Source organism: Micromonospora thermarum (assembly GCF_012034245.1).
Classification (GTDB): domain Bacteria; phylum Actinomycetota; class Actinomycetes; order Mycobacteriales; family Micromonosporaceae; genus Micromonospora; species Micromonospora thermarum.
Genome location: NZ_JAATEO010000002.1, coordinates 170,582 through 226,212, shown reverse-complemented (window position 1 = coordinate 226,212; position 55,631 = coordinate 170,582). Strand labels below are relative to the sequence as shown.

The 55,631-nt window shown below is 74.7% G+C and carries 52 protein-coding genes, 2 tRNA genes and 3 pseudogenes (2 of these 57 running past the window's edge); 17 read left to right on the top strand and 40 right to left on the bottom strand.

What is annotated here, in order from left to right; all coding sequences use genetic code 11:
* Positions 1–113, bottom strand: partial view of a snapalysin family zinc-dependent metalloprotease gene (locus HCJ94_RS02830; RefSeq protein WP_167999361.1) — the 5' end (the start) only. Its footprint begins 1,066 nt before the window's first position; only the first 113 of its 1,179 coding nucleotides appear in the window; its start codon is at positions 111–113; its stop codon lies off the left edge, out of view.
* Between the two features lie 318 nt (positions 114–431).
* Between HCJ94_RS02830 and HCJ94_RS02825 the strand changes: the two genes are divergently transcribed.
* The 4 genes from HCJ94_RS02825 to HCJ94_RS02810 all read left to right on the top strand — a co-directional run bounded on the left by HCJ94_RS02825 (position 432) and on the right by HCJ94_RS02810 (position 4,209).
* Positions 432–1,022: an AMIN-like domain-containing (lipo)protein gene (locus HCJ94_RS02825; protein WP_205800526.1), complete on the top strand. Its 591-nt coding sequence runs from the start codon at positions 432–434 to the stop codon at positions 1,020–1,022.
* Positions 1,023–1,111: 89 nt separating this feature from the next.
* Positions 1,112–1,792: a response regulator gene (locus HCJ94_RS02820; protein ID WP_167999360.1), complete on the top strand. Its 681-nt coding sequence runs from the start codon at positions 1,112–1,114 to the stop codon at positions 1,790–1,792.
* A gap of 12 nt (positions 1,793–1,804) precedes the next feature.
* Positions 1,805–3,313 carry an ATP-binding protein gene (locus HCJ94_RS02815; RefSeq protein WP_167999359.1) on the top strand — a complete coding sequence of 503 codons (1,509 nt, stop codon included), beginning with the start codon at positions 1,805–1,807 and terminating at the stop codon, positions 3,311–3,313.
* A complete protein-coding gene (locus HCJ94_RS02810; protein ID WP_167999358.1) occupies positions 3,310–4,209 on the top strand; it encodes a Gmad2 immunoglobulin-like domain-containing protein in 900 nt (299 codons plus the stop codon). The genes HCJ94_RS02815 and HCJ94_RS02810 overlap by 4 nt, the downstream gene beginning before the upstream one ends.
* A 50-nt stretch (positions 4,210–4,259) precedes the next feature.
* Here HCJ94_RS02810 and HCJ94_RS02805 read toward each other — a convergent pair whose 3' ends face one another.
* The 3 genes from HCJ94_RS02805 to HCJ94_RS02795 form a co-directional block, all read right to left on the bottom strand.
* A complete protein-coding gene (locus HCJ94_RS02805; RefSeq protein WP_167999357.1) occupies positions 4,260–5,459 on the bottom strand; it encodes an RtcB family protein in 1,200 nt (399 codons plus the stop codon).
* A gap of 57 nt (positions 5,460–5,516) precedes the next feature.
* Positions 5,517–5,589, bottom strand: a tRNA-OTHER gene (locus HCJ94_RS02800).
* A 31-nt stretch (positions 5,590–5,620) separates the two neighbouring features.
* Positions 5,621–5,693 (bottom strand) — tRNA-Gly (locus HCJ94_RS02795).
* A gap of 293 nt (positions 5,694–5,986) precedes the next feature.
* On the opposite strand from HCJ94_RS02795, the gene HCJ94_RS02790 reads away from it, so the two are divergent.
* The 4 genes from HCJ94_RS02790 to HCJ94_RS29860 all read left to right on the top strand — a co-directional run bounded on the left by HCJ94_RS02790 (position 5,987) and on the right by HCJ94_RS29860 (position 10,354).
* The gene (locus HCJ94_RS02790) at positions 5,987–6,916 is read left to right on the top strand and encodes a diacylglycerol/lipid kinase family protein (protein ID WP_167999356.1); all 930 of its coding nucleotides are present in this window, start codon (positions 5,987–5,989) and stop codon (positions 6,914–6,916) included.
* Positions 6,917–6,957: 41 nt separating this feature from the next.
* Complete coding sequence (locus HCJ94_RS02785; protein WP_167999355.1) at positions 6,958–7,743, top strand: alpha/beta hydrolase; 786 nt, start codon at positions 6,958–6,960, stop codon at positions 7,741–7,743.
* A gap of 131 nt (positions 7,744–7,874) precedes the next feature.
* Positions 7,875–8,762: an ABC transporter ATP-binding protein gene (locus tag HCJ94_RS02780; protein WP_167999354.1), complete on the top strand. Its 888-nt coding sequence runs from the start codon at positions 7,875–7,877 to the stop codon at positions 8,760–8,762.
* Entirely contained in the window at positions 8,759–10,354 is a 1,596-nt protein-coding gene (locus HCJ94_RS29860; protein ID WP_240943815.1) for an ABC transporter permease, read from the top strand. The genes HCJ94_RS02780 and HCJ94_RS29860 overlap by 4 nt, the downstream gene beginning before the upstream one ends.
* Positions 10,355–10,426: 72 nt before the next feature.
* Here the strand turns inward: HCJ94_RS29860 and HCJ94_RS02775 are convergent.
* From HCJ94_RS02775 to HCJ94_RS02755, 5 genes and pseudogenes are all read right to left on the bottom strand, one after another.
* A pseudogene (locus tag HCJ94_RS02775) lies at positions 10,427–11,371 on the bottom strand (acetylxylan esterase); the annotation flags it as partial.
* A 7-nt stretch (positions 11,372–11,378) separates the two neighbouring features.
* A complete protein-coding gene (locus tag HCJ94_RS02770; protein WP_309227118.1) occupies positions 11,379–13,745 on the bottom strand; it encodes a beta-xylosidase/alpha-l-arabinosidase in 2,367 nt (788 codons plus the stop codon).
* A 7-nt stretch (positions 13,746–13,752) separates the two neighbouring features.
* Positions 13,753–14,574 carry a carbohydrate ABC transporter permease gene (locus HCJ94_RS02765; RefSeq protein ID WP_309227117.1) on the bottom strand — a complete coding sequence of 274 codons (822 nt, stop codon included), beginning with the start codon at positions 14,572–14,574 and terminating at the stop codon, positions 13,753–13,755.
* A complete protein-coding gene (locus HCJ94_RS02760; RefSeq protein ID WP_167999352.1) occupies positions 14,571–15,515 on the bottom strand; it encodes a carbohydrate ABC transporter permease in 945 nt (314 codons plus the stop codon). Before HCJ94_RS02760 ends, HCJ94_RS02765 begins: the two co-directional genes overlap by 4 nt.
* A 3-nt stretch (positions 15,516–15,518) precedes the next feature.
* Entirely contained in the window at positions 15,519–16,817 is a 1,299-nt protein-coding gene (locus HCJ94_RS02755; RefSeq protein WP_167999351.1) for an ABC transporter substrate-binding protein, read from the bottom strand.
* A gap of 213 nt (positions 16,818–17,030) precedes the next feature.
* Between HCJ94_RS02755 and HCJ94_RS02750 the strand changes: the two genes are divergently transcribed.
* A complete protein-coding gene (locus tag HCJ94_RS02750) occupies positions 17,031–18,053 on the top strand; it encodes a LacI family DNA-binding transcriptional regulator (RefSeq protein WP_167999350.1) in 1,023 nt (340 codons plus the stop codon).
* A 52-nt stretch (positions 18,054–18,105) separates the two neighbouring features.
* On the opposite strand, the gene HCJ94_RS02745 is transcribed toward HCJ94_RS02750, so the two are convergent.
* The 8 genes and pseudogenes from HCJ94_RS02745 to HCJ94_RS02710 form a co-directional block, all read right to left on the bottom strand.
* Positions 18,106–19,356 carry a D-alanyl-D-alanine carboxypeptidase family protein gene (locus HCJ94_RS02745; protein WP_167999349.1) on the bottom strand — a complete coding sequence of 417 codons (1,251 nt, stop codon included), beginning with the start codon at positions 19,354–19,356 and terminating at the stop codon, positions 18,106–18,108.
* Between the two features lie 78 nt (positions 19,357–19,434).
* Positions 19,435–19,596: pseudogene (locus HCJ94_RS02740) on the bottom strand (tellurium resistance protein TerC); the annotation flags it as partial.
* A 21-nt stretch (positions 19,597–19,617) separates the two neighbouring features.
* Complete coding sequence (locus HCJ94_RS02735) at positions 19,618–19,896, bottom strand: hypothetical protein (RefSeq protein ID WP_167999348.1); 279 nt, start codon at positions 19,894–19,896, stop codon at positions 19,618–19,620.
* Positions 19,897–19,963: 67 nt separating this feature from the next.
* Positions 19,964–21,277, bottom strand: a complete 1,314-nt coding sequence (locus HCJ94_RS02730) for an aminotransferase-like domain-containing protein (RefSeq protein ID WP_309227116.1) — start codon at positions 21,275–21,277, stop codon at positions 19,964–19,966.
* Positions 21,278–21,280: 3 nt separating this feature from the next.
* Entirely contained in the window at positions 21,281–22,405 is a 1,125-nt protein-coding gene (locus HCJ94_RS02725) for an alpha-hydroxy acid oxidase (RefSeq protein ID WP_167999347.1), read from the bottom strand.
* Complete coding sequence (lipP1, locus tag HCJ94_RS02720) at positions 22,398–23,369, bottom strand: LipP1 family hormone-sensitive lipase (protein ID WP_167999346.1); 972 nt, start codon at positions 23,367–23,369, stop codon at positions 22,398–22,400. Before lipP1 ends, HCJ94_RS02725 begins: the two co-directional genes overlap by 8 nt.
* The gene (locus HCJ94_RS02715; protein WP_167999345.1) at positions 23,366–24,592 is read right to left on the bottom strand and encodes a cytochrome P450; all 1,227 of its coding nucleotides are present in this window, start codon (positions 24,590–24,592) and stop codon (positions 23,366–23,368) included. The genes lipP1 and HCJ94_RS02715 overlap by 4 nt, the downstream gene beginning before the upstream one ends.
* 61 nt (positions 24,593–24,653) lie before the next feature.
* Complete coding sequence (locus tag HCJ94_RS02710) at positions 24,654–25,955, bottom strand: SGNH/GDSL hydrolase family protein (protein ID WP_167999344.1); 1,302 nt, start codon at positions 25,953–25,955, stop codon at positions 24,654–24,656.
* A 262-nt stretch (positions 25,956–26,217) separates the two neighbouring features.
* On the opposite strand from HCJ94_RS02710, the gene HCJ94_RS02705 reads away from it, so the two are divergent.
* Genes HCJ94_RS02705 through HCJ94_RS02695 form a run of 3 tightly spaced genes read left to right on the top strand, consistent with a single transcriptional unit; the run spans position 26,218 to position 29,486 of the window.
* Positions 26,218–27,789 (top strand): class I adenylate-forming enzyme family protein, encoded by a 1,572-nt coding sequence (locus HCJ94_RS02705; RefSeq protein WP_167999343.1) that lies wholly within the window; start codon positions 26,218–26,220, stop codon positions 27,787–27,789.
* Complete coding sequence (locus HCJ94_RS02700; protein ID WP_167999342.1) at positions 27,786–29,033, top strand: MFS transporter; 1,248 nt, start codon at positions 27,786–27,788, stop codon at positions 29,031–29,033. Before HCJ94_RS02705 ends, HCJ94_RS02700 begins: the two co-directional genes overlap by 4 nt.
* A 51-nt stretch (positions 29,034–29,084) precedes the next feature.
* On the top strand, positions 29,085–29,486 hold the full coding sequence (locus tag HCJ94_RS02695) for an MmcQ/YjbR family DNA-binding protein (protein WP_167999341.1): 402 nt from the start codon (positions 29,085–29,087) through the stop codon (positions 29,484–29,486).
* 211 nt (positions 29,487–29,697) lie between these two features.
* Here the strand turns inward: HCJ94_RS02695 and HCJ94_RS02690 are convergent, their stop codons facing one another.
* Positions 29,698–30,174, bottom strand: coding sequence for an SLOG cluster 4 domain-containing protein (locus HCJ94_RS02690; RefSeq protein ID WP_167999340.1), 477 nt, complete (start codon positions 30,172–30,174; stop codon positions 29,698–29,700).
* A gap of 60 nt (positions 30,175–30,234) precedes the next feature.
* On the opposite strand from HCJ94_RS02690, the gene HCJ94_RS02685 reads away from it, so the two are divergent.
* A complete protein-coding gene (locus HCJ94_RS02685) occupies positions 30,235–30,936 on the top strand; it encodes an SGNH/GDSL hydrolase family protein (RefSeq protein WP_167999339.1) in 702 nt (233 codons plus the stop codon).
* A gap of 91 nt (positions 30,937–31,027) precedes the next feature.
* Here the strand turns inward: HCJ94_RS02685 and HCJ94_RS02680 are convergent, their stop codons facing one another.
* The 12 genes from HCJ94_RS02680 to HCJ94_RS02625 form a co-directional block, all read right to left on the bottom strand.
* Positions 31,028–32,386: an ATP-grasp domain-containing protein gene (locus tag HCJ94_RS02680; RefSeq protein WP_167999338.1), complete on the bottom strand. Its 1,359-nt coding sequence runs from the start codon at positions 32,384–32,386 to the stop codon at positions 31,028–31,030.
* A 3-nt stretch (positions 32,387–32,389) separates the two neighbouring features.
* Entirely contained in the window at positions 32,390–33,361 is a 972-nt protein-coding gene (locus HCJ94_RS02675; RefSeq protein WP_167999337.1) for an alpha-ketoacid dehydrogenase subunit beta, read from the bottom strand.
* Positions 33,362–34,333: a thiamine pyrophosphate-dependent dehydrogenase E1 component subunit alpha gene (locus HCJ94_RS02670; RefSeq protein ID WP_167999336.1), complete on the bottom strand. Its 972-nt coding sequence runs from the start codon at positions 34,331–34,333 to the stop codon at positions 33,362–33,364.
* Positions 34,330–35,121 carry a DUF3050 domain-containing protein gene (locus HCJ94_RS02665; RefSeq protein ID WP_167999335.1) on the bottom strand — a complete coding sequence of 264 codons (792 nt, stop codon included), beginning with the start codon at positions 35,119–35,121 and terminating at the stop codon, positions 34,330–34,332. The genes HCJ94_RS02670 and HCJ94_RS02665 overlap by 4 nt, the downstream gene beginning before the upstream one ends.
* A gap of 3 nt (positions 35,122–35,124) precedes the next feature.
* Positions 35,125–36,054 carry a phytanoyl-CoA dioxygenase family protein gene (locus HCJ94_RS02660; protein ID WP_167999334.1) on the bottom strand — a complete coding sequence of 310 codons (930 nt, stop codon included), beginning with the start codon at positions 36,052–36,054 and terminating at the stop codon, positions 35,125–35,127.
* Positions 36,051–37,163 carry a 4-hydroxyphenylpyruvate dioxygenase gene (gene hppD / locus HCJ94_RS02655; protein WP_167999333.1) on the bottom strand — a complete coding sequence of 371 codons (1,113 nt, stop codon included), beginning with the start codon at positions 37,161–37,163 and terminating at the stop codon, positions 36,051–36,053. The genes HCJ94_RS02660 and hppD overlap by 4 nt, the downstream gene beginning before the upstream one ends.
* A gap of 71 nt (positions 37,164–37,234) precedes the next feature.
* A complete protein-coding gene (locus HCJ94_RS02650; RefSeq protein WP_167999332.1) occupies positions 37,235–38,473 on the bottom strand; it encodes a beta-ketoacyl-[acyl-carrier-protein] synthase family protein in 1,239 nt (412 codons plus the stop codon).
* Complete coding sequence (locus HCJ94_RS02645) at positions 38,470–40,086, bottom strand: class I adenylate-forming enzyme family protein (protein ID WP_167999331.1); 1,617 nt, start codon at positions 40,084–40,086, stop codon at positions 38,470–38,472. The genes HCJ94_RS02650 and HCJ94_RS02645 overlap by 4 nt, the downstream gene beginning before the upstream one ends.
* A complete protein-coding gene (locus tag HCJ94_RS02640; RefSeq protein ID WP_167999330.1) occupies positions 40,079–40,594 on the bottom strand; it encodes a beta-ketoacyl-[acyl-carrier-protein] synthase family protein in 516 nt (171 codons plus the stop codon). The genes HCJ94_RS02645 and HCJ94_RS02640 overlap by 8 nt, the downstream gene beginning before the upstream one ends.
* On the bottom strand, positions 40,591–41,670 hold the full coding sequence (locus tag HCJ94_RS02635) for a beta-ketoacyl synthase N-terminal-like domain-containing protein (protein WP_167999329.1): 1,080 nt from the start codon (positions 41,668–41,670) through the stop codon (positions 40,591–40,593). Before HCJ94_RS02635 ends, HCJ94_RS02640 begins: the two co-directional genes overlap by 4 nt.
* Positions 41,663–41,908: an acyl carrier protein gene (locus HCJ94_RS02630; RefSeq protein WP_167999328.1), complete on the bottom strand. Its 246-nt coding sequence runs from the start codon at positions 41,906–41,908 to the stop codon at positions 41,663–41,665. Before HCJ94_RS02630 ends, HCJ94_RS02635 begins: the two co-directional genes overlap by 8 nt.
* Positions 41,908–42,174, bottom strand: coding sequence for an acyl carrier protein (locus HCJ94_RS02625; protein WP_167999327.1), 267 nt, complete (start codon positions 42,172–42,174; stop codon positions 41,908–41,910). Before HCJ94_RS02625 ends, HCJ94_RS02630 begins: the two co-directional genes overlap by 1 nt.
* A 15-nt stretch (positions 42,175–42,189) precedes the next feature.
* Between HCJ94_RS02625 and HCJ94_RS02620 the strand changes: the two genes are divergently transcribed.
* The gene (locus tag HCJ94_RS02620; protein ID WP_167999326.1) at positions 42,190–42,939 is read left to right on the top strand and encodes a 4'-phosphopantetheinyl transferase family protein; all 750 of its coding nucleotides are present in this window, start codon (positions 42,190–42,192) and stop codon (positions 42,937–42,939) included.
* On the opposite strand, the pseudogene HCJ94_RS02615 reads toward HCJ94_RS02620, so the two are convergent.
* From HCJ94_RS02615 to HCJ94_RS02570, 10 genes and pseudogenes are all read right to left on the bottom strand, one after another.
* Positions 42,867–44,266 (bottom strand): annotated as a pseudogene (locus HCJ94_RS02615) (class I adenylate-forming enzyme family protein). The gene HCJ94_RS02620 and the pseudogene HCJ94_RS02615 overlap by 73 nt on opposite strands.
* A gap of 422 nt (positions 44,267–44,688) precedes the next feature.
* Positions 44,689–45,021 (bottom strand): antibiotic biosynthesis monooxygenase family protein, encoded by a 333-nt coding sequence (locus HCJ94_RS02610; RefSeq protein WP_167999325.1) that lies wholly within the window; start codon positions 45,019–45,021, stop codon positions 44,689–44,691.
* 64 nt (positions 45,022–45,085) lie between these two features.
* Positions 45,086–46,366 carry a beta-ketoacyl synthase N-terminal-like domain-containing protein gene (locus HCJ94_RS02605; RefSeq protein ID WP_167999324.1) on the bottom strand — a complete coding sequence of 427 codons (1,281 nt, stop codon included), beginning with the start codon at positions 46,364–46,366 and terminating at the stop codon, positions 45,086–45,088.
* Between the two features lie 46 nt (positions 46,367–46,412).
* Positions 46,413–47,684, bottom strand: a complete 1,272-nt coding sequence (locus HCJ94_RS02600) for a beta-ketoacyl-[acyl-carrier-protein] synthase family protein (protein ID WP_167999323.1) — start codon at positions 47,682–47,684, stop codon at positions 46,413–46,415.
* 106 nt (positions 47,685–47,790) lie between these two features.
* Positions 47,791–48,195: a cupin domain-containing protein gene (locus HCJ94_RS02595; protein ID WP_167999322.1), complete on the bottom strand. Its 405-nt coding sequence runs from the start codon at positions 48,193–48,195 to the stop codon at positions 47,791–47,793.
* Positions 48,188–48,895, bottom strand: a complete 708-nt coding sequence (locus tag HCJ94_RS02590) for an SRPBCC family protein (RefSeq protein WP_167999321.1) — start codon at positions 48,893–48,895, stop codon at positions 48,188–48,190. The genes HCJ94_RS02595 and HCJ94_RS02590 overlap by 8 nt, the downstream gene beginning before the upstream one ends.
* Entirely contained in the window at positions 48,892–50,268 is a 1,377-nt protein-coding gene (locus HCJ94_RS02585) for an acetyl-CoA carboxylase biotin carboxylase subunit (RefSeq protein ID WP_167999320.1), read from the bottom strand. The genes HCJ94_RS02590 and HCJ94_RS02585 overlap by 4 nt, the downstream gene beginning before the upstream one ends.
* Before the next feature lie 12 nt (positions 50,269–50,280).
* Complete coding sequence (accB, locus tag HCJ94_RS29500) at positions 50,281–50,943, bottom strand: acetyl-CoA carboxylase biotin carboxyl carrier protein (protein WP_373684181.1); 663 nt, start codon at positions 50,941–50,943, stop codon at positions 50,281–50,283.
* A gap of 32 nt (positions 50,944–50,975) precedes the next feature.
* Complete coding sequence (locus HCJ94_RS02575; RefSeq protein ID WP_167999318.1) at positions 50,976–52,685, bottom strand: acetyl-CoA carboxylase carboxyltransferase subunit alpha; 1,710 nt, start codon at positions 52,683–52,685, stop codon at positions 50,976–50,978.
* Positions 52,682–53,014, bottom strand: a complete 333-nt coding sequence (locus tag HCJ94_RS02570) for a TcmI family type II polyketide cyclase (RefSeq protein ID WP_167999317.1) — start codon at positions 53,012–53,014, stop codon at positions 52,682–52,684. Before HCJ94_RS02570 ends, HCJ94_RS02575 begins: the two co-directional genes overlap by 4 nt.
* Positions 53,015–53,418: 404 nt before the next feature.
* Between HCJ94_RS02570 and HCJ94_RS02565 the strand changes: the two genes are divergently transcribed.
* The 3 genes from HCJ94_RS02565 to HCJ94_RS02555 form a co-directional block, all read left to right on the top strand.
* Positions 53,419–54,222 carry an AfsR/SARP family transcriptional regulator gene (locus tag HCJ94_RS02565; RefSeq protein WP_167999316.1) on the top strand — a complete coding sequence of 268 codons (804 nt, stop codon included), beginning with the start codon at positions 53,419–53,421 and terminating at the stop codon, positions 54,220–54,222.
* Between the two features lie 111 nt (positions 54,223–54,333).
* Positions 54,334–54,681, top strand: a complete 348-nt coding sequence (locus tag HCJ94_RS02560) for a TcmI family type II polyketide cyclase (RefSeq protein WP_167999315.1) — start codon at positions 54,334–54,336, stop codon at positions 54,679–54,681.
* 15 nt (positions 54,682–54,696) lie between these two features.
* A protein-coding gene (locus tag HCJ94_RS02555) for an FAD-dependent oxidoreductase (RefSeq protein WP_167999314.1) crosses the window boundary here: on the top strand, positions 54,697–55,631 show its 5' portion. 415 nt of this gene lie beyond the right edge of the window; the window shows 935 of its 1,350 coding nt (coding positions 1–935); its start codon is at positions 54,697–54,699; its stop codon lies off the right edge, out of view.

Genomic DNA, 55,631 nt, shown 5'->3' with positions numbered 1-55,631 from the left:
TAGACGGTGCGGGCGGCGGAGGCCGGCGCACCGGTGGCGACCTGCACCCCGGCCGCCGCGAGCACCGCCGCCAGCACGGCTCCGGCCGCGCGCAGCAGTTGTCGTCTGAGCATCTCACTCCCCTGTCGTCGGCGGCACAAACCGCCATCCATCGATGTACGTGGATGTTAAATCGAACGTCGCCGATGTCCGACATAGCGGAAGAGTCATAGCGCCCGGCCTGCCACGTTTCCGCGTACGCCCACCCGCACCGGCCCGACCTGCTGTTACGTGGCCGTTACGCCACGGCGAAGGTGGCGTGGCGCACGACCGCCACGGTGAAACCGGTCCCGCGACGAGCGTGACCGACGACACCGGGTCCGCCGACGGCGCCGGACCGTCGAGATCCCGGCGGTGGGCCGGGAGACAGCACGAACGGCAGGAGGAGAGAGATGCGGATCAAGAGTGGACTCATGGTGCTGGTGGTCGTACTCGCCGGGCTGGTCGCCGGCGCGGGCACCGGCGCGGCCGCGACGACGACCGGCACGACGAAGGCGGCGGCGACGGGGTCGCCGTACTGCGGGATCACCTGGGGCAGCCTGACCAAGTCGGCGGGCTCGCTGAGCAGCGCCCCGCTGGTCGACGTGCGGACCGGGCGGCACGAGTGCTTCGACCGGGTGGTGTTCGAGTTCAACGGCCCGGTGACCGGTTACACGGTCGCCTACGGCGAGACGTGGACCGAGGGCGAGGGGCTGCCGCTGTCGCCGTACACCGCCGGGGACGAGCTGCTGCGGGTCTCGTTGCAGGCCCCCGCGTACGACGACGAGCACCTCGCCACCGTCCCGTACCGGGTCGGCGAGCACACGGCCAACGTGCTGCGCTACCGGACGTTGCGGGACGTGATGTTCGGCGGCAGCTTCGAGGGCTACACCACCTTCGCGGTCGGCGTGCGGGCGCGGCTGCCGTTCCGGGTGTTCGTCCTGGCCGGCCCCGGTACGCACAGCCGGATCGTCCTCGACGTGGCCCACCAGTGGCAGGAGTGACGACGGCGGAGGGTCCGGCACCGCCCGGACCCTCCACACCGGCCGTTTCGCCAGGTCAACCGGAACCACGGCGGGGCTACGCTCAGCGCATGGAAGGCCGGGTGCTGGTCGTCGAGGACGATGCCTCCATCCGCGAGGTCACCGCCCTCGGCCTGCGGCGCGCCGGCTTCCGGGTGGACACCGCCGTCGACGGCCGGTCGGGGCTGGCCGCGTGGCGCGCCCGGCCGGTCGACCTGATCGTCCTGGACGTCATGCTGCCCGGCCTGGACGGCTTCGAGGTCTGCCGGGAGATCCGGCGGACCAGCCAGGTGCCGATCCTCATGCTGACCGCCCGGACGGACACCATCGACGTGGTCGTCGGGCTCGAGTGCGGGGCCGACGACTACCTGCGCAAACCCTTCGACCTGCCGGAGCTGGTCGCCCGGGTCCGCTCGGTGCTCCGGCGGGCCAGCGCCACGCCGGCCCCGAGCACCATCGAGATCGGTGGGCTGGAGATCGACCCGGCCAGCTTCGTCGCCCGCAAGGACGGGCGCGACCTGGCGCTCACGGCCACCGAGTTCCGGCTGCTGCTGGAGCTGGCCCGCCGGCCCGGTCAGGTCTTCACCCGGGAACTGCTGCTGGAGCGGGTGTGGAACCACGACTTCCTCGGCGACTCCCGGCTGGTCGACGTGGCGGTGCAGCGGCTGCGCGCCAAGGTCGAGGACGACCCGGCGAACCCCCGGCTGGTCCGGACCGTCCGGGGCGCCGGCTACAAGTTGTCACCGACGTGAGGGAGGTGCCCGGTGCGGACAGCGGACCCGGTCGTCCCCGGTCGCCTGCGGCGCCGGCTGACCGTCGCGTTCGTCCTCGTCGCCGGGGTCTCGGCCGGGCTGCTCGCCGGCGGGTCGTACGCGCTGCTGCGCCAGGCCCGCTTCGACGCCTCGGTGCAGCAGGCCGCCGCCGACGCCCGCTACCAGCTGGTGCTCGCCGGACAGTTCGTGCCGCTGACCGCGCAGCGCCGCGGTGACCTGCTCGCCAGCTTCGAGGGCAGCGGCCGGCACGTGATCCTCGTCGACGGCGAGGCGTACCCGTCGAACCCGTCGTACGCGCCGCCGCTGGGCGCCGGGCTGCGGGCGACCGTGGCCGCCGGACAGCTCGGCTACGAGCGGTCGGCCCCGCAGGCCCGACCCCGGCTGCTGGTGGTCGGCGGTCGCCTCCCCGGCTCGACCGCCGAGCTGTACGTGGTCACCGTCGAGGACGACATCGCCGCCGGCCTCGACCAGCTCCGTACCGCCCTGCTGGCCGGCTGGGTGCTGGTCGTGCTGCTCGCCGCCGCCGTGGGGCACACGCTGGCGCGCCGCACCCTCGACCCGGTGGGTCGGGCCAGCCGGGCCGCCCGCGCGCTCACCGAGGGGCTGCTCGCCACGCGGCTGCCGGTACGCGGCCGGGACGAGTTCAGCGTGTGGGCCGCCTCGTTCAACGAGATGGCCGAGGCGCTCCAGGACAGGATCGAGGCCCTGTCCCGGGCGCAGGCCCGGGAGCGGCGGTTCACCGCCGACGTCGCGCACGAGCTGCGTACCCCGGTCACCGCCCTGGTGGCCGCGGCCTCCCTGCTCCGCGACCACCTGGACCAGTTGCCCGACGACGCCCGGCGGGCCGGGGAACTGCTGGTCACCGACGTGGTCCGGCTGCGCCGGCTGGTCGAGGACCTGATGGAGATCTCCCGCCTCGACGCCGGGCGGGAGGCACTCGCCGTGACCACCGCCGACCCGGCCGCCCTGCTGCGCGCGATCCTGCGGGCGCGCGGCTGGTCGGAACGGGTCACGGTCGACGCGGCGCCCGTCGACCTGCGCACCGATCCCCGCCGGCTGGAACGGGTCCTCGCGAACCTGGTCGCCAACGCGGTCGAGCACGGCGGCGGCGCCGCACGAGCCACCGTCCGCGCCGCCGGGCCCGAGGTCGTCTTCGAGGTCACCGACCAGGGCCCGGGCATCCCCGCCGCGCACCTGCCCCGGCTCTTCGACCGCTTCTACAAGGTCGATCCGGCCCGCTCCGGGCGCGGCAGCGGGCTCGGCCTGGCGATCGCGTGGGAGAACACCCGCCTCCTCGGCGGCCGGTTGACCGTGCAGAGCACCCCCGGCGTCGGCACGCAGTTCCGGCTCGCGCTGCCGGCCGCTCCGCCGGCGCCGCACGACGCCGCCGGCCCGCCGCGCGACACCGTGCCGCGGAGCCGCGGCGACATCGTGCCGGCCGACACCACCGGGGAGGCGGGCACGCAGCAGGAGAGAGCGCGGCCGCGAGGTGCGCCATGAGACGACGTGTGATCGCGCTGACCGTCGCCGCCCTGCTCGCCGTCGGTGGCTGCGCGGAGCCCCGATCCGGCTCGCTGGGCCCGGCACCGACCGCGGCGCCGCCGGCCGCGGCGACCCCGCCCGGCACCGCCGGCACCCCCGCACCGTCGGGCGCCGGCCCGGGCCCGACGGGACCCTCCGGCCCCGGTGCGGCCACCACGCCGGCTACGGCCGGCCCCACGGCAGCGCCGACCGGCACGGTCACGATCGAGCTGTGGTACGTCCGCGACGGCCGGATCGCCCCGACGCGGCGTACCCGTCCGGCCACCCCGACCACCTCCCGCCTGGCGCTGACCGAACTGGCCGCCGGGCCGGCCGCGGCCGAGCGGGCCGCCGGGCTGGCCACCCTGGTGCCGGCCGGCACCGAGGTCACCCGCATCGCGGACGGGACGGCGGTGCTCGGGGCGCTGTCGGCCACCGGCGGGCCGGCGGCGGTACGGCTCCGCGAGGCGCAGGTGGTCTGGACGCTCACCCAGTTCCCCACCGTACGGCGGGTCCGCTTCGGCACCGGCGGCCCGGCCGACCGCGGCGACTACGCCGACCTGCTGCCACCGATCGTGGTGACCGCGCCCGTCATCGGTGCGCGGGTCACCAGCCCGGTGACGGTCACCGGGACGGCCGACGTGTTCGAGGCGACGGTCAGCGTCCGCGTCCTCGACGCCGGCGGCCGGGAGATCGCCACCACGTTCACCACCGCCACCTGCGGCACCGGCTGCCGGGGCGACTACCGCGCCTCGGTGAGCTACCGGCTGGACCGCGAGCAAGCGGGCACCGTCGAGGTGTACGAGGTGTCCCCGGAGGACGGCTCGCGCACCAAGGTGGTGGCGGTCCCCGTACGCCTCGCACCCCGCCGCTGAGCCGGGGCCACTGCCGGCGCCCGCCCCCCGACGGGCGCCGGCACGGTGTGTCAGCCCTTCACGCAGACCACCTGCTTGAGGTGCGCCACCACCTCGACCAGGTCCTCCTGCTGCGCCATCACCTCGGTGATGTCCTTGTACGCGCCCGGGATCTCGTCGACCACCCCGGCGTCCTTGCGGCACTCCACGCCGGCGGTCTGCGCGGCCAGGTCGGCGGTGCCGTACGTCCGCTTCGCCTGGGCCCGCGACATCCGCCGCCCCGCACCGTGGGACGCCGAGTGGTACGCGTCCGGGTTGCCCCGCCCCCGCACGATGTACGACCCGGTCCCCATGGACCCGGGGATGATGCCCAGCTCCCCCCGGCCCGCCCGGATCGCTCCCTTCCGGGTGACCAGCAGGTCGACCCCGTCGTAGGTCTCCTCCGACACGTAGTTGTGGTGGCAGCTCACCGGCTCGTCGTACCGCACCCGCGGGAACCGCTCCCGCACGACCTCGCAGAGCACGGCCAGCATGACCGCCCGGTTGCGCCGCGCGTACTCCTGCGCCCACCACAGGTCCCGGCGGTACGCGTCCATCTCCGGCGTGCCGGCGAGGAACACCGCCAGGTCCCGGTCGGGCAGGTCGACGTTGTGCGGCAGGTGCCGCGCCACCGCCATGTGCCGCTCGGCCAGTTCCTTGCCGATGTTCCGCGACCCGGAGTGCAGCATCAACCAGACCCGGCCGGCGTCCGTACCGCCCTGCTCCAGGCAGACCTCGATGAAGTGGTTGCCGCCGCCGAGGGTGCCCAGCTGCCGCCGCGCCCGGGTCTCCAGCTGGGCGACCCGCCGGTCCAGGTCGCCGAACCGCCGCCAGAAGTCGTCCCACCCGCGCTGCTCCAGCCCACGGACCCGCCGCGGATCGACCGCGTCGTCCCGCTGGGCGAAGCCGACCGGGATCGCCGCCTCGATCGCGGACCGCAGGCCGGCCAGGTCGTCCGGCAGGTCGTCCGCGGTGAGCGAGGTCCGGACCGCGGACATGCCGCAGCCGATGTCCACGCCGACCGCGGCCGGCGACACGGCCTGCCGCATGGCGATGACCGAGCCGACGGTGGCGCCCTTGCCGAAGTGGACGTCCGGCATGACGGCCACGCCCTCGACCCACGGCAGCGCACCGATGTTGCGCAGCTGGCGGGCCGCCTGCGGCTCGATGCCGTACGGGTCGGTCCAGACCCGTACCGGCGCGCGGGTGCCCGCCAGCGGGGTGAAGCCCATGGTCGTCTCCTCGTGTCGTGGGACGGTCCCGCGCCCAGGGCGGGACCGGGTAGGCAGAGCGGCTGGTCGGATTCGAACCGGCGATCTTCACGTGGCGGGGTGACGCGCTACCGGGCTGCGCTACAACCGCGATCCGCGCGACGCCGTGGGGCGTCGCCGCGCAGGCCGTACGGGAGTCGAACCCGCGACCTCCCGGCTGGAAACCGGGTGAGCTTCCCGTTGTTCCAACGGCCCGTGTCGGGGGGGGGCACGAAAAAGCCGCCCGGACCCGGTGGGGTGGGCGGCGACCGCGTCGTGAGCGGACGTCAGGCACACCACCCTGGTCGCCGACACTGGAGGCGGCGACCGCCGGCCCGTTCGCCGGCCATCGCACCACCGCGCGGCGTGGGCCGCGTGGTTCGGGTGCTGACGGGCTGCGTCACGGTGGGCTCCCTCGGTCCGGTGTGGGCTTGCGGGGAGGACACTACGGCCGGTCGGAGCTGACCGCAATGGATATTGGCCGGGCCGGCGGCGATAGGGTCGTGCCCATGCGGACCAAGCAGGAGCTGGGCGCGGCCATCCGGCGGGACCGGCGGGCCGCACTGGTCATCAACGCCCGCTCCCGGCGGGGTCGGCAGCACTACGAGCGGGCGCGGGCGCGGCTTGTCGAGTCCGGTTTCGACCTGCTCGGCACCTACCCGGTCGACCGGCCCGGGCAGTTGGAGGAAAGCCTCGCCGAGGCGGCCGGCCTCGGCCCGGACCTGCTCGTCGCCGGCGGCGGCGACGGCACGCTGAGCACGGCCGCGCGGTTGCTCGCGCACCGGGACTTCGCGCTCGGTGTGCTGCCGCTGGGCACCACCAACAACTTCGCCCGCACCGTCGGCGTGCCGCTCGACCTGGACGCGGCCGTCGCGGTCCTCACCGACGGGAAGGTGGTCGACGTCGACCTCGGGCTCGTCGGCAACCTGCGGTTCGCCAACCACGTCGGCATCGGCCTCTCCGCCGACGTGATGGCCAGCACGCCGCCGCGGCTCAAGAGGCTCAGCGGCCGGCTCGCGTACCCGGCGACGGCCCTGGCGCTGCTGGCCCGCCACCGTCCGCTGCGCGCCCGGGTGCGCGCCGAGGGGCGGGAGCACGAGTTCGTCACGCATCAGCTGTACGTGGCCAACGGCGGCTTCCACGCCGGCCGGCCGATCACGGCGGACGCGAACGCGGACGACCGGTTGCTGGTCGCGTACCCGGTGGGTGGTCCGCACCGGCGCGAGCTGCTGCGCGACACCGCCCGCAACGCGGCGACCGGGCACCGCCGCACCCTGGGCGACGAGCCGTTCCTCGCGGTGCGTCAACTCTGGCTGGAGACGGACCGGCCGGCGCCGGTGGAGGTCGACGGCGAACTGTACGGCGAGACGCCGATCCGGATCGGCCTGGACGCCAACGCGTTGCGGGTGCTGGCCCCCGCCGACAGCCCCGACCGCTGAGCCGCCGTCCCGGCCGGGCCCACCGCGTAGCATCGGCTGCCGTGGCCCTGATGCGCGTTGACTTCTACTCCGACGTCCTCGGCCTGTCGACGTCGATGACGGTGATCCTGCCGCAGCGCACGGCCTCGCAGATCGGCATGGCCGGCGCCGCGCCGGCCGGTGACCCGCCGGTGCTCTACCTGCTGCACGGCCTCACCGACGACGACACCATCTGGCTGCGGCGCACGTCGATCGAGCGGTACGTGGCGGCGCTCGGCCTGGCCGTGGTGATGCCGCAGGCGGGACGCAGCTTCTACCGCGACGAGGAGCACGGCAACCGGTACTGGACGTTCCTCACCGAGGAACTGCCGGCGACCTGCCACGACTTCTTCCGCCTGTCCCGGCGGCGGGAGGACACGTACGTCGCCGGTCTGTCGATGGGCGGGTACGGGGCGGTGAAGTGGGCGCTGCGCCATCCGGACCGGTTCGCGGCGGCGGCGAGCCTGTCCGGCGCGCTGAACGTGGCCACCCGCCGGCACCACCCCACCCGGCCGGTCGACGCCGACGTGTGGCACACGGTCTTCGGGGAGCGCCCGGTCACCGGCACCGACGACGACACGGTGGCGCTGCTCGACCGGTACGACGCGGACGGTCCCGCGCTCTACGTCGCCTGCGGCACGGACGACTTCCTGTACGAGGACAACCTGCGCTTCGTCGACGTCGCCCGCGAACGGGGGGTGCCGCTGACCGTGGACTTCTCCCCCGGTGACCACGACTGGGCGTACTGGGACGCGAAGATCCAGGACGTGCTGGCCTGGCTGCCGCTGCGCGAACGGCCCGCCGCCTGAGACGCCCCGCCGGCCGGGCGGCGTCCGGCACCCGGCGCCGGCCGCCGGTTGCCGACAGGCGCTACGCTGACCCCCGGTGTGCCGGGAAGTCTGGTCGGCAGTCGTGAGCCCCGACGACCCGGGAGGCTGCCATGAGCGCACCCGCAATCCGCACCGAACACCTGACCAAGCGGTACGGCCCCGTGTCCGCCCTCGACGGGCTGGACCTGACCGTTCCCGCCGGCGAGGTCTTCGGCTTCCTCGGCCCGAACGGCGCCGGGAAGTCCACCACCATCCGGCTGCTGCTCGGGCTGGCCCGCCCGACCTCCGGCCGGGCCTGGATCTTCGACATCGACGCCGCCGACGTCGCCGCCGCCCACCAGCGGCTCGCGTACGTGCCGGCCGACGTGGCGCTCTGGCCCCGGCTGACCGGGGCGGAGGTGCTGGAGTTGCTCGGCGCCGTCGGCCCGGGCGTCGACCGCGCCTACCGGGACGAGTTGGTGGAGCGGTTCGCGCTCGACCTGTCGAAGCCGGCCGGCACCTACTCGACCGGCAACCGGCAGAAGGTCGCCCTGGTCGCCGCTTTCGCCACCCGTGCCCCGCTGCTGGTCCTCGACGAGCCGACCAGCGGGCTGGACCCGCTGATGGAGCGGGAGTTCCGGCGAGCGGTGGCCGACGCTCGCGCCGACGGACGGACGGTGTTCCTCTGCTCCCATCAACTGGCGGAGGTGGAGGCGGTCTGTGACCGGGTGGGGATCCTCCGCGCCGGGCGGCTGGTCGACGTCGCGGCGGTGCCCGACCTGCGGGCCCTGCACCGCACCGAGGTCCAGGTCCGGTTCGCCGGCCCGGTGCCGGACCTCGACCACGTGCCGGGCGTCCAGGCGGTGGAGCGCACCGGCGAGGGTGCCGTGCGGTTCACGCTGAGCGGGCCGCCCGGGCCGGCGCTGCGGCAGCTCGCGGCGGCCGACGTCAGCGCGGTGAGCATGCGGGAGCCCACCCTGGAGGAGATCTTCCTCGACTACTACGGGGAGGACCGGTGAGCACCGCGGTGGCGCGGCGGGCCGTCAGCCGCCTCGCGGCGCGCCAGGTCGGGCGCGGCGGCCTTATCGTCCTCGCCGTCGCCGCCGGTATGTCCGCCCTGGTCGCCGCCACGTACGAGAGCACGATGGGCACCGAGGCCGACGCCGCGGCGCTGGCCGCCCTGGCCGAGAATCCGGCGATCCGCACGCTCTTCGGCGAGCCCGTCGCGCTCGACGCCCCCGGCGGCTTCACCGTCTGGCGCACCGGGACGGTGCTCGCCGTCCTGCTGTCGGTGTGGGGGCTGCTCGCCACCACCCGGACCACCCGGGGCGAGGAGGAGTCCGGCCGGTGGAACCTGCTGCTCGCCGGGCGCCTGACCCTGCCGGCCGTGCTGCGCCGGCACCTGCTCGTCCTGGTCGCCGTGATGGCGGCGGTCGGCGCCGCCGTCACCGGGACGCTCACCGCCGTCGGCACCCCGGTCCCCGGGGCGGTACGGCACGGCGCCGGCCTGGCCCTGGCCGGGATGTTCGCGGTCGCGCTGGCCGCCCTCGCCGCCCAGGTGTTCCCCACCCGGGCCGGCGCGACCGGCGCCACGGTGGCGGTGCTCGGCGTCGGGCTGCTGGCCCGCATGGTCGGTGACGGAGTGGACGCGCTGGCCTGGCTGCGGTGGCTGTCCCCGTTCGGGCTGCTGGCGCTGACCCGCCCGTACCTGGACGACCGGACGCTGCCGCTGGTGGTGCTGGCCGCCGCCACGGTCGCGGTCGGGGTGGCGGCGGTGCTCCTCGCCGGCCGCCGGGACGTCGGCGCCGGGCTGGTGGCCGACGCCACCGGCCGGCCGCCGCGCCTGCGCCTGCTCGGCTCGGTGCCGGGGTTCGCGCTGCGCCGGCTGCTCCGCCCGCTCACCGGCTGGGCGGCCGGTGTCGGCGCGTACTTCCTGCTGATCGGTGTCCTCGCGACGTCGATGACGCGGTTCCTCACCGACAACCCGCGCTTCGCCGACCTGGCCGCGCAGGCCGGCTTCGCCGGCCTGGGCAGCGTCCGCGGGTACGTGGCCACCCTGTTCGCCCTGCTCGCCGTGCCGGTCGGCACCTTCGCCGCGGTCCGCCTGGCCGCCTTCGCGGCGGCGGAGGCCGACCGGCGGCTGACCCCGCTGTACGCCCTCCCGGTCACCAGGTCACGGGTGCTGGGCGCCGAGCTCACCACCGTCCTGGCCGGGTCGGTGGTGCTGCTCACCGTCGCGGCGGCGGCCACCTGGGCCGGGGCGGCGACCGTCGACGCGGACCTGCCGCCCGGCGCGGCGCTGGCCGGCACGCTGAACGTCCTGCCGGTCGTGCTGCTCTGCCTGGGCGCCGCGGTGCTGGCCGTGGGGTGGGCGCCCCGGGCGGTGGCCGGGCTCGGCGCCCTACCGGCCGCCGGCGGTTTCCTGCTCCAGGTCGTCGGGGACAGCGTCGACGCGCCCGCCTGGGTGGCTGACCTGTCGCCGTTCGCGCACCTCGCGGCCGTGCCCGCCACCGGGCCGAACTGGCCGGCGGCTCTCACGATGACCGGGCTGGCGCTGGTCGGCGCCGGCGTCGGCGCCGCCGGCCTCCACCGGCGGGACCTGCGCGGCTGAGCGCGGCGGCCCGCCACCGGCCGGCCCGGCCCGGTCCGCCGGGCCGGCGGGCGGCGGGGCGAGGTGGGTGCGGAGGAACCGCAGCGCCGCCACGTCGTCGTCGACGCCGCCGGCCTCGTGGCCGTTGTACCGCCACACCGACAGCTCACTGGGGCCGCGCCAGGCGTTGACGGCGGCGAAGACCGTCGACGGGGGCACGATCTCGTCCATAAGTGCGACGGAGAAGCGGGCGGGCAGCCGGCAGCGCCGGGCGAAGTTCACCCCGTCGACGTACGCGAGGGTGGCGAGCACCCGCTCCTCGGCGTCCCGGTGGATCGCCAGGTAGTCGCGGATCTCCCGGTACGGGCGGGCGTCGGTGGTGACCACGGCGTGCGGGATGTCGCAGAGGAACGGCACCCCGGCCACCACCGCCCGCAGACCGGGGGCCAGGGCGGCGGCGGCCAGCGCCAGCGCGCCGCCCTGGCTGTGCCCGAGGACCGCCACCCGATCCGGGTCGACCCAGGGCAGGTCGCGTACGGCGTGCACCGCCTGGACCGCGTCGGTGATCAGCCGGCGGTAGTAGTAGGTGCGGGGGCTGCCGATGCCGCGGGTGACGACACCCGGCGCCTCCGGCCCGGCCGCGGCCGGATCCGGGGTGTCGCCCCGGCTCCAGCCGGACCCCTGCCCGCGGGTGTCCATGTGCAGGTGGGCGTACCCGGCCGACGCCCACAGCAGCGTCTCGACCGGGTGCCCCCGGCCACCGCCGTAGCCCGCGTACTGCACCACCGCCGGCAGCGGCCCGTCCGCCTCCGCGGGTACCCGCAGCCAGGCCCGCACCGGCTGGCCGGCGTAGCCGGCGAAGGTGACGTCGTACACGTCGACCGTGGTCAGCCCGGTCTCGACCGGCTCGGCCCGGACCGGCCACTCGGCCAGCCGGGCCCCGCCGATCGTGTCCGCCCAGAAGAGGTCGAAGTCGACCGGGTCGGCGACGGCGCTGCGGCGGCTCCGCAGCTGTTCCTCGGGCAGGTCGGTGAACACGGGCTGCTCAGCCGGCCGAGGCGGTCACCGTGAAGCGCGGGTGCAACTCCCGCCGGTGGTCGACGTGCCGGGCCGGGCCGTGCAGGCCGACCGCCGCGACCAGCCGCGGGTCGGTGCTGGACGCCGCGAGCCGCAGCTCGAGCGCGCCCGGCTCGACGACGCGGCGCCCGTCGCGCCCGGTGAACGCGAACAGGTCGGCCGGCACGGTGACCTCGACCCGGCAGGCCGCGCCGGGGTCGAGGGGGATCCGCCGATAGCCGACGAGTCGCTGCACGGGCTGCACGACGGACACCACCGGGTCGTGGGCGTAGACCTGCACCACCTCGCTTCCCGCGCGGCCGCCGGTGTTGGTCAGGGTGAAGTGCAGCCGCAACTCCCCGTCGGTGGCGGCCGCCGGCACGTCGACCACCAGGTCGGTCCAGGCGAAGGTGGTGTACTTGAGCCCGTGGCCGAAGCCGTACGCCGGCGTCGGGTCGACGTTGGACACCTCGTTCACCTGGCCGAGGCGGGAGCTCAGGTAGGTGGACGGCTGCGCGCCGGGCCGGCGCGGCACGCTCACCGGTAGGCGTCCGGACGGGTCGACCCGGCCGCTGAGAACCCCGGCGATGGCCGGGCTGCCCTCCTCGCCGGGGAAGAACGACTGCACGACCGCGGCGGCCTCCTCGACGGCGCGGCCCAGCGCGTACGGGCGGCCGGCCAGCAGGGTCACCACGACCGGTGTGCCGGTGTCCAGCAGCGCGTCGAGCAGTGCCTGCTGCGCGCCGGGCAGGGTCAGCGACTCGGCGTCGCAGCCCTCGCCGCTGGTGCCGCGCCCGAACAGGCCGGCCCGGTCGCCGAGGGCGGCGATCACGACGTCGGCGTCGCGGGCCGCCGCGACGGCGTCCGGCAGGCCGGACACGTCGTCGCCGTCGACCGCGACGCCGGTCACGGTGACCAGGTCGCTGTCGGGGAACTCGCGGCGCAGCGCCTCCGCCAGGGTGGGCAGCTCGATGCCGAGCGGCACCTCCGGGTGCTTGGCACCGACGTGGGCGGGGAAGGAGTAGCAGCCGAGCACGGCGGTGCGTTCATGCGCCTGCGGGCCGACCAGGGCGATCCGGGCCGGCCGGTGCAGCGGCAGGGTGCCGTCGTTGGCGAGCAGCACGACCGCGCGCTCGGCGATCTCGCGGGCGAGGGCCCGGTTGGCCGGCGGGTCGAGGTCGATGGTGCCCCGGACCGCCTCCGGGTCGGTGAGGTCCGCCCCATCCAGGACGGGCGGGACCGGGTTCCAGTCCGGGTCGAGCAGGCCGAGTTCCGCCTTCTGCCGCAGCACCCGGCGCAGGGCGCGGTCGACCAGCGCCTCGGGGACCCGGCCGGCTTCGAGGGCCTCCCGCAGCGGCTCGCCGAAGGTGCGGACGGTGGGCAGCTCGACGTCCACGCCGGCGGCGAGGGCGGCGGCCGCCGCCTCGTCCCAGCTCCCGGCCACTTCGTGCAGGGTCCGCAGGAAGGCGATGCCGAAGTAGTCGGCGACCACCGTGCCGGTGAAGCCCCACGTCTCCCGCAGCAGCCCGGTGAGCAGCGACTCGTCGGCCGTCGACGGCACACCGTCGGTGTCGGTGTACGCGGCCATCACCGACCGGACGCCGCTCTCCCGGATCGCCATCTCGAACGGCGGGAGCATCACGTCGGCGCGCTCGCGGGGGCCCATCCCGACCGGGGCGAGATTGCGCCCGCCCCGGGACGCGGAGTAGCCCACGAAGTGCTTGAGGGTGGCCACCACCCCGGCCGACTCGAGGCCCTGCACGTAGGCGGTGGCGATGGTGCCGACCAGGTACGGGTCCTCGCCGACGGTCTCCTCCACCCGGCCCCAGCGGGCGTCGCGCACCACGTCGAGCACCGGCGCCAGGCCCTGGTGCACGCCGACCCGGCGCAGGTCGGCGCCGATCGCGGCGGCCATCCGGCGGACCAGGTCGGGGTCGAAGGTGGCACCCCAGGACAGCGGCACCGGGTACGCGGTCGCACGCCAGGCGGCGAAGCCGGCGAGGCACTCCTCGTGCGCGATGGCGGGGATGCCGAACCGGTTGGCGGCGGCGATCCGCTGCTGCGTACGGGCGAGCGACAGCGCGCCGAGCGCCGGGTCGACCGGTGCGGTGCCGAACGGGCGGGTGAGTTGGCCGAGCCCGACGTCCAGCAGGTCGGCCAGGTCGACCGGTTCCTCCATCTCGTGCTGGTACGGGGCGACCTCGCCGCCGTCGGCCGACGCGCCGACCCACACGCCGTACAGCTGCGCGAGCTTCTCCGGCAGGGTCATCGCGGCGACGAGAGCGTCCACGCGGGTGTCGAGGTCGAGGGCGGGGTCGGCCCAGCTGGCGGTGCCGGGTTCGAGTTCCAGGGTCACGTGGCGGTCACTTTCCCCCCACGCCCATCAGGCCCTGGATGAGGGCCCGGCGGGCGGTCAGGTACACGAGCAGGACGGGCACCATGGACAGCACCACCGCGGCCATCAGCCCGGGGATGTCGATGCCGTACTGCGTCTGGAAGTTGTACAGACCAAGGGTCAGGACCTTGGTCGAGTCGGACTGGGTGAGCACGAGCGGGAAGAGGAAGCCGTTCCACGCCTGGAGGGCGGAGAAGACGGCGATGGTGGAGATGCCGCCCCGGGACAGGGGCAGTACCAGGCGCAGGAACACCCGGGTCGGCGTGGCGCCGTCGATGGCCATCGCCTCGTACAGGTCCGGGGTGATGTCCCGCATGGCGCCGCTGAGGATCAGCGCGCAGATCGGCAGGGCGAACGCGGCCGTGGGCAGGATGACGCCGAGCAGGTTGTCGTAGAGGCCGGTCGTGCTGATCAGGTAGAAGATCGGTACGACGACCGCCTGCGCGGGGATCGCCAGGCCGAGCAGGAACAGCCGGAACACGTGCCCGGTGAGGCGGCTGCGGCTGCGCACGATCGCGTACGCGAGCGGCGTGACGAGCACCAGCACGATCGCCACCACGCTGGCCGTCACCACGACGGTGTTCAGGAAGTAGCGCCCGAAGCCCTGGGAGAACACGCCGGTGTAGTTGTCGAGGGTGAAGGTGTCCGGCAGGGAGATCGGGCCGTTGTCGCCGTAGCCCTCGCGGGTCTGCACGGTGATCGACAGCATGACGTAGATCGGCACGCCGACGACGAGCAGCCAGGCGACGGCGCCGATCCCGGCCAGCCGGTTCGGACGGTGCCGCGTCACAGTCCCTCCAAGGTGGAGCGCATCTTGTCGTAGCCGGAGACCCGGACCATGATCAGCGAGATGACCGTGGCCACCACGACCAGCAGCAGGGCGATGGCGGCGCCGGCGCCGAAGTCGAAGCTGCGGAACGCCTGCTGGTACATGTAGTAGGCGGTGATCGTGGTGTCGGTGCCCGGCCCGCCCTGGGTGAGGATGAGAACGGTCTCGAAGGTGGTCAGCCCGCCGACGACCATGATGACCAGCGAGGTGATCATCGCGTTGCGCAGTTGGGGCAGCGTGACGTGCCAGAACTGGTGCCACCGCCCGGCCCCGTCGATCTCGGCCGCCTGGTAGAGCACAGCGGGGATGGCGCGGGCCGCGCCCTGGTAGATCAGGGAGTGGAACGGGATGTACTGCCAGCTGCCCACGAGGACCAGCACGGCGATCGCCCCGGTCCGGCTGCCGAAGAGGTTGCCGTCGCCGAACAGCCAGCGCGCCTGGCCGGGCACGCCGAAGTTCGGGTCGAGCAGTGCCCGCCACAGCACCGACACGGCGGTGGCGGACAGCAGCAGCGGCAGGAAGAAGATCGCCGAGAGCACCGCCCGGTTGCGCTGCTGGCCGGCGGCCCAGACGCCGATGAGCAGGCTGAGCGGGGTCTGCACGGCCACGCCGAGGGCGGTGAGCAGCACGCTGAGCCAGAGGCTGTCGATCATCACCGGGTCGTCGGCCAACCGCCGCCAGTTGGCGAGGCCCACGTACTCGACGTCGCCGATGCCGGCCCAACTGGTGACGGACAGGACGACCACCAGGACCAGCGGGACGATCGCGAAGAAGGCGAAGAACAGCGTGGCGGGCAGGGCCCAGGCGAAGCCCGGGCGGGCGAGCGTCACCCCGCCGCCCGGGCGTCGCACGGCCCACCGCTCCCCGGTGGTGGTCCGGGGCGCGAGGGTGGTGGCGGCCATAGGTCAGCCGGCCTGGAGCGACTGCATGGCCTTGATGAAGCCGTCCGCGTCCATCCGCCCGTTGGTGTACTGCTGCACCGCCTGGTGAATGGTGGTGGTGGCGGCCGGCGGGTACGCCTGGTCCCAGGAGAGCTGGAACGACGGCGCCTGCTTCACCATGTCGAACTGGAACTTCGAGTACTCCGGGTTCCCCGCGGTGTCGAGGAACTTCTCGGTGTTGACGGTGGTGGGCAGGTTGCCGATGCCGAGCTGCGCCTGGACGAACTCGTCGGAGTACATGAGCTTGAGGAACTCGGCCACGGCCTCGGGGTGCTTGGTCTTCTTCAGCACCGAGTAGAAGTTGTTGGTGTTGCCCGCCACGTTGCGCGGGTCGCCCTTGCCGCCCGGGATGCTGGGGAAGGCGGTCCACCCGAGGTCGTTCTTGGCGAACTCCGGCTTGGAGTCCTGGTGCGTGGAGTACGCCCACGAGCCCATCAGCTCGAAACCGGCCTTGCCGGTGGACAGCAGGGTCGGCGAGCCCTGGTCGGTCCACTTCACCGAGTCGAAGTTGGTGCCGAAGGCGCCGGCGTCGGTGAGCTGCCGCATCAGTTCGAGGGCGCGGCGGCTCTCCGCGCTCTCCCAGACGCTCTTGTCACCGCCGAGCGCCGAGCGGAACAGCTCGGGACCGGCGACCCGGTCGTAGAGGTACTGGTACCACATCTGGGTCGGCCACTTGTCGCCGCCGCCGAGCGCGATCGGGGTGATCTTCTTGGCCTTGAGGACGTTGACCGCGTTGAGCAGCTCGTCCCAGGTCTTCGGCGGCGTGAGACCGGCGTCGGCGAGGACCTTCTTGTTGTAGAAGAGCATCACCGGCTGCGTGCCCCGCATCGGGATCCCGTACGCCTTGCCGTCGACCACGGCGCTGTTGAACACCGAGGGCAGGAAGTTCTCCTTCAGCCCCGGGTCCTTGGCGATCATGTCGTCGAGCGGCAGGAGCAGGTTGGCCTTGACGAACGGCGCGATGCTGCCGCCGCCCCAGTTGAAGAAGACGTCCGGCGCCTGGTTGGTGTTGATGATCGTCTGGAGCTTGGTCTGGTAGTCGGCGCCGGGGATGGTGTCCAGGACGGCCTTGACCTTCGAAGTCTTGTTGAAGGTGTCGACGATCTGCGTCTCCACCTTGTTGGTGGCGTCGCCGTACACCAGGATGCGGATCTGGTCGGCTTCACCGCCCGCGTCGTCGCCGCCGCAGGCGGCCAGGGGCAGTGCCAGGGCGAGGGCGGCGCCGACCGCGACGGCGCGGGCGAGCCGCGATCGTAGTCTCATCATCGAGCCCTTTCGTGGTGGGGGTAGGGGGTGGGCGGGCCGAAAGGTGTCCGATAAACTTCCGGAACGTTTCCGTAACTTGCTCGCACGCTAGAACCGCCCCGCCATGTCGTCAACCCCCCTCGGTGGGGCAAGATGATCCTGGGGCGGGCGAGCCGTTCCGGATCTGCGGCGAATGCCCGGTCGGTCGTCCCGGCCGGCGAAGGAGGCTCGGTGGACACGGACGAGGGACGCAGGGTGACCATCACCGCGATCGCGCGGGAGGCGGGCGTCTCGGTGCCGACCGTCTCCCGTGTGCTCAACGGACGCTCCGACGTCGCGCCGGAGACCCGGGAGCGCGTCGAGGAACTGCTGCGCCAGCACGGCTACCGGCGGCCGGGCAACCGCACCGTGCACCGGGCCGGCCTGCTCGACCTGGTCTTCAACGACCTGGACAGCCCGTGGGCAGTGGAGATCATCCGGGGTGTCGAGGACGTCGGGCACGGCGCCGGGGTCGGCACCGTCGTCTCGGCGATCCACCGGCAGCCGGCGTCCGCGCGGCAGTGGTTGCAGAACCTGCGGGCCCGGGCCACCGACGGGGTCATCTTCGTGACCTCACACCTGAGCCCGCCGCTGCACGCGCAGCTGCGCCGGCTCAACGTGCCGGTGGTGGTGGTCGACCCGGCCGGCGTACCGGCCACCGACGTGCCGACGGTCGGCGCGACCAACTGGGCGGGCGGGCTCGCCGCCACCGAGCACCTGCTCTCCCTGGGCCACCGGCGGATCGGCTTCGTCGCCGGCCCGCCGCACCTGCTGTGCAGCCGGGCCCGCCTGGACGGACACCGCGCCGCGCTGGAGGCGGCCGGGGTAACGGTGGACGACCGCCTGGTGCAGCCCGGCGACTTCTACCACGCCTCCGGGTTCGCCGCCGGGACGGCCCTGCTCGACCTCGACGACCCGCCCACCGCGATCTTCGCGGCCAGCGACCAGATGGCGTTCGGCGTGTACGAGGCGATCCGGCGCCGGAGCCTGCGCGTGCCGGACGACGTCAGCGTCGTCGGCTTCGACGACCTGCCCGAGGCCCGGTGGGCGTCGCCGCCGCTGACCACCGTCCGCCAGCCCCTCGTCGAGATGGGCCGGCTGGCGGCGCGGACGGCGCTGCGGCTGGCGCAGGGCGAGACCATCGACTCGCCCCGGGTGGAGCTCGCCACCGAGCTCGTCGTCCGGGACAGCTCCGCCCCTCCACCGGGTTCCTGAGGCTCCCCACCCGGCCGAAACGGTTCCGGTAGAGCACCGGAACTTTCGGCGGTCAGGCGCGGCGCCGGCCCCGGCGTCGCCGGGGTGACCGGGCGGAACGCACCACCAGCGTCAGCAGGCCGGCCACCCCGGCCACCGCCGCGACGATCAGCGGCCCCGGTCCGGTCAGCCCCTCCGGCAGCGGCTCCCCGCCGGCCACCGGACGGGCGGCCGCACCCTCGGGAGCCGGTGACGCGTTGGACGCCGCCGCGTCCAGCTCACCCGGCTCGACGAGCCGGCCGACGGCGGCGTCCCGGGGCTGGGCGAAGCCCCAGTCGAGCAGGGCGGCGCCCTGCTCCCAGCCGCGAGCGGGTCGGGACTCGGCGCCGAGCAGCGTGACGACCAGCCGCCGGCCGTTCCGCTCGGCCGCACCCACGTAGGTGTGGCGGGCCAGGTCGGTGAAGCCCGTCTTGCCGCCGAGGGCGCCCGGGTAGCGGCGGATGAGCGGGTTCTCGTTCTGGATCTGGAAACCCTTGGTGCGGGGCCGGCTCTGGGCGGGGATCTGGTGCGTCCCGGTCAGCGCGTAGCGCTGGAAGGTGGGGTCGGCGAAGCAGACCCGGGCGATCAGCGCGAGGTCGTACGCGCTGGTGAACTGCCCCCGCCCGTCCAGTCCGGACGGGGTGACCGCGTGCGTCTGCCGGGCGCCCAGGTGACGGGCCAGCTCGTTCATCGCCCGGACACCGCCGGCCCGGCCCTCGGCGCCGCCACCGAGACGGGCGAGCACGTTCGCCGCCTCGTTCCCGGACTGGAGCAGCAGGCCGAGCCAGACGGTCTCCACCCGGTAGCGCCCGCCGGCGACCAGGCCGACCGCGGAGGAACCCGGTTCGATGTCGAGGTCCTCCCGCGTCACGGTCACGACCTGCTCCGGATCGAGGCGCGGCAGCACGGCGGCGGCCAGCAGCAGCTTCTGCACGCTCGCCGGGGTGGCGTACTCGTGCGCGCCGCAGGCGCCCAGCACCTGCCCGGTGTCCAGGTCCGCGACGAGCCACGACGTCGCGGTCACGCCCGGCGGCCGGGGCGCGCCGGGCGGTACCGCCAGGCCGGCGGTGGCGAGCGCCGGCCCGCCGACCTCGCGGTCCTCCGCCACGGCCGGGGGCGGGGTCGGCCGCGGCGGCCGCGTGGGCGCGGGTGCCGGCACGGCGACGCGCGGGCACGGCACGTCGGGGGCGACGGCGGTACGCCCCGGTGCGGCCGTGGCCGCCGTGGGCACCGCGACCGGCAGGAGGAGGGTGCTTGCGGCAGCCGCCAGCAGCCGAACTCTCATGTCCTCCGACTCCTCGTCGACAAGATCGCCTCCGACCCTAGATGACACGGCCGCCGGCCGGGAGGGGTTCAGCGCCGGTCACCGACCGGCGTCCACCGGCCGCGCGTCGCGGGTGGCGACGAGGCTCCACCCGATCGACACGGCGAGGGTCACCACGATGACGCCCAGGGTCACCGGGATGGGCAGCTTGCCGACCGGCGTCTCGGAGAGGATCAGCTTAACGCCGGCGAAGGCGAGCAGCACGAAGCGCAGTTCGCGTGTCTAGCGTCCGGACGGGGGCTCCGCCAGCGGGCGCTTCAGGTGGTAGCGGTGCACCTCGGTGCTGCCCTGCACGTTGTTCACGTCCTCGGCCGCGGAGACCAGCTCCCACCCCTCGCGCCCGACGCGGTTGAGGTGCGCGATCGCGGTGTCGCCGTACGCCGTGACGTCCCGGCGCGTCCCGTCCGGGGCGTACCAGATGAAGCTGACGTGGAACTGACGGCCCTGCCCTTGATAGCGGCGGACCAGCAGGGCGTACTCCCAGGCGACCATGCCGACCATTATGAGTGTCCACGCAGGACGGCGGAACGGGGGCCGTCGCGCATTGCCATGCGGTGAACGCGGTGTGTCAACCGACCGTGACGGCGGCCTGCCGCCGGGCCGTCTCGTCGGTGACGAGCGCGGCCAGCCGGTCCAGGCCGACGTCGATCTCGGCCGGGGTGACGGCGCTGACCGACAGCCGCAGCGCGTGGACCGGCGCGCCGTCGTCGTAGAAGTGCGCCATCGGCGTCCACAGCACCCCGTACTCCCGGGCCGAGCGGTGCAGCAGCGCGTCGTCGACCGGGAACGGCACGGTCACCACGACGAAGAACCCCCCGGTGGGCACGGTCCACCGCACCGGCGACCCCGCCGGGAAGCGCCGCCCGAGGCCGTCGACCAGGTGATGGAGATTCCGGGTGTACGCGGCCCGCTCGCGGGCGGTGGCGGCGACCAGGCTGCACCCGTGCTCCAGCAGCGCACCCCCGACCACCGCCTGGGCGATCGGCGAGGTGTTCACCGTGACCATGCTCTTGATCTTGGCGAGCTGGTCGGCGAGGAGGCCGACCGTGCCGTCCGGGTGGGCCACCCGCTGGTCGGCCACGACGTAGCCGACCCGGGCGCCGGGCAGCACCGTCTTGGCGAACGAGCCCAGGTAGACCACCCGGCGGGCGGTGTCGAGCGCCTTGAGCGTGGGCAGCCGCCGGGCGTCGCCGGCCGGGAAGAGGCCGTACGGGTTGTCCTCGATGAGCAGGACATCCTCCTCGGCGGCCAGGTCCAGCAACGCGCGCCGCCCGGCCACGTCGATGCTCGTCCCCGAGGGGTTGGCGAAGTCCGGCATCAGGTAGCAGGCGCGCGGGCGCAGCCCCTCGGCCCGCGCCCGGCGCACCTGGACGCGCAGGTCGCCCGCGTCCACCCCGGACGGTCCGGTGGCCACCGGGCGCACCGGCAGGTCCAGCAGCCGCGCCGCGCCGGTGAGCCCCACGTACGTCGGCGCGACGGCGAGCACGACGTCGTCCGGGCCGGCGCGCAGGGCCCGCAGCACCAGGAACATCGCCTCCTGGCAGCCGACCGTCACGACGAGCGCCTCCGGGGCGACCGTCAACTCCTCGTCGACCGCCAGGTTGCGGGCGACCAGGTGGTGGATGATCCCCTTGGTCCGCCCGTACTGGAGCAGCGTGCGGTGCACCTGCTCCGGGCCCTGCCCCAGGTCGTCGGCGAGGTGCCGGCGAAAGGTGTCCAGGTGCCGGTGCAGCGCCGCGACGTCGAAGAACTCCTCGTACGGCCGGCCGGCGGCCAGCGACACCGCGGCCGGGTAGTGCTGCGCGACCTCGTTGAGGAAGTTCATCGAGTTCAGCGCGGGATCGTCGAGGGCCGGATGCAGGTCGGCCACGTGCAGGTCCACGGCTCACTCCACCGTCGTCCGCAGGTCCCGGGCCTCGCCCGGGTCGGCGCAGCCGGCCAGCGCGAGCGCGTCGCGGAACTCGCCGGCCAGCAGCGACAGCGCGGTCTCGGCGCCGGCCCGGCCCCCGGCGGCGAGCGCCCAGAGCATCGGGCGGCCCACCAGGACGCCGTGCGCGCCGAGGGCGAGCGCCCGCAGAACGTCGACGCCGCCCCGGACACCGCTGTCGAGCAGCACCTCGCACCGGCCGGCGACCGCCTCGACCACCGCGGGCAGCGCCGCGGCGCTGGCCGGCGCGCCGTCGAGCTGCCGCCCGCCGTGGTTGGAGACCACCACCGCGTCCGCCCCGGACTCCGCCGCGCGGACGGCGTCGCGCGGGTCGAGGACGCCCTTGACCACCAGCGGGACCGGGGTACGCTCGCGCAGCCAGTCCAGGTCGGCCCAGGTCACCGCCGGCGCGAAGACCTCCCCGGTGTGGGCGGCCACCGCGGAGACGCCCGGGGTGGCGGCGTGCGCGAGGTCGTCCCGGCCGGCGGGCAGGTTCGCGGCGAGGACGTGCGGCGGGATGGCGAACGAGTTGCGCACGTCGCGCAGCCGACGGCCGAGGATCGGCACGTCCACGGTGAGCACCAGCGCGGCGCAGCCCGCCGCCTGCGCCCGGTCCAGCAGGTCCGTGACGAGCCCCCGGTCGCGCAGCCAGTAGAGCTGGAACCAGACCGTCCCGCCGGCGGCGGCGATCTCCTCGATCGGCGCGCTGCTCAACGTGCTGGCCACGTACGGGATGCCGGCGGCGCCGGCCGCTCCGGCCAGGGCGATCTCGCCGTCGGGGTGCAGCAGCCGCTGGTACGCCATCGGCGCGACCGCCACCGGCAGCGCGTGGGTGGCGCCGAGCAGCCGGGCGTCGGTGCGCGGGGTGGGCACGCCGCGCAGCACACGGGGCAGCACCCCGACCCGGTCCAGGGCCCGGCGGTTCGCCACGAGGGTGGTCTCGGCGCCGCTGCCGCCGTCGACGAAGTCCCACACCTCCGGGGGCAGCACCGCGCGCGCCAGGTCCGCGAAATCGGCCAGCCCGGCGGGGGCGGGCGGCTCGCCCAGCGGCACGTCCGGCGTGGACAGGGCGGTCTCAGACATCGCCGGTCACCGTCCCGACCGGGGCCGCCTCGGCCGGTTCCGTGAGCCCGAACCGCTCCCGCAGGAAAGCGGCCGCCTGGTCCTGGGCGCGCCGGCCGTCGTCGAAGGTGCCGGGCATCGCGAAGAAGCCGTGGACCATCCCGGCGTACCGGGTGAGGGTCGTCGGCACGCCGGCGGCGGCCAGCCGGTGGGCGTACCGCTCGCCCTCGTCCCGCAGTGGGTCGTGCTCGGCGGTGACCACCAGCGCCGGCGGCAGCCCGCCCAGGTCGTCGGCGAGCAGGGGCGAGGCGAGCCGGTCCCGGGCGTCGGCCGGGTCCGCCAGGTAGTGCGACCGGTACCAGGCGACCGAGCGCCGGTTGAACAGCAGCGGGTCGTCGTCACCGGCCGCCTCGGCGGTCTGGTCGGTGTTCGGGTAGACCAGCAGCTGCGCCGCCAGCCGGGGACCGGCGTCGCGGGCCAGCAGGGTGACGGCGGCGGCGAGGTTCCCGCCCGCGCTGTCCCCGCCGACGGCCAGGCGCGCCGGGTCGGCGCCGAACTCCGCCGGGTGCGCGGCGACGAACCGGAGCGCCGCGTGGCAGTCGTGCACCGCCGCCGGGAACGGGGCCTCGGGGGCGAGCCGGTAGCCGACGGTGACCACCTGGCAGGGCACGGCGTTGGCCAGCCGCCGGCAGATCCCGTCGGCGGTGTCGACGCTGCCCAGCGTCCACCCGCCGCCGAAGAAGTAGAGCAGGGTGGGCAGCGGCCCGGCGCCGGCCGGGCGGTGGATCCGGACCGGCAGGTCGCCCGCCGGGCCAGGGACGTGCGTGTCGCGTACCTCGTGCACCGGCTCGACCGTGCCGGAGCCGGCACGGATCGCGGCGAGGTCGGCGGCGCGGGCCTCGGCGAGGGTCTGGGTGTACAGCGGTGGCGTGCCGGCGGCCGCCCGGGCGGCCCGGTACGCCTCGGCCTGGGGATGCAGGCTCACGGTCGCTCCTCTCCCCCGGTGTGGACCAGGAGCTTGTCGATGCCGCGCAGGAAGAGGCTGCCACTGTAGGTCGGTCGTTCCTCGATGCGCAGCCGGGGGAAGCGGGACAGCAGCCGGGGCAGCGCCAGCCGGCCCTCCAGGCGGGACACGGCGGCGCCGAGGCAGTAGTGCAGGCCGATGCCGAACGCCAGCGACGGCGGGCCGGAGCGGCGCGGGTCGAAGCGGCCCGGGTCGGGGAAGCGGGCCGGGTCGCGGTTGGCCGCGGCGATGACGAGCAGGACGTTCTGGTCGCGGGCGATCGGCACCCCGCCGAGTACGGCGTCGCGCGGCGCCGCCCGCGCCAGGAAGTGCACCGGCGCCTCCAGCCGCAGGATCTCGTCGACGGCACCCGCGGTCAGCTCCGGATCGCCGGGCAGTGCGGCGGCCACCTCGGGGTGGGCCAGCAGCAGCGGCAGGCCGTTGCTGAACATGTAGACGGTGGTGACGAAGCTGGCGTTGAACAGCACGATCAGGTTGCTGATCAGCTCGTCCTCGGTCAACTCGATGCCGCCGGCGTCGACCGCCTCCACGAGCCCGCTGATCAGGTCCGTACCGGGGCTGCGGCGACGGTGGGCCAGCAGGTCCGCGTAGAAGGCGCGCAGCTCGGCGCCGGCGGTGTTGGCGGCGGCGAGCCGCTGCGGGGTCTTGCCGGCCACGTCCAGGAACTCGTCGATCCGGTCGACCCGCTCCCGGTACCAGGAGAGGTCCGCCTCGGGGATGCCGATGAACTCCGCCATCACCCGGGCCGGCAGCGGGTACGCGAAGTCGGCGACGAAGTCGGTCCCGCCGGCCCCGGCGTCGGCCATCGCGTCCAGCAGTTCGTCGGCGACCCGGAGGATCACCGGTTCGAGTGCGCCGAGCCGGCGCGGGGTGAAGGTGCCGGCGAACACGTGCCGCATCCGGCCGTGGTCCGGCGGGTTGACGAACATCATCGAGGTCTGGAAGGTCCGCAGGATCTCCTGTTCCGCCCAGCCCGGTGGGGGCTGCTTGTACCACTCCGGGTCCCGCAGGACCGCGCCGACGAGGTCGTAGCCGACCGCCACGGCGGCGATCGCCCGGTGCTCCGGGCGGGGCGGCAGCGCCGTGATCGGCCCCAGCGCGTGCAGGCCGGCGTAGGTGGGATACGGGTCCTGCCGGCCCTCGTCGCCGTAGAGACGGGTCAGCAACTGCTCGACGTCCACCATGGATGCCTCCCCAGGATTCGGTGGTGCGGGCGGCGGGGGTCGCCCGCCGCCCGCACCGGTGTCAAAGACCGAGCAGGCGCAACGGCACGGCGTCCGCCAACGCCTGGTTGCCGGCGTCGTTCGGGTGGATGTGGTCCCCCGAGTCGTACGCGGGCAGCAGCCGGCTGGGCTGCGCCGGGTCGCGCAGCACCTGGTCGAAGTCCAGCAGCCCGTCGAACTCCGTGCTGCCGCGCAGGTACGCGTTCACCGCCTGCCGGGTCGCCTCCTTCTCCGGCGTCCACACGCCTGGGTTGCCGTGGCCCTCGTACGGGGTCAGGGTGGCCACGAGGCTGCGCAGCCCGCGCGCCTTCACCTGCTTGTTGATCTGCCGCAGCGAGGCGATGACCGCGTCGGCGGAGTCGCCCGACATCCAGATGTCGTTGATCCCCAGGTGGGTGATCACGGTGCGGGCGTCGGTCTGGGCGAACACGTCCTCGTCGAGCCGGGCCAGCGCGTTCGGCCCCAGCTCGTGGTAGCCGGGGAAGCCGCCGGCGCCCGGCTCCGGGCCCTCGTGGTTGAGCCGGTTGCCGGCGAGGCTGGCGTTCAGCACGCCCGGGGTGCGGACGTCCGGGCGGGCGTCGATGAGCCGGTCGGCCAGCAGGTCCGGCCAGCGCTTGTTGGCGTTGACGGTGCTGCCGTTGCCGTCGGCGATCGAATCACCGAAGACCACCACCGAGCCGGGGCTGTGCCGGCGTTGCACGTCGATGCCGGACAGGAAGAACCAGCAGCAGTTCGGCCGGATGGTGAAGCCGGCGCCGTCGGCGGCCGAGGTGAGGTCGGTGGCGCCGATGAAGTTGGTCTGCCGGGACTGGCCGTGGAAGGTGACCGGGCCGGTCGGGGTCGGGAAGTGGACGGTGAGCACCAGGTCCTGCTGGTCCCCGATCGGGAAGGCGATCGGGTCGCTGAGCAGCTCCGCGCCGCGGTTCATCGTCGCCGAGGTGGCGCCGCCGAAGGTCAGCTCGCGCAGCGTCGCCGGGTCGATGTCGGACACGTCGTCGGGGGTGGCGGTGTTCGGGCGGGCGATGGTCGCGCGACCCACCTTGACGGCCTGCTCGCCGTACATGTTGCTGAGCCGGACCCGCAGGACCGGCCCACCGACGGTGGTGTGCACGACCATGCGGACGCTGTGGTTGTTGAGGCCGTTGTTGGTCAGACCGGTGGCGTTGCCGCGGGTGACCGCGGCCGCCCAACTGGCCGCCCAGGTCGTCCGGCCGCGCTCCGCCTCGGTGGACGACGGACCGGCGCTGGCCACCACGGCGGGAGTGCCCGCCACCAGCAGCGCCGCCGCGGCCGTGACGACATGCCATCTCTTCGGGGTCGACATTGAACCTCCATGGTTGGCAGCCCAGGGCCCCGTCCATCGACGGCACTCACCTGGGCGATGGTCCGGAACCTAGCCGCCGCCGCTGACGGGCGTCAATCGACCTGATCGACGTGATCAAATGTCCCGCCGGGGCCCGCCGGAGGCCCCTTCGGCTCCTGTCCGTCCTCGCCCGGTCACCCTAGGCTGCGGATGGCGGCGCGGTCGCCGCAGCCGTGCACGCCGTTCGGCAGAGCGCTGCGGGCGAGGGAGTGGGGGCGTCCGGATGACCGACCGACCACAGCCGGGGTACGTGCACCGCGCGCTGGACCTGTTCGCCGGGTACGGCGACCGTGAGGCCCTCGTCGGCGGCGGGCGCCGGCTGACCTACACCGACGTGCACGCCGCGGTACGGGGATTCGCCGCCACGCTGGTCCGGCGCGGCGTACGCCCCGGCGACGCGGTGCTCGTGTCGCTCGGCAACCCGGTCGAGGCGCCGCTGGTCCAGCTCGCCCTGCACCTGCTGGGCTGCCGGACGATGTGGGTCGCCCCGGTCACCTCCCGCCGGGAGATCGACGAGTTCGTGCGGCTGGCACGCCCCGACGCCCTCGTCCACGACGCCCGCGATCCGGCGAACGTGGGTGGCGAGCTGGCCGCCGGGCTGGCGGGCGTACCCGTGCTGGGCCTCGGCGTCGATCTGGACCTGACGGCGAGGCCGGACGCGTCCGCGCTCCCCGTCGACGTGCCGGTGCCGGAGTCGTTCCTCCAGACCTCCGGCACCACCGGCACCCCGAAGCTGGTGCACCACCGGGAGAGCTTCTACACGCAGATCCTCGCCCTGGCCGCGGACTTCCGGGCCGCCGGGTTCCCGCTGCTGCGGCACCTGTCGTACTCGCCGATGTGGCTGGCCAGCGGCCAGATCACCACGCTGTTCAACCTGTTCACCGGTGGCGTGCTGTTCCCGCGCGACGGGTGGGACGCGGCGGCGTTCGTCCGCACCGTGCCGGCCGAGCGGATCAACTCCACCTTCGTCACCCCGCCGATGCTGTACGAGGTGCTCGACCACCCCGACCTTCCCGGCGCCGACTTCTCGTCGATGTTCATGTTCAACGTGGGGGCCGGGCCGGCCGCGCCAACGCGGCTGCGCCAGGCGATCGCGCGCTTCGGCCCGGTGCTGCGCATCGTGTACGGCCTCAGCGAGGCGGTCGTCGTCACCGCCCAGCCGGGGCTCACGGAAGACCCGGCCCACCCGGAGCGGCTGCGCTCCTGCGGCAAGCCGTACGGCGACGTGCGGATCGAGATCCGGGCCGAGGACGGCACGGTGCTGCCGCCGGGTGTGGACGGCGAGGTGTGGGTGCACACGGCGCTCCGCTTCGCCGGCTACCACGGGCAGCCGGAGCTGACCGCCGACACGCTGGTCGACGGGTGGGTCCGCACCCGCGACATCGGGCACCTCGACGCCGACGGCTACCTCTACCTGGTCGACCGCCTGCAGGACCGGATCCTCACCCGGCAGCGCAGCTGGCCGATCTACTCCCGCCCGATCGAGGACGTGCTCGCCGCGCACCCGGCCGTCCGCGCCGCCGCGGTGATCGGCGTGCCCGACGAGGTGGCCGGCGAACTGCCGTACGCGTACGTCGTGCCGGCCCCCGGCTCGGGCGTGACCGGCGCGGAGCTGATCGACCTGGTGACCACGACGCTCAGCGACACGTGGGCGCCGGGCGGCGTGGGGTTCGTCGACGCGCTGCCGCTCAACCGATCGAACAAGGTGGACAAGCGGGCGCTGCGCGCCCGGTACGCGGCGGACCACCCGTCCGCCGTCGAGCACCCGGAGGCCTCGATCGGCAGCCGCGCGTGACCCCCCGCCGGGAGCTGGTCGCCCTGGTCGGCGCCGACCTGCTGTCCAACCTGGGCAGCCGGGTCTCGGTCGTCGCCATCCCCTGGCTGGTGCTGGAGACCACCGGCAGCCCGACGAAGATGGGCGTGGTGGCGGCCGCCGAGACGCTGCCGTACCTGCTCTCCAGCGCACTCGGCCCGCCCCTCGCCGACCGGATCGGGCTGCGCCGCACCTCGATCCTCGCGGACGTGGGCAGCGCCGGGCTGATGGTGGCCGTGGCGCTCACCCCGTGGCTGGGCTTCGGCGCCCTGGTCGCGCTGGTCGCCGTGGTGGGCACGCTGCGCGGCGTCGGCGACCGGATCAAGCACGTGATGTTCCGTCCGGTCGCCGAGGCCGCCGGCGTGAAGCTGATCCGGCTGACGTCGGTCTACGACGGGCTGGGCCGGGTGGTCACCCTGCTCGGGGCGGGCCTGGGCGGCCTGCTCATCTGGTGGTTCGGGGTCACCACGGCGATCCTCATCGACGCGGCGAGCTTCGCCGTCTGCGCGCTGATCGTGGCGGCGCTGGTCCGCCCGCCGGCGGCCACCGCGGCGCCGCCGGCCGCGCAGGGCTACCTGCGGGCGCTCGGCGACGGGTTCCGCTACCTCGGGCGGGACCGCACGCTGCTCAGCATGCTGCTGGTGATCTCGGCGCTCAACATGGTGGTGAACGCGAGCATCGCCGTCTACATCCCGCTGTGGGTGGCCGACGTGCTGGGCACCCCGGCCGGGCTGGGGCTCGTGCTCGGGGCGTTCTCGGCCGGCGCGCTGCTGGGGAACCTGCTGTTCACCGTGCTCGGCCCCCGGCTGCGCCGCGACCTGACGTTCGCCGTCGGCGCGGCGGTCAGCGGCCCGCCCCGGCTGCTGGTGCTGGCGTTCAGCGAGGACCTGTCGGTGGTGCTCGCCGTGACGTTCGTGTCGGGCATCGGCATCGCCGTGGTCAACCCGCTGCTCGGGGTTGCGCTGTACGAGCGGCCCCCGGCCGACCTCCAGACCCGCGTGATCGGGCTGGCCGGCTCGCTGGCGTTCGCCGGGCTGCCGCTGGGCGCCCTGCTCGGCGGCTGGTCGGTCGCCGCCCTGGGTCTCGGGCCGGCGCTGGTCGTGGCGGCGCTGTTCACACTCGTGGTCACCGCGCTCCCCCTGGCCGCCGCCCTCCGCCCCCCACCGCTGCGCGGTAAGGAAGGGCCCCTGGTTACCGTCTCCGGTGGCGAAGGGGTCTCCTCTTGACGGCTGACGACGGGCCCGCGCCGCTGGTTCGGGGCGCGTATGGTCGGGCGCATGGCCACCTGGGACGACGTGCGCCGGATCGCGCTGGCCCTGCCGGAGACGACCGAGGCGCCCTCGTACGACGGGGTGCCCGCCTGGAAGGTGCGGGGCAAGGGGTTCGTCTGGGAACGGCCGCTGCGCCGGGCGGACCTCGACGCGCTCGGCGACGCCGCGCCGGACGGCCCGATCCTCGGTGCGCAGGTCCCGGACGTGGGCGCCAAGGAGGCCCTGCTCGCCGACGACCCGTCCGTCTACTTCACCACCCCGCACTTCGACGGGTACCCGGCCGTCCTGATCCGGCTGGACCGCATCGGTGTCGCCGAGCTGACCGAGCTGATCGTCGAGGCCTGGTACGCCCGCGCCCCGAAACGCCTGGCCGCCGCCCACCGTGCCGCCGGGCCGGCGCCGTCCTGACGCGGCCGACTTCCTCCGCTAGCCTCGTTTACGTCGGTGACTCGCCGCTGGACCTGCGGGCCGCCCGGTCCGCGGGTGCCCGGTCCGTCGCGGCGGGCTGGGGTCACCAGTACGACCCGTCGGCCCCCACCGACCTGACCGTGACCGCCCCCGCGACCTGCTGTCCCTGCTGCCCTGAGCTTCCCGGCCGGCTGAGCGGTCTTCCGAGATCTCAACAGGAGGAATCCCTGATCGCCTGGACCGCCTCCTCCGGCGTCGTCACGTGCCGCACGCCGGGCACGGGGACGCCGGTGGCGTCGACGATCCGCCAACCGCCGAGCGCCACCACCGGGACGCCGCCGCGCCGCATCGCCAGCGCCACCTCACTCAACGTCCCCCAGGAGCCGCCGACCGCGATCACCGCGTCCGCGCTCCACACCAGGATCGCGTTGCGGGCCTGCCCCATGTTGGTGACGACGGTGGCCGAGACGTCGGCGGCGGGGCCGGGGGCGGAGCCGTCGTCGGGGCGTACGGCGATCACCAGGCCGCCGCGGGAGCGCGCGCCGGCGGCGACCGCGGACATCACCCCGCCACCGCCTCCGCACAGGACGGTGACGCCGCGCTCGGCGAGCAGCTCCCCCACCCGGCGGGCGTGCGCCAGCTCGACGTCGGTCGCCGTCGCCGGCCCGCACACCGCCACCTGAACCACGGACCCATCATGCCGCCACGGGTGTTATCAAGGGGCCCGTCCGTGCGCTAGCGTCCCGGCATGACATCGACGCTCACCGAAGCGACGGATCCGTGGTGCCTGCGGGAGGGTGAGAGCGCCGACCTGCTGCGCGGGCACCCGTGGCGGCGCTTCGCGGTGCTGGGCGACAGCGTGGCCGAGGGGCTGTGCGAGCCGGTCGACGGCTACCCGGACGTGCAGTGGGCCGACCGGATCGCCGCCGAGCTGCGCGCCGCCGCGCCCGAGTTGGCGTACCTCAACCTCGGCCTGCGGGGGCTGCGGGCGCACGAGGTGCGGGCGACCCAGCTCGGCCCGGCGCTGGAGTTCCGGCCCGATCTCGCGCTGGTGGTGTGCGGCGGCAACGACGCGTTCCGGCCGGCGTACGACGCCGACGCGGTGGACGCGGAGCTCGCCGCGATGGTCGAGGCGTTGCAGGCGGCCGGGGCGGACGTCATCACGGTGGGCATGTTCGACGTGTCGCACAGCCCCGCCGTGCCGGAGGTGCACCGCGCGAACCTGGGGACGCGGATGCGCCGTCTCGCCGCGCACACCCGTGCCCTGGCCGAGCGGCTGGGCACGATCCACGTACACCTGACCGACCATCCGCTGACCGCCGACCCGTCCATCTACAGCAGCGACGGCCGTCACGGCAGCGCCCGCAGCGACGCGATAGCGGCGGCGGAAACCCTCCGCCGCCTGTCCCACCACGTCCACCCCCGGACCTCCCCCGCCCAGCAGCGTTGATCATGAGGTTGGCGGGGCGACACGCCGCACCGGAGCCCGCTCACCTCATGACCAACGCGGCCGGGGCGGCCGGGGGCGGCGGGGCCGGCCCTCAGTCCACCACCAGGAGGCCGGAGAGGAGGACGCCGCGGGCCAGGTTGAGGACCCCGTCGCAGCCCGGGAAGCCGGTGCGGATGCACGCCCCGGCCGGCCGGCGGCCGAACAGGTACGGCGCAATGCTGTACGGCACGTCCGCCGAGACCGTCTCACCGGTCTCGATGTGCACGAAGTCCAGCGGCACGTCTTCGGCCTTCACGTAGCTCTGGAGGATGAACCCGCCCCGCGCGGCGAACCGGCCCACCCCGTCCCGCCAGGTGTCCGCGTCGGTCTCCCGGCCGATCAGCACGTCCACCCCGGCGGAGCCGTCGGCGGGCTTGGCCACCAGGTCGCGCCGGTCGGCCACCGCCCGGTCCACCAGGTCCGGGGTGAGGATCCAGGTGCGCGGCACGTAGCGGTGGACCAGGTCGCGGTCGGCCGCCGGCAGCGCGTCGGCGTCGTCCCAGAGCCACGCGAACACCTGCTTGTTCGCGATCAGCCAGGCCGCGGCCGACACCCACATGGGTACGCTCCGCGCCCGCACCGCCGCCTCCAGGGCGTCCACGCCGGCGCTCGGGGTCACCCGGTTGGGCACGAACAGCCGGAACACCCCGTCGACCGGGGCGCCGCGCGCGACCAGCCGGCCCGAGGAGTCCAGTGTCACCTGTGACACCGGGGCGATGACCAGGTCCAGCCCGTGCGCGGCGGCCCGGTCGACCACGGGCGACAGCAGCCGGAAGAACCGCTCCGGGTCGTCCAGCCCCGGGTACTCGGCGTCGAAGTCGATGAGCATGGCCACCCGGGCCCCGTCGGGCAGGGCCAGGCCGGCGCGGATGGCCGCGAACCGCAGGTCGACGGCCGAGGGGGCCGGTTCCAGCCGGGCGCGGTCGGTGAGCCCACGCCGCCGGTAGACGTCGACGAACCGCCGGACGGTGGTGTCGGCGTCGAACGCGCCGCCGAGGCTGCTGTCGATGTTGTACTCCACCACGTACGGCACCCCGTCGCTGAGCAGCACGTCGGGCCGGAACGCCGCCAGCAGCCCGTCACTCAGCGGCTCGGCGTCGTCGAGCAGCCGGGTCTCACCCTCGGGCACCCCGAGCAGGCGGCGCAGCTCCCCCGCCGTGGCGGCCCGTCGCCGGCAGGCCTCGAAGAGGAGCTGGGCCAGCCGGTCGCAGACCGCGTTGAGCACGCCGAGGGAGGTCTCGTCCATCACCGGTGGGCGGGCCAACCGCCACTGCTTGTTGTACGTGGCCCGGCCGTCGAAGATCTCCCGCCAGGAGTCGGCTCCGGCGGCCACCAGGTCGGTACGCAGGTCGGCGGGCAGGTCCAGCCACGCCTGCGCGGCGGACGGCCAGCGATAGTCGACGTCGGTCATCTGTCACCCGTCCTTCATGAGGTGTTGGATGGCGGATCGCAGCTGCTCGCGGCCCGGCTGCACGGCCCGGTCCAGCGCCGGGGCGAAGGGCAGCACCGCGCCGTCCGGGCGGGTCACCCGGCGCGGCGGGGCGTGCAGCCGCACCCGCTCGACCACGCTGGCGATCACCTCCGCGCCGATGCCGCAGGACCGGTTGGAGTCGTCGACGACCACCAGCCGCCCGGTGCGGGACACCGACGTGAGCAGGCCGTCCCAGTCGAACGGGTACAGCGTGCGCGGGTCGAACACCTCCACCGACACCTGGTCGGCCAGGTCGTCGGCGACCGCGAGGGCGTCGTGGACGAGGTGTCCGACAGCGACCACGGTGACGTCGTCGCCGCGCCGGTGCACGCGGCCCCGGCCGAGCGGCACCGGCCGCAACGAAGCCACGTCCACGTCCGAGCGCACCTCCATCGCGCCGGCCGGGGCGAACACCACCACCGGGTCGTCGCAGCGGATCGCCGACACCAGCAGCCCGTACGCGTCCGCCGGGGTGGCCGGCACCACGGTGGTCACCCCGACGTGGGCGAACAGGCTGTACGGGTGGTCGGAGTGCTGCCCCGCCCACCCCGTACGCGACCCGGAGCCGGGCACCAGGTACGTGACCGGCACCGCGCACTGCCCGCCGGTCATCAGCGGGAACTTGTGCGCGTGGTTGACGATCTGCTCGAAGACCAGGAACAGCAGCGACGGGATCTGGAACTCCACCACCGGTCGCGCCCCGGCGAGGGCCGCGCCCGTGGCGAAGCTGGTGAACGCCTGCTCCGACAGCGGGGTGTCGCGGACCCGCTCGGGACCGAAGCGCTTCAGCAGCCCGGCGGTGACGTTCGACGCGGCGACCCGGATGTCCTCCCCGAGCAGGAAGACCTCCTCGTCGCGGGCCAGTTCGTCGGCGAGCGCCCGGTTGAGCGCCTTGCGGTACGACAGCCTCGGCATCTACCCACCTCCGGCGCGGGCGGTGAGCCCGCTGGCGTACAGGTGCTCCAGCGCGCCGGCCGGGTCGGGCTCGGGTCCGGCCAGCGCGAAGGCCACCACGGCGTCCAGCTCCGCCTCCACCGACGCGTCGACCTCCGCACGCCGGTCGGGGGCCAGCCGGGAGCCGGCGATCTCCACCGGGTCCCGGGACCGGCCCCGCGCCACCTCCTCCGGCGGCCGGTAGTCGAGGCGTACCGCGTGCTCGAAGGTGTGGTGGGCGTCGAAGCGGTAGGTACGGGCCTCGATGAACTCGGGGCCACCCCCGGCGCGCATGCGGCCGACGGCGGCCGCGGTGGCGGCCCGGACGGCCTCCGGATCCTGACCGTCCACCACGGACGCCGGGATCCCGAACGCCTCGGCCCGGCCGGTGATGCTGCCGGCCACCGCGCCGGCCACCGGCATCGTGGTGGCGTAGCCGTTGTTCTCGCAGACGAACAGCACCGGCACCCGCCACAGCGCGGCCAGGTTGAACGCCTCCAGCAGCATCCCCTCGTTGACCGCGCCGTCGCCGAGGAAGCTGACCCCGACGAGGTCCTCCCCACGGCGGCGACGCGCCCAGACCGCCCCGGTGACGATCGCGCCGCCGGCACCGACGATGGCGTTCGCGCCGAGCACGCCGACGGCGAAGTCGGCGGCGTGCATCGACCCGCCCCGGCCCCGGTTCAGGCCGGTCACGCGGCCGCACAGCTCCGCCATCGTCCGGGCCGGGTCGGCGCCCTTGGCGAGCACGTGCCCGTGCCCGCGGTGGGTGCCGGCCACCACGTCGCCGGGGCGCAGCGCCGCGCACACCCCGGCGGCGACGCCCTCCTGGCCCAGGTAGGGGTGGATGCCCCCGACGACGTGGCCGGAGCGGACGAGGTCGATCGCCCGCTCCTCGAACCGGCGGATGAGCCGTACGGTCCGGTAGAGCCGGACCGGGTCGGCCTCGGTCACCCGCGCCCCTTGATGGCCGCCAGGATGTCGTCCCACAGCCGGGCCCGGGCGGCGAGCGCCGTGTTGACCGTGTCGGCGCACTCCTGCCACTTCGCGTCGTCGTCCCCGCACAGGTCGGCGAGCATCTGCATCGCCATCGGGGTGTGCTGCTCGCCGTCGACCTCGATGTGCCGCTCCAGGTAGTCGACGAACTTGTGCAGCCGGTGCGTCCGCTCGTTGACGGCGACGACCTGGGTGAACATCTCGGGGATCAGGTCCTCCCGCCCGAACGCGAACGCGGCGGCCTGGCAGTGCACCGGGGTGGTCTCGATGATCCGCCAGGTGGTGCCGGCGAACGCCGCCGACGCCTCGGGCACGCCCGCCTCGGCCAGCGACTCGGCGACCGGGCGGCCGGCGCGCAGCAGGTCGATCAGGCGCTCCACCGGCCCGGTGTCGGCGCCGGCCTCCCTCATGCCCTGCACGTACAGCTCGAAGTGGCTGATATAGCCGTCGCCCAGCTCGTCGCTCTCCTCCACCATGACGATGTCGTTGATGAGCCGGCGGCTGCCGGTGGGGCCGGTCGGGATCCACGGCACCGTCACGCAGGTGAGCTGCCGCTGCAGGGACGTGAGCAGGGACATGAAGTCCCACACGGCGAAGACGTGGTGCTCCATGAAGGTGACGAGGGCCTCGTGGGTGTCGAGGTTGGCGTAGAGCGGGTGCCGCACCACCACGTCCCGGCGGGCGGTCACCGCCTTCTCCAGGCGCTCGATGCCCGGGTGCGTCTTCCCCCAGTCGTACCGTGACATGACTCAGCCTCCCTGCTGGGCGCGGTGGCGCCAGATGACCGGGCAGTATTCGGGGTCCGCGTAGTCCGGCCACCCGTCGTGGGTGCGGCGGACCAGCACGTCGTGGTTGTACGCGGCGAGGGTGCCGTCGGAGAGCGGGTACGCCCGCCAGGCGTTGTCGCCGTCCTGCAGGTGCAGCGAGATGGCCTGCCGGGGCCGTCCGCTGACGTTGGCGCCGCTGCCGTGGTACGTGCGGCAGTGGTGGAAGCTCATGTGTCCCTTGGGGATCACCATCGGGATCTTGCGGATCTCGGCGCCGTTGTGGGTGGCGTTGCGCGCCAGCATGTCCTCCAACTGGTCGCGGTCGCGCTCGGCGAAGTGCCGCACCACCGTGTCGTCGGCGCCGATCTCCCGCCAGCGGTGCGAGCCGTCGACCATCGTGATCGTGCCCATCTCCTCACCGCAGTCGTGGAAGGGGATGAACGCGGTGAGCATCCTCTCCGACGACGAGGACGCCCAGTAGTGCTTGTCGAAGTGCCAGGGCACGATGTTCGACGGCTCGCCGTCGATGGGCGGCTTGTAGATCAGGGTGGACTGGAAAACCCGGATCTCCTCGGCCTGCGCCAGCCGGGCGGCGACCGCCCCGATCAGCGGCTTGCGCAGGATCGCCCCGAGGCCGTCGTGCTCGTGGTGGACGTAGTCGTTGTGCCGCTGCACCGGCCCCTTCGACGGGTCCCAGTAGGCGAGCTTCGGCGGGCGGACCGGCAGGCGGCGGTCCCGCTCCCCGGCGTAGTACCGGTCGGTGGCCGCCGCGAGGGCGTCCACCTCGTCGTCGGTGAGCAGCTTCTTCGACAGGTACCAGCCGTGCTCGGCGTAGAACGCCACGTCCTCGTCGGACGGGAGCAGCGCCTCCTCCTCGGCGGTCAGCGTCGGGTCGAACTCCGTCGTGGTCAAGCCGTCACCCCCTGGGCTGTGGCGGCCGCGACGGCGGGTGTCGCCCCCGCCGCGGCCAGCTCCCGTTCCTTGGCCTCGTAGAGCGCCTTGATGTTGCCGCTGCCGAACGTCCGCGCCCCGCGCCGCTCGATCAGCTCGAGGAAGAGCGTGCGGCGCACGTGCATGGACTCGGTGAAGATCTGCAGCAGCTGGCCGCCGTGGTCGCGGTCTACCAGCACCCCCAGCTCACGCAGCCGCTCCAGCGGCGCGTCGACCCGGCCGACGCGGGCCTCCAGGTGGTCGTAGTAGCTGCCCGGGGTGCCGGCGAAGCGCACCCCGCGCCGGCGCAGCGTCTCCACCGCGCCGACGATGTCGTCGGTGCGCAGCCCGAGGTGCTGCACCCCGGCGCCGGTGTGCTGGTCGAGGAACGCGTCGATCTGCCCGGCCCGCCGGGTGGTGTCGGGCTCCAGCAGCACCAGGGTCACCCGCTCCGACGGGCTCTGCACCACCGTCGAGTTCATCGCCTGGCCGGCGACCTCGATGTACTCGTGGAAGATCTCCGCGAAGCCGAACACCTCCCGGTACTGCCGGACCGTCCCGGCGAGCTGCCCCGCCGGCACGCACACCGCCAGGTGGTCGATCTCGGCGAGCAGTTCCTCGCCGGCGTCGTCCTCCGGCGGCAGCATCTCGACCAGGCCCGGCAGGAACTCCCGCCGGTCCCCGCGCCGCTCGACCAGCCGGTGCACCACGTCGCCGAAGCCGTCCACCTCGGCGACGACGACCTCGGCGTCCGCGCCGGTGACGGTGGTCGGCGGCATGACTCCGGTCACGCCCCGGGCCACCAGCTCGGCGTACGCCCCGGCGGCGTCGTCGACCTCCAGCGCCACCACGGCGATGCCGTCGCCGTGCCGCTGCACGTACCGCGAGGCCGGGTGCTCGGCGGTCAGCCCCGAGGTGAGCACCATCCGGACGTCGGCGTGCCGCAGCAGCAGCGACCGCTGCCCCACCAGCCCGGTCTCCGGGCCGCCCTGGCCGCACAGGTGGAAACCCACCGCCCGGCCGAAGTAGAAGGCGGCCTGCCGGGCGTCCCCCACGTAGAGTTCGATGTGGTCTATACCACGGATGTCCATGTCCCAGCCCTTCGCACAGTTCCCCCCGTGACTGCCGTGCGGGCGTCACCCGCCCGCGGATTCGTGTGCCGTCACCGCCTCGGCCGGGCGGCCCGCGCGAGCAGGAGGCTCACGTTCTGGCCGCCGAAGCCGAAGGAGTTGGTGAGCGCGTAGCCGGTCTCGGTCGCCCGGGGCTCCTTGCGGATGTGGTCGGCCGGGCAGGCCGGGTCCGGGTCGTCGAGGTTCCAGGTGGGCGGTAGCAGGCCCCGCCCGAGCGCCAGCGCCGTGGCCGCCGCCTCCAGCACGCCGGACGCGCCGAGCAGGTGGCCGGTGAGCGCCTTGGTGGAGCTGACCGGCACGCCGTGCTCGCCGAAGACCTCGGCGAGCGCCGTGGCCTCCGCGACGTCGCCCAGCTTCGTGCCGGTGCCGTGCGCGTTGACGTAGCCGACCTGCGCCGCCGGTACCCCACCGCCGGCGAGCGCCCGCCGCATGCACTCCGCCGCGCCGGCGCCGTCCGGCCGTGGCGCGGTCGGGTGGTACGCGTCGGTCGTCACGCCGTAGCCGGCGACCTCGGCATACCCGCTCACGCCGCGCGCCGCGGCGTGCTCCGCGCTCTCCAGCACCAGCAGCGCCGCCCCCTCGGCGAGCACGAAGCCGTTGCGGCGGGTGTCGAACGGGCGGCTCGCCGCCGCCGGGTCGTCCCAGCCCCGGGCGAGCGCCCGGGCATTGCCGAAGGTGTCGGCGAACGTGGGGAACAGCGGCGCCTCGCTGGCCCCGCACAGCACCACGTCGGCCTCGCCCGCCCGGATCAGCCGCACCGCGTCGGCCACGGCCTGCGCGCCCGAGGCGCAGGCGGTGCCGACCGAGGAGCTGTAGCCGCGGATGCCGTACCGGATGGCGATCCGCGCCGACGGCATGTTCGGCAGGATCCCGGTCAGCAGGTACGGGTTGACCGCCGCGCGGCCCCGGGCGGCCCGGGCGAGCACCTGGGCCTCCAGGGTGGCCATCCCGCCGACCCCGCCGACGATCACCGCCATCCGTCCCGGAGCGACGTCCCGGCCCACCTCGATGCCGGCGTCGGCGAGCGCGTCCGCGGCGGTGAGCAGGGCCAGCACCACGATCCGGTCGAGCACCTTCGTGTCCGGCCCGGACGACACCGTGCGCGGGTCGATCTCGGGCAGCACCCCGGCGACCTCCAGCGAACCCTCCGCCGGATGCCCCTCGGGCGGGCGGACCAGGCCGGAGCGGCCGGTGCACAGCGCGTCGAAGGTGGCCTCGACGCCGCGTCCCACCGGCGTGAACAGACCCATCCCGGTGATGACCGCGGTCACGAGGTCGCCTCGCTGAGGTAGCGCTCCCGCAGGACGACCTTGCGGACCTTGCCGGTGACGGTGACCGGAATGTCGTCGGAACGGACCGGCACCACCCGGCGCAGGGTCGCGCCGACGTCGGCGCCCAGCGCGCCCCGTACCCGCTCGGTGCGGTCCTCGGTCTCGTCCGCGCCGGCCGCCAGTTCCAGCAGCACGTCGGTGACGACCCGGCCGCCTCCGGAGACGATGACCACGGTGCAGTCGGTGACGTCGGGGCAGGCGGCGAGGATCCGCTCCTCGGACAGCGCGGTGTAGAAGCGCTTCCCGTCGCCGGCGTCGACCGAGTCGACCGCCCGGTCCAGGTGGTAGTAGCGGCCGTCGGCGTCGGCGTACACCAGGTCGCCGGTCAGGTACCAACCGCGCTGCCGGAACCGGTACGTGGTCACCGAGTCGTTCCAGTAGCCCCGGAACAGCGACGGCGAGTCGATGCCCAGCCAGCCCACCTCGCCGGTCGGCACCGGGTCGCCGTTCGCGTCCAGCACCGCGACCTTCGTGAAGTGGTACGGGCGGCCGATGCAGCGGCCGTACCGGTTCGTGTCGCGGGTGTGGGTGACGTGGAACATCGAGTGCCCCATCTCGCTGGACCCGAGGCCGTCGATGAACACCGACCCGGGCACCCGGGTGACGCCCTCGCGGGTCATCACGTCCCGGGAGCCGACCGCCACCAGGCGGCGGATGTGCGGCTCGTGCGACGAGTCGCCGGTGTTGAACCACAGCCGCACCGACTCCAGGTCGTACGCGGACAGGTCGAACCGGGCCAGCTCCGCCCACGTCACGGAGAAGCCGAACACGCCGTCCGGGCGCCACCGCTGGATCGCGTCGAGCACCCGCTCACCGCCCTGGTCGGACAGGAGGAACATCTCCGCCCGGTTGCCGAGGGCCTGGTTGACCATGAGCACGGTGGCGGTGTGCGGGGCGGGCAGCGCGTTGAGGATCCGGCTGGTGCCCTGCGCCTGCGGCATGGAGAGCAGGTGCCGCGTCGCGGCGAACAGGCTGGCGTGCGAGTGCAGCACCGCCTTCGGCACCCCGGTGGTACCCGAGGTGTGGGTGATGACGACCGGATCATCAGCGTGGTGCCGGTAGTGGGCGGGAGCGGCGGCCGGGTCGCCCGTACCGGCCTCGGTGGGCGTACCGAGCACCGGCACGCCGAGGTCGTGCCCGGCGAGCAGCGCGGCGTGCGCGTCGTCGGCGAGCACCGCGACGCCGCGCAGCCGGCGGATGTACTCGGCGGCGATCTCCGGGCGCAGCTTGCCGTTCATCAGCGCCGGGATCGCGCCGAGGCGGGTCAGCGCGAGGTAGCTCAGCACCATGTCGGCGGCGGCGGTGGCCCAGACGGCCACCGGGTCGCGCGGCCCGATCCCCCGCTCGTGCAGCCACGCGGCGCGGGCGGCGACCCGCTCGTCGAGCTGCCCCAGCGTCAGTGGTGTCTCGGCGGGGTGCCCGTCCACGGTGGTGTCGAACGTGAGGCCCGGCCCGTCCGGGTCGGCGCCGTGCGCCAGCACCCGGGCCAGCACGTTGCCCGCCCCGATCAGCTCGTCGGCGGCGAGCACGCCGCGCAGTGCCCTCTTACTCATGGTTTCCTCCCCCCAGGAGCATCGCGACGGCTGACTCCGCACCGCCGTCCGATGCCGTCTCGATCAGGACCAGCAACGCCGCGTCGGCGTCGCCGTCGTGCAGCAGCAGGTCGGCCTCGGCGAGCCCGGCGGCGCGCGGGTCGCCGCCCGGTGCGAGGCAGACCACCGGACCGCCCAGCCCCCAGCGGGCGGCCACGTGCCCCGCCACGCTGTTCGGCACCGACTGGAAGAAGAACAGCGGGCCGGGCCGGCCGCCGCCGGCCACCGTGGCGCGGACGTGCGCGGCGCTGGCGTCGTCGCCGGTCGCGGTGACCAGCACCACCGCGGTCCGCTCGCCGTCCGGTGCCGGCGCCCGCCCGTACGCCCGGGTCAGGCACCGGTCCGCGACGGCCGCGACCAGCGGGTTGAACGTCGAGTGGACGAACCCGGGCAGCGGTGGCGGCGCGCCGTCCCCGGGCTCCGGCCAGGCCGCCTCGGCGCGCACCGTCGCCGTGTGCGTCCCGGTCATGCGGCACCCACGAGCAGGGCGGTGTTGGCGCCACCGAAGGCGGCGTTGAGGGTGAGCGCGTACCGGGTGGCCGCCGGGCGGGGCGCGTCCCGGATGACGTCCAGCGGGCAGTCCGGGTCGGGGCCGAGCCAGCCGGCGTTGACCGGCAGCTTGCCGTGCCGTACCGCCAGCACGGTCACCACCAGCTCGAGCAGGCCGGAGGCCTCCAGGGCGTGCCCGTGCAGGGCCTTGGTGGAGCTGACCGGGGTGTGTGCGACCGCCGGGCCGAGCGCGGTCCGCAGCGCCGCCGCCTCCGCGGCGTCGCTGTACCCGGTGCCGGTGGCGTTGGCGTTGACGTACCCGATGTCGTCCGCCGCCAGCCCCGCCCGGCGCAGCGCGGCGGCGACCGCGCGCGCCAGACCGCGCCCGGTCGGCTCCGGCTGGCACGGGTGGAAGGCGTCACCGGCGCGGCCCCAGCCGAGCAGGTCCGCCACCGGCCGCCGAGCCACGTCGGCGCGCTCCAGCACGACCGCCGCGACGCCGTCGCCGAGCAGCAGCCCGGTGCGTCCGGCGCTGAACGGGCGGACCGCCGCGTCGGTGGCGAGGGCCCGGCCGGCGTCGAAGAGCGCGTACTGGTCGGGCTCGACCAGGTAGCCCGCGGCGACCACCGCCCGGTCGACGTCACCGCGCCGGATCAGCGCCGCCGCGTCGGCCACCGCGCTGGTCGCCGACACACAGGCCGTGGTGTACGTCCGCACGTCCGGGAACCCGGTGGCGGCGGCGAGGCCGGCCGCCAGCGCCGGCACCGCCGCCCCGCCGTGCACCGCGAGCAGCAGGGCCGCCCCGGCCCGCCGGCCGGAGTCGAGCCCGGCGGACCGGCACGCCGTCTCCACCGCCTCGGCCAGCTCGGCGGCGAGGTCACCGGCGTCGGGCAGCGTGGCGGCGGCGTCGACCCGGCGCGGCCCGGTGTCGAACCGGCGTACCGGCCGGAACGCGGGAATCCCCGCGAGCACCCCGGCCAACTGCGCCTCGGCTCCCCGGCCGAGAGCGCTGGTCGCGTGCACGGCGGTGACCCGGACGCCGGCCGGCTCAGCCATCGGCGGCGACGGTCAGGGAGGTCCGGAAGACCGCCAGGGCGTCGTCGACGGTACGGATCCCGGCGAGCTGGTCGTCGGTGAGGTCGAGCCGCCGGTCGAAACGCTGCTCGACCAGGTGCACGAGCCAGGCCAGCTCCATCGAGCCGATGCGCTCGGGCACGTCGGTGGCCGGTCGGCCGGTGAGTTCGGCGAGCATGGTCACCAGGTCAGCTCGCCCCAGGTCGGGCTGACCGGCCATCAGGAGTGGTCGCTCGTCGCCCCGGCGACCCGGTCGGCGACCATCGTGGTGAACTCGCCCACGGTCATCAGGGCCAGCTTCTCCGACTCGTCGTCGGCGAACGTCAGCCCGTACCGGTCCTCGACCCGGACCGCCAGGTCGGCGAGGGCGAGGGACTCCAGGTCGACCCCGGAGGGGCCGAGGGTGGTGTCGTCGTCGATGTCCTCCACGTCGTAGTTCATGTCGGCGAGCTGCTCGACGACGAAGGCGCGGACCTCGGCTCTCATGGTTAACCTCTCTCCGTGAGCCAGTTACCGGTGCCCGGTCGGGACACCGTGTACGTGTGGATCGGCGGGGACGCCGGCGGTCGGCCGGCCGCCGCCGGGAGGCCGCTGCGGCGGGCCGCCGCCGCGCTGCTCGGCCGCCCCGATGCGGAGTTCGTGGTGGGTCACCGGCCGGGCGGGGGCCCGCTGGTCCGTTTCGCGTCCGACGTGGACGCCGCCCCCGGGCCGGCCGAGGTGCCGGCCAGCGTGAGCCGCACCGGCGGCATCATCGTGGTCGCCGTACGGGCGGGTGGGCCGGTCGGCGTGGACGTCGAGCGGTGCCGGCCGCTGCCCGCGCTGGGCCTCGCCGGCCGCTGGTACGACCCGGCCGAGGCGGCCTGGCTCGCCGGCCGGCCACCGTCCGGACGGGAGCGGGACTTCCTGCGGTTGTGGACCGCGAAGGAGGCCGTCGGGAAGGCGCTCGGCGTCGGGCTGCGCGACGGTGGCCTGCGCCGGCGGGTACCCGTGCCCGACGGTGCGGGACCACTGCTGCGACCGGTGCCGGGAAGCCCCGCCGTCCGGGTCGGTCATCCATGTACCGGCGGGGACCTGGTGCTGGCGGTCGCGGTCGCCGGCACGGCGGGCCCGGTGGAGGTCGTCGTCGAGGAGACGGTCGGGCGGGACGGGCAGGTCGTCGAGGCGGTGCAGCGGGCCGGTCACGGCGTCGCCGCCGTCCGCAGCGCGTCCGTCGACCGGACCAGCTTGCCCGTCGTGGTGCGCGGCAGCTGATCGAGCAGGCGCAGGGTGCGCGGGCGCTTGTAGCCGGCCAGCCGCTCGGCGAGCAGCTTGTCCAGCACCTCCTCCGACAGCGGCCCGTCCGGTTGCACGTACGCGGTGATGCCGTCGTCCCAGACCACCACGGCGGCGGCGACACCGGGCAGGTCGGCGACGGTGGCCTCCACCTCGGTCAGGTCGACCTTCATGCCGCCGACGGAGACCTGCGAGTCGAGCCGGCCGCGCACGGTGACCAGGCCGGTGTCGGCGTCGACGGTGCCGGCGTCGCGGGTGTGCAGCCACCCGTCGGACCAGCGGGTGGGGTCGGTGAGCCCGACGTACGGTGAGGCGGGGCAGCTCACCCACAGCTCGCCGGTCACCTCGCGCACCTCGATGCCGGAGCCGGGGCGATCGACGGCCGGTACCGCCCGTACAGGTCGGTGCCGATGACGCCGACCTCGGTCATCCCGTACATGTTGCCCAGCGGGACGCCGAACCGGTCGGTGAAGGCGCGGGCCACGGCCGCCGGCACCAGCTCTCCGCCGGTGGTCATCCGCTTGAACTGCGGCAGCGGGCGGTCCGGCCGGGTGGAGGCGACCAGTCCGATGTGGAACGGCACGCCCAGCACGGTGGCCGGGGTGTCGCCGGCGGCGATCGCGGCGAGCACCGCGTCGCCGCTGAGCCGCTCCGGCGGGACCAGCTCGACGCCCGCGTGCAGCCCGTAGAGCAGGCCACCGACGAGCCCGAGCACGTGGACCATCGACGGGAGCAGGATGATCCGCTCGCCGGGCAGCGCCACCCCGTCGATGCGGGTGTACCGGTGCACCTCGGCGACCAGGTCGGCGGCGGTGCGGCCGATCACCTTGGACGGACCGGTGGAGCCGGAGCTGAGCTGGATCACCGCGTGGCCGCTGACCGCCGGCCGGTCGGCGTACGGGGTGACGCCCTCGGTGACGTCGACGAAGACGCGCAGCCCGCCGCCGCCGGTGCGGACCGGCGCCACGACCACCTGCGGGGTCAGCCGCTCCAGCGCGCGGCCCACCTCGTGGTCGGTGAGGCGGTGGTCGAGCAGGATCGCCTGGGCCCCGCTGCGCCAGGTGGCGAGCAGGTTCACCACGTACGCCAGCGACGGCGGCATCCGCAGCGCGGCGGCACCGCCGGGACGCAGCCCCGCATCGGCGAGGCGGCCCTGCGCCTCGGTGACGAGCCGGTGCAGCGTGCCCCGGTCGACGGGGCCGGGCAGACGGAGACAAACGTCGGTCGGCCGACCGGCGAACAAAAGGTCGTCGACCCATCCGGGGTCTGTCGCCTTAGGATCTTCGGTCGAGGGGTCCACGCTCACTGCCGTTCACCGCCCAGCACAAAATAGGGCATCTCTGCCCATAAGAAGCGATCGTCGGGGTGCTGCGGCAGACCCTACGGCAGGCCTCAGATCCATTGCTAGATGCAAATGGCTAGATCAGAAAGGGCGGCCGGCCGGATTGCCGACAGCCGCTTCGCGGGGCAGGATCGGGCGCGTACGCCCGCACAGCGTAACCAACGGATGACACCTCGTGCGTACGGCACCCCCAGCCACCCGAACGGCCGATGGCGCCCCGGGAGCGCCGACCCCCCGGCCGGCCCAGCAACACGCCGCTCTCCGCGATCTTGCACTTTCGGCCCCTGCTTCACGCCATTTACGGCATTCGCCGGGGCAGGAACTGCAAGATCGCGGAGAGCGGCGGGCGGGCGGGGGCGGGGCGGGGGGCGTGGTGTGGTGTGGGGTCAGGCGGGGGTCAGGGTTGGGGTTTGGGCGTGGATGTGGAAGCGCACGGAGCGGGCGTCGGTGAAGCACTCCCGCATTGGGCGCACCAGGTCGCGGTGCTCCGGGCTGCGTTCCCATGCCTCGAAGTCCGCGAGGCTCGCCCATTCGCTGGTGATCAGCCACTGCTCAGGGTCGGTCGACGAGCGGCAGACCTGGTCGACCAGGTGCCCGGGCACGCCGTCGGCGACCAGGTGCCGCACCGCCTCGTACGCGGCGAGGAACGCCGCCGTCCGCTCCTCCGGCACCCGCACCAGGAACACCACCCGCGCCCGCCGCTCGCCGTTCTCGCTCATGCCGCCGCCTCCGTCCGGTCGGCGCCGCCACGAGACTCCCCCGCGCCGCGCCCGCTCCGCTCGCTCATGCGTCCCCCTCCGTCGGCGCGCCAACAGGACCAGCGCCGTTCCCCTCCGTCGGCGCGGCTCCACGCAGGACCAGCGCACTGTTGAATCCGTCGAAGCCGCGCGCGCAGACCAGCGCGACCCGGCTGCGGGGTCGCCGGCGCGCCCGCAGGAAGTCCAGCTCGCAGCCCGGCGCCACGTCGTCCGGCCCGGCGGACGGCGGCAGCGTGTCGTGGGCGAACGCGAGCAGCGCGGTCGCCACGTCCAGCGCCGCCCCGCCCTGGTGGGCCCGCCCGGTCAGCGGCTTGGCGGTGGTGACCGGGGGCGGCCGGTCGGCGAAGACGGCGCGCAGGGCGGCCGCCTCGCTGCGGTCGTACCGGGGGACGCCGAGCGCGTCGGGCAGCACCACGTCCACCGCGTCGGCACCGACGCCCGCCCGGTCCAGGGCCAGTCGCATCGCCCGGGCGTACTGCGCGGGGTCGCCGGCGCTGTCCGGTCCGGTGTGGACGGCGTCGTGGGTGGCGGCCCACCCGCTCACCTCGCCGTAGACGCGGGCGCCGCGCGCCAGCGCGTGCCCCAGCTCCTCCACCACGAAGACCGCGCCGCCCTCGGCCGGCAGGTAGCCGCTCGCCGCGGCGTCGAACGGCCGGTAGGCCCGCTCCGGGTCCGCGACGTCGCTCAGCATCCCGGAGGCCAGCTGGCAGGCGAGGGCGTACGGGCTGAGCGGGCACTCGGTCGCGCCGGCGATCACCACCGGGGTGCCCCGGCGGACCGCCCGGGCAGCGTGCGCCAGGCTGTCCAGCCCGCCCGCCGTCTCGGCGACCAGCACGCCGCACGGCCCCTTGAACTGGTGGTGGATGGAGAGCTGGCCGACGCTGGCCGCGTAGAACCAGGCGATCGACTGGTACGCCCCGACCGTGCGGGTCGGCCCGCCCCACAGCCGTTGCAGCTCCCGCTGCCCGAACAGGTTCCCGCCCGAGGAGCTGGCCAGGGTGACCGCGTAGCCGTACGGGTCGGGGGCCCGGTCGGGCAGCCCGGCGTCGGCCAGGGCGAGCCGGGTCGCCGCGAACCCCAGGTGGGTCCACCGGTCGGTCTGGACGAGCCGACGGTTGTCGGCGTACGCGGCGGCGTCGAACCCGGGCACCTCCCCGCCGTACCGGGTCGGGTAGCCGGTCGGGTCGAACAGCGTGATCGGGCCGGTGCGGCGGGTGCGGGCGACCACCGTCCGCCAGTGCGCGTCGGCGCCGATGCCGCTGGGCGCGACCACGCCGATCCCGGTGACCACCGCCCGCGCGGTCACCGCGGCACCGCCCCGCGTGGGCGGGCGGCGTACCGGCGCGCGCCGGTCACGGCGTCACCGCCGGCAGCCGACGGAACACCATGGCCGACTGGAAGCCGCCGAATCCGCTGCCCACCGACAGCGCCACGTCGACCGGCAGCTCGCGGGCCTCGTTGGGGACGTAGTCCAGGTCGCACTCCGGGTCGCGGGTGGTCCAGTTCGCCGTCGGCGGCACCACGCCGAACTCGATCGCGAGCGCGCAGGCGGCCATTTCGATCGAGCCGATCGCGCCGAGCGAGTGCCCGACCATCGACTTGATCGAGCTGACCGGCACCCGGTACGCGGCCTCGCCGAGCGCCCGCTTGAACGCGGCGGTCTCGTGCCGGTCGTTCTGCCGCGTGCCGGAGCCGTGCGCGCTGATGTAGGACACCTGGTCCGGGCGGATCCGGCCCTGCTTCAGGGCGTCGGCGATGGCGAGCCCCATCTCCAATCCGTCCGGACGCAGGCCGGTCATGTGGTAGCCGTTGCTGCGGCTGGCGTACCCGGCCACCTCGCAGTAGACGTGCGCGCCGCGCCGCCGGGCGTGCTCCGCCTCCTCCAGCACCAGCACCGCGGCGCCCTCGGCGAGGACGAAGCCGTGCCGGTCGGCGTCGAACGGGCGGGAGGCGTGCGCCGGGTCGTCGTTGTCCGGGCTGGTCGCCTGGATCGCGTCGAAGGAGGCGACGGTGACCGGGGAGATGGGTGAGTCGGCGGCGCCCGCGAGCACCACGTCGGCCTCGCCGTCGGTGATGAGCTGGTGGGCGTACCCGATGGCGTCGATGCCGGACGTGCACCCGGTGGAGACCACCTGGGCCGGGCCGTGCAGGCCGTACCGGCAGGCCACGTCGGCGGCGAGGCTGCTCGGCACCAGCGCCTGGTAGAGGTACGGGCCGCCGCGCGCGGCGTCGACCAGCCAGCGCCGGCCGCCGTCGCTGACCGCGACGTACTCCTGTTCCAGCGCCATCGTGCCGCCGACGGCGGTGCCGAGCACGACGCCGGCGCGGTCGCGCTGGGCGTCGGTCAGGTCGAGGCCCGCGTCGGCGACGGCCTCGGCGGCGCAGGCGAGCGCGAACTGCACGTACCGGTCGGCGCGGCGGCGCTCGGCGTCGGTGAGGCCGGCGGCCACCGGGTCGAAGTCGCACTCGGCGGCGATCTGGGAGCGGAACGGCGACGGGTCGAAGAACGTGATCCGCCGGGTCGCGGTACGCCCCTCGGTGATCGCCTTCCAGAACCGGTCCCGGCTGGCGCCGCCGGGGGCGACCACCCCGACACCGGTCACCACCGACCGGCGCCCGGTCACGACGTCACCTCAATTCGCGACCGCGGGGCTCGCAACCCCGGCTCAAGCGCGCATTCCGGCTCGACCGCGTCCCACGCGAGCCGACCCGGAACGCGCGTCCTCGCGCTCACGACCCACCCCGCTGCGCGACCAGCTCGGTGTCGACGTGACCGAGTTCGGGGCGGGGTGCGAGGGGGCCCAGGTGGAAGACGACCTCGGCGTCCTCGGTGCCGGTGTTGCGCAGCCGGTGCCGGACGTTGACCGGGACGAACAACGCCTCGCCGGCGGCCAGGGCCACCGGTTCGTCGTCGAGGTCGACGGTGATGGCGCCGCGCGCCACGTACAGGAACTCCTCGCTGTAGGGGTGGTAGTGCTCGGCGATGCGGTCCCCGGGCCGCAGCGTGGCGACGCCCATGAAGCCGGAGGTGCTGCCGACGGTGCGCGGGCCGAGCAGCACCCGCAGCTCGCCGCCGCGGCGGGTGTCGGCGGCCACGTCGGCGGCGGAGACCAGTCCCTGGATCTGCTCACTCATCGTGGCCCCCCGCCAGCCGCTCGATCTTCTCCTTGATGACCGCGAGCTGCACCGCGCTGTTGGCGTTGATCCGGTCGGTCATCTCGGCGTTGCCCACCGGCGCGGTGGACTTCATGGCGAAGTCCTGCACCCACGTCATCCGGGTGCCGCCCGGCTCCTCGGTGTAGCGCCAGTGGATCCGCATGTACTCGAACGGGCCCGGCTCGACCCGGTGTGCCCGCACCTCCCGGCCGGCCCGGTCGGCGGTGCGTTCGCTGACCCAGCTCCACGCGATGCCGTTCTCGTCGGGGTGCATGGTGAGCCGGAACCGCACGGTGTCCCCGTCGCGGTGCAGGATCTCGGCAAGCGCGTACTCGGTGAACAGCCGTGGCCAGCCGGCGACGTCGTTGGTGACGTCCCAGACCAGCGGCAGCGGCGCGGCGATGACAATGCTGTTCTCGGTGTGGCCGGGCGGCTCGGCGCGCCGCGCGACCAGCTCCGCCACGGCGGCGATGCTGAGCTGGCCGGTCTGCTCGGGGATCCGCACCTGCCAGCGGTCCGCCACCACGGCGGACAGTTCGAGCAGGGCGAGCGAGTCCATGCCCAGCTCCTCCAGGGAGGCGGCCGGGGCGCGGGCGGCGGCCTCGGCGTCGAGCCCGCAGTGCGTCACCAGGATGTCGGTGATGTCGGCGGCGAGCGGGCGGCCGTGGGTGACGGTCATGGGTTCCTCCTCGGTGCGACGGGCGGGACGGCGAGCAACTGGTCGACCAGGCCGGTGCAGTAGCGCCCCTTGCGGAAGCCGGCGTCGTCGAGCACGCGGCGGACGAACGGGATGGTGGTGCGGACTCCGGGGCCGGCGACGTCGAACTCGTCGAGCGCGCGTTCCAGCCGGTTCAGGGCAAGTTCCCGGTCGGGCGCCCAGACGGCCACCTTCGCCAGCAGCGAGTCGTAGTGGGGGCCGATCAGGTAGCCGGGGCGCCCGTGGGTGTCGACCCGCGTGAACGGCCCGCCGGGCGGTACGAAGCGCTCCAGCCGGCCGGGGGTCGGCGCGAAGTCCCGGTCCGGGTCCTCGGCGTTGACCCGGCACTCGATCGCGACGCCGTGCGGGCGGATGTCCTCCTGCCGCCAGCGCAGCGGGACGCCGGCGGCCACGTGCAGCTGCTCGTGCACCAGGTCGATGCCGGTGATCATCTCGGTGACCGGGTGCTCGACCTGGATCCGGCAGTTGATCTCCAGGAAGTGGAAGCGTTCCTCCGCGTCGATGAGGAACTCCAGGGTGCCGGCGCCGGTGAAGCCGACCTCCAGCGCGCCGCGCAGGGCGCAGTCGGCGATCGCGTCCAGGGTGCCGGCCGACAGCGCCGGCGCCGGGGCCTCTTCGACCAGTTTCTGGTGGCGGCGCTGCACCGAGCAGTCGCGGGTGCCCAGGTGCACCCCGTTGCCGTGGGCGTCGCAGAGCACCTGCACCTCCACGTGCCGGGCGCCGGTGAGGTAGCGCTCGACGTACACCCGGTCGTCGCCGAACGCGACCTGGGCGGCGGCGCGGGTCCGCGCGTACGCCCGGGGCAGGTCGGCGGGGGTGTGCACGACCGTCATCCCGCGCCCGCCCCCGCCGGCGGCCGCCTTGACGATCACCGGGTAGCCGACCTCGGCGGCCACCCGGGCGGCGTCGGCGGCGGTCGGCACCGGCGCGACGCTGCCCGCCGGCAGGGGCAGCCCGGCCCGCCGCATCAGCGCCCGCGCCGACGACTTGTCGGCCAGCACGGACATCACGTGCGGGGGCGGGCCGACGAACGTCAGCCCGTTGTCGGCGCAGATCTCGGCGAAGTCGGCGTCCTCGGAGAGGAACCCGTAGCCGGGATGCACGGCCTGCGCGCCGACCAGGCGGGCGGCCTCGACGATCGCGGCCGCGTTGAGGTAGCTGCGCCGGCTCGCCGCCGGTCCGATGAGGACGGCCTCGTCGGCGAGGCGTACCGCGGCCGAGTCGGCGTCCGCCGTGGAGTAGACGACCGCGGTCCGGATTCCCAGTTCTCGGCAGGCGCGCAGCACCCGCAGGGCGATCTCGCCCCGGTTGGCGATGAGGACCTTCCCGAACATCGCCCCACCACCTCAGGCCGGGTCCAGCGCGAGCAGCGGCTGGTCGTACTCGACCGGTTGGCCGTCGTCGGCGAGGATCTCGGCCACCCGTCCGGCCCGGTCGGCGGTCACCTCGTTCATGAGCTTCATCGCCTCGACGATGCCGACGACCTGGCCCGGGTGGACCCGGTCGCCGACCGCGACGAACGGCGCCGCGCCGGGCTCCGGCGCCCGGTAGAAGGTGCCGACGATCGGCGAGCGCACCGCGTGCCGGGCCGGCCCGGCGGCTGGCGGTGGGGATGCCGGCGGGGCGATGGCCGGCACCTCGACCGGGGTCGCCGGGAGCGGCTGGACGCTCTCCGCCGGCGGGTGCCACTCCACCTCCAGCACCGTGTCGCCCCTGCGCAGCAGGATCCGCCGTACCGGCCCGTCCAGGTCGGCCACGAGCTCCCGCGCGTGCCGGCGCAGCCCGGCCACCGCGTCGGCCGGGGCCGGGTCGACCACGCCAGCCGCGTCCGGGGTGCCGGTCCCGCCCCGCGCCGGCGGGACGGTGGCCGGCGCCGCGACGCCGGTGCCGCCGGGGGCCGTGGCGCCGGCCGGGGCCGTGCCGGCGGCGGGGGCGCCGGTGCCGGCCGGGACCCCGGTGCCAGGGGGTCGGCCGGCACCGGCGGGTCCGTCGCCCGCGCCGCCGTTCACCGCCGGTACGCCGACCGGCGCCGTCCCGGCGGTCACCGGGCACCCACCCGGGTGCCGAGGCGCGCCGCGCCGAAGCGACGGAATCGCTGCCGGCGCCGGCGGACCAGGGTCGCGGTGGGCACGTCGAGCAGCGGCAGCAGATGCGCCAGCACCGCCTCCCGCACCGCCCGCACGGCCGCCGCCGGATCCTGGTGCGCGGCGGGTGCCGGCTCGGCCACCAGGGCGTCGACCACGCCGAGGCGGCGCAGGTCCGCACTGGTCAGCCGCAACGCCCGGGCGGCCTGCGGAGCCGCGGACCGGTCCGGCCAGAGGATCGCGGCGCACCCCTCGGGGCTGATCACCGAGTAGACGGCGTGCTCCAGCATCAGCACCCGGTCGGCGACCGCCAGGGCCAGGGCGCCGCCGCTGCCGCCCTCGCCGGTGATGACGGCGACGACGGGCGTGGGGAGCGTGGTGAGGGTGAGGATGTTCTCCGCGATCGCCGCCGCCTGGCCCTGCTCCTCGGCGCCCACCCCCGGGTCGGCGCCCGGGGTGTCGACGAGGGTGACCACCGGCAGGCCCCACCGGGCGGCGAGCCGCATCAACCGCAGCGCCTTCCGGTGCCCGGCCGGGCTGGCCATCCCGAAGTTGCGGGCCATCAGCTCGGCCGTGGTGTGCCCCTTCTGGTGCCCGATCACCATGACCGGCCGTCCGGCGAGCTCGGCGAGGCCGCCGACGATCGCCGGGCAGTCCGCGGCCAGCCGGTCGCCGTGCAGCTCGACGAAGCCGTCGAACGCCGACTCCAGGTAGTCCAGGGTGGTCGGCCGTCCCGGATGCCGCGCCAGCCGGACCGTCTCCCAGGCGTCCCGCTCGCCGCCGCGGGGCACGCCGGGCCCGCCGGCCGGTGTCGCGTCGACCGGCGGGCGCTCCTGCCGGGGTACGCCGCGACGTGCGCCCCGGCGCCCGCCGGCGGTGGCGAGCAGCGCCGCGAGCCGGCCGCGCAGGGCGTGCCGGGGCACCACCATGTCCACCTGGCCGTGCCGCAGCAGGAACTCGGCGGTCTGGAAGCCGTCGGGCAGCTCCCGGCCGGTGACCTGGCGGATCACCCGGGGGCCGGCGAAGCCCATCCGGGCGCCGCTCTCGGCGATGACCACGTCGGTGTTGGTGGCGAAGGAGGCGGCCACCCCGCCGTACGTCGGGTCGGTGAGGACGCTGACGCTCGGCACGCCGGCCTCCCGCAGCGCGGCGACGGCCTGGCTGACGGTGGCCATCTGCATCAGCGACAGGACGCCCTCCTGCATCCGCGCACCGCCGGAGGCGGTGACGAGGACCAGGGGAACCCGCTCGGCGAGGGCCCGTTCGGCGGTCCGGGTGATCAGCTCGCCGACCGCGCAGCCCAGGCTGCCGCCGAGGAACCGGAAGTCCATCACCGCGAGGGCGCACGGGTGCCCGCCGATGTGGGCGGTGCCGCAGACGACGGCCTCGGCCAGCCCGGTACCGGCCCGCGCGGCGGTGAGGCGGCGCGGGTACGGCAGGACGTCGACGAAGCCGATCGGGTCCACCGCGGCGGCACGGTCCGGCAGGGCGGTGAACGACCCGGGATCGACCAGCTGCGCCAGTCGTGCGGGTGCGTCGAGCCGGGCGTGCGTGCCGCACTCGGGGCAGACGTCCAGGTTGCGCCGCAGTCGCTTGCGGTAGAGCAGGCTGGCGCAGCCGGCGCAGCGCGACCAGAGCTGCTCGTCGCGGGGTGCCGTGGCGGTCACGACCCCGCCCCGGGGGCGTCGAACCGGTAGAAGCAGCGGGCCATCGCGTCGCGCGGTTCCCGCCACGTCGGCAGGTACGGCGAGACGTACGGGCGCAGCCGGTCGCTCACCCGGGCGAACTCCGGGTGGCCCCGGACCGCCGCGACCGCGCCCTCCCCCGGCAGGTCCGTCTCCAGCAGGTGCACGTACAGGTCGTGCAGCCGGTACAGCGACCGGTGCCGGACCCCGGCCAGGCGGGGCAGCTCGGTCGCGTCGGACTCGGCGAAGATCTCCGCGACGCGCGCCTCGGCGGTCGGGTCGACCTTCGCGACGATCAACGAACGGTCCATGGATGGGCCTCCCCCCACGGCGCCGGACGCCGGTGGCGCCGGACGCCGACCGAGCCGGACGACTGGCGACACCCTGGCCCCGTCGGCGTCACCACCGCGTCACCGTCCGACGCCGAACCCGGCTTTTTGGTGACGATGCGTTGACGCTAGCTGTGCATCCGCTGTGGAGACACAGTCGGACGGAGGCGACTATGCGCAGTTCAGAAGGGGTTTCGCGGCTGTCGACACCCCGACCGACACGTTGACTCAGAGTGACCGTGATTGATAATCTTCGTCACGGTCAGCCCGGCGGCCGTGACGCGCGACGCCGTGCCGCGGCACAGGGACCCGACACCGGGGTATGGGCAGCCGCGCCGGGACACCAGTCGAGGTTTCTCCGACGAGCGTTCCGCAGGGGGTACGCCGTGGCCGTCGATCCGTCCATGCCGACCGCCGGGGACCGCGCGGGGGCGCCCATCCGGCTGCACCTGCTGGGCGGGTTCCGGCTGCTGCACGGCGACACCCCGGTGGTGGTGCCGCGCGGCCTGCAACGCGTCCTCGCGCTGGTGGGCCTGCGCCCCGGTGCGACCCGCAGCCACCTGGCCGGGCTGCTGTGGCCGGACGCCCCCGAGGAGCGCGCGCTGTCCTCCCTGCGCACGGCCCTGTGGCGGCTACGGCAGGACCCCTGCTGCCCGCTGACCACCAGCGGCGACACCGTACGGCTCGGACCGGTGGTCCGGGTCGACGTCGACGCGCTCGTCGGCACCGCCGCCCGGGTCCGCGACGGCGACGACCCGTGCACCGCCGCGGCGCTCGCCGCCGGCCGCCACGACCTGCTGCCCGGCTGGTACGACGACTGGGTGCTGGCCGAACGCGAACGGCTGCGGCAGCTGCGGCTGCACATGCTGGAGGGGCTGGCCGACCACTACCTCGCCGCCGGCCGGCACGGCGAGGCCCTCGAAGCGGCGCTGGAGGCGATGGCCGCCGAGCCGCTGCGGGAGACACCGCACCGTCTGGTGGTCCGCATCCACCTCGCCGAGGGCAACGCGTTCGAAGCGGTGCACGCGTTCTACGTCTACCGGGACCTGCTGCGGCGGGAGCTGCGCCTGGAGCCGTCCGCCACGATGACCGCCCTGCTCGACGAGACACTGGGGCCCATCCGGCAGGCCAGCCGCGACACCCCGGTACGCCGGCCGGCGGCCGAGCGGGCGACGCCCCGCGCCCGCTGACCCGCGTCACCGGGCCGGGAGCCGGCGTGACGGGCAGGTGACAGCCGCCCGGGCAGCGTGGACCGCACCACCCGGCCCACCGGCCCGGGCACCACCGGCGGAAGGAGTCCCATGAGCCGTCTAGTCATCGTCAGCAGGATCATCCCGGGCGCGGAGGGCCGCGTGGCGCAGATCTTCGCCGAGTCCGACGCCACCGAACTGCCGGGCCTCACCGGGGTGACGCACCGGTCCCTGTACTGCCTGCACGACCTGTGCGTCCACCTGATGGAGACCGCGGACGTCGACCCGGACGCCCTCGCCGGCGCCCGCAACCACCCGCTCTACCGGCAGGTCAACGAGCGGCTCTCCGCGCACACCACCCCGTACCTGCCGACCTGGCGCTCACCCCGCGACGCCATCGCCGGCTGCTTCTACCGCTGGGACGCCGCGGACGCCGCCGCGCCCCGCGTGGCCGGCTGACCCGGGACGCGTGTCGTGTCCGCCAGCGGACCACACGTCCTGGTCATCGGGGCCGGCACCGGCGGGCTGTGCCTGGCGCAGGGGTTGCGCCGTGCGGGGATCAGCGTGTCCGTCCACGAGCGGTACCGCACCCGCGGCGAGGGACTGCTCGGCTACCGGGTGGGCATCGGGCCGACCGGCAGCCGGGCGCTGCGGGAGTGCCTCCCGCCGGAGCTGTTCCGCACCTACCTCGCGACCTGCGCGCGCTCCCCCCGCTACTTCAACGTCATCACCCAGCGGATGCGGCAGACCGCCTCGTTCCCGCTGCGGCCGGACACCGACCCGGTGAACACCGAACGGTCCGTCGCCCGGATGACGCTGCGCCAGGTCCTACTCACCGGCCTGGAGGACGTGGTGCACTTCGACAAGGCCCTCACCCGGTACGAGCAGCGCGACGACGGCACCGTCACCGCGTACTTCGCCGACGGCAGCAACGCCGACGGCGACCTGCTGGTCGCGGCGGACGGCACCCACTCGGCGGTGCGCCGCCAGTACCTGCCGCACGCCGTCACCCGGGACGCGGGCACCATCAACATCGCCACCCGGATCCCGCTGACCGAGGAGGTGCGGGCGCTGCTGCCCGAGCGCGTCGAGAAGGGCATCTCCCTCATCTTCGGCACCGGCGGAATGATGGGGGTCCTGCACGTCATGGAGTTCCCGTGGGACCGCGACGGCACGCTGAAGCCCGGCCTCGACCCGGCCGACGCGGCGCTGCTCGAAGCCTGGCCCGGACGGGCCCACGACAACACCCGGGACAACGTGAACCTGGTCATCTGGAGCACCGCCCGGCGGTTCCCGTCCGACGTCATGCACCGCCGCGGCGAGGAGCTGATCGGGCTCGCCCTGCACCTCACCCGCAACTGGCACCCGCACCTGCGGCACCTGCTGGCCCACGCCGACCCGGGCAGCGC

What these genes read in the sequence shown, in the direction of transcription:
- HCJ94_RS02665 (WP_167999335.1), bottom strand. Translation starts at nt 35,121, where the DNA reads ATGTCACGGTACGACTGGGGGAAGACGCACCCGGGCATCGAGCGCCTG.
- HCJ94_RS02610 (WP_167999325.1), bottom strand. Translation starts at nt 45,021, where the DNA reads ATGAGCGAGAACGGCGAGCGGCGGGCGCGGGTGGTGTTCCTGGTGCGG.
- HCJ94_RS02645 (WP_167999331.1), bottom strand. Translation starts at nt 40,086, where the DNA reads ATGAGTAAGAGGGCACTGCGCGGCGTGCTCGCCGCCGACGAGCTGATC.
- HCJ94_RS02705 (WP_167999343.1), top strand. Translation starts at nt 26,218, where the DNA reads ATGACCGACCGACCACAGCCGGGGTACGTGCACCGCGCGCTGGACCTG.
- HCJ94_RS02825 (WP_205800526.1), top strand. Translation starts at nt 432, where the DNA reads ATGCGGATCAAGAGTGGACTCATGGTGCTGGTGGTCGTACTCGCCGGG.
- HCJ94_RS02790 (WP_167999356.1), top strand. Translation starts at nt 5,987, where the DNA reads ATGCGGACCAAGCAGGAGCTGGGCGCGGCCATCCGGCGGGACCGGCGG.
- HCJ94_RS02820 (WP_167999360.1), top strand. Translation starts at nt 1,112, where the DNA reads ATGGAAGGCCGGGTGCTGGTCGTCGAGGACGATGCCTCCATCCGCGAG.
- HCJ94_RS02685 (WP_167999339.1), top strand. Translation starts at nt 30,235, where the DNA reads ATGACATCGACGCTCACCGAAGCGACGGATCCGTGGTGCCTGCGGGAG.
- HCJ94_RS02635 (WP_167999329.1), bottom strand. Translation starts at nt 41,670, where the DNA reads ATGGCTGAGCCGGCCGGCGTCCGGGTCACCGCCGTGCACGCGACCAGC.
- HCJ94_RS02780 (WP_167999354.1), top strand. Translation starts at nt 7,875, where the DNA reads ATGAGCGCACCCGCAATCCGCACCGAACACCTGACCAAGCGGTACGGC.
- HCJ94_RS02695 (WP_167999341.1), top strand. Translation starts at nt 29,085, where the DNA reads ATGGCCACCTGGGACGACGTGCGCCGGATCGCGCTGGCCCTGCCGGAG.
- HCJ94_RS02595 (WP_167999322.1), bottom strand. Translation starts at nt 48,195, where the DNA reads ATGAGTGAGCAGATCCAGGGACTGGTCTCCGCCGCCGACGTGGCCGCC.
- HCJ94_RS02590 (WP_167999321.1), bottom strand. Translation starts at nt 48,895, where the DNA reads ATGACCGTCACCCACGGCCGCCCGCTCGCCGCCGACATCACCGACATC.
- HCJ94_RS02755 (WP_167999351.1), bottom strand. Translation starts at nt 16,817, where the DNA reads ATGAGACTACGATCGCGGCTCGCCCGCGCCGTCGCGGTCGGCGCCGCC.
- HCJ94_RS02810 (WP_167999358.1), top strand. Translation starts at nt 3,310, where the DNA reads ATGAGACGACGTGTGATCGCGCTGACCGTCGCCGCCCTGCTCGCCGTC.
- HCJ94_RS02675 (WP_167999337.1), bottom strand. Translation starts at nt 33,361, where the DNA reads ATGCCGAGGCTGTCGTACCGCAAGGCGCTCAACCGGGCGCTCGCCGAC.
- HCJ94_RS02625 (WP_167999327.1), bottom strand. Translation starts at nt 42,174, where the DNA reads ATGAGAGCCGAGGTCCGCGCCTTCGTCGTCGAGCAGCTCGCCGACATG.
- HCJ94_RS02710 (WP_167999344.1), bottom strand. Translation starts at nt 25,955, where the DNA reads ATGTCGACCCCGAAGAGATGGCATGTCGTCACGGCCGCGGCGGCGCTG.
- hppD (WP_167999333.1), bottom strand. Translation starts at nt 37,163, where the DNA reads ATGGACATCCGTGGTATAGACCACATCGAACTCTACGTGGGGGACGCC.
- HCJ94_RS02805 (WP_167999357.1), bottom strand. Translation starts at nt 5,459, where the DNA reads ATGGGCTTCACCCCGCTGGCGGGCACCCGCGCGCCGGTACGGGTCTGG.
- HCJ94_RS02680 (WP_167999338.1), bottom strand. Translation starts at nt 32,386, where the DNA reads ATGACCGACGTCGACTATCGCTGGCCGTCCGCCGCGCAGGCGTGGCTG.
- HCJ94_RS02640 (WP_167999330.1), bottom strand. Translation starts at nt 40,594, where the DNA reads ATGACCGGGACGCACACGGCGACGGTGCGCGCCGAGGCGGCCTGGCCG.
- HCJ94_RS02760 (WP_167999352.1), bottom strand. Translation starts at nt 15,515, where the DNA reads ATGGCCGCCACCACCCTCGCGCCCCGGACCACCACCGGGGAGCGGTGG.
- HCJ94_RS02715 (WP_167999345.1), bottom strand. Translation starts at nt 24,592, where the DNA reads ATGGTGGACGTCGAGCAGTTGCTGACCCGTCTCTACGGCGACGAGGGC.
- HCJ94_RS02585 (WP_167999320.1), bottom strand. Translation starts at nt 50,268, where the DNA reads ATGTTCGGGAAGGTCCTCATCGCCAACCGGGGCGAGATCGCCCTGCGG.
- HCJ94_RS02560 (WP_167999315.1), top strand. Translation starts at nt 54,334, where the DNA reads ATGAGCCGTCTAGTCATCGTCAGCAGGATCATCCCGGGCGCGGAGGGC.
- HCJ94_RS02735 (WP_167999348.1), bottom strand. Translation starts at nt 19,896, where the DNA reads ATGGTCGGCATGGTCGCCTGGGAGTACGCCCTGCTGGTCCGCCGCTAT.
- HCJ94_RS02725 (WP_167999347.1), bottom strand. Translation starts at nt 22,405, where the DNA reads ATGTCTGAGACCGCCCTGTCCACGCCGGACGTGCCGCTGGGCGAGCCG.
- HCJ94_RS02570 (WP_167999317.1), bottom strand. Translation starts at nt 53,014, where the DNA reads ATGGACCGTTCGTTGATCGTCGCGAAGGTCGACCCGACCGCCGAGGCG.
- HCJ94_RS02745 (WP_167999349.1), bottom strand. Translation starts at nt 19,356, where the DNA reads ATGAGAGTTCGGCTGCTGGCGGCTGCCGCAAGCACCCTCCTCCTGCCG.
- HCJ94_RS02630 (WP_167999328.1), bottom strand. Translation starts at nt 41,908, where the DNA reads ATGGCCGGTCAGCCCGACCTGGGGCGAGCTGACCTGGTGACCATGCTC.